The 56,324-nt window shown below is 72.5% G+C and carries 57 protein-coding genes and 3 pseudogenes (1 of these 60 only partly in view); 39 read left to right on the plus strand and 21 right to left on the minus strand.

Annotated features, from left to right (window positions below; translation table 11 throughout):
• Positions 1 to 232 precede the first annotated feature (232 nt).
• Both ACIBEC_RS17135 and ACIBEC_RS17140 read left to right on the plus strand, forming a co-directional pair.
• Positions 233 to 676 carry a hypothetical protein gene (locus tag ACIBEC_RS17135; protein WP_360502868.1) on the plus strand — a complete coding sequence of 148 codons (444 nt, stop codon included), beginning with the start codon at positions 233 to 235 and terminating at the stop codon, positions 674 to 676.
• A 214-nt stretch (positions 677 to 890) separates the two neighbouring features.
• Positions 891 to 3,863: a BTAD domain-containing putative transcriptional regulator gene (locus tag ACIBEC_RS17140; RefSeq protein ID WP_360502866.1), complete on the plus strand. Its 2,973-nt coding sequence runs from the start codon at positions 891 to 893 to the stop codon at positions 3,861 to 3,863.
• 295 nt (positions 3,864 to 4,158) lie between these two features.
• On the opposite strand, the gene ACIBEC_RS17145 is transcribed toward ACIBEC_RS17140, so the two are convergent.
• From ACIBEC_RS17145 to ACIBEC_RS17160, 4 genes are all read right to left on the minus strand, one after another.
• Positions 4,159 to 4,557, minus strand: coding sequence for a hypothetical protein (locus tag ACIBEC_RS17145; protein ID WP_360502864.1), 399 nt, complete (start codon positions 4,555 to 4,557; stop codon positions 4,159 to 4,161).
• Positions 4,558 to 4,654: 97 nt separating this feature from the next.
• Complete coding sequence (locus ACIBEC_RS17150) at positions 4,655 to 5,053, minus strand: hypothetical protein (protein WP_360502861.1); 399 nt, start codon at positions 5,051 to 5,053, stop codon at positions 4,655 to 4,657.
• A 446-nt stretch (positions 5,054 to 5,499) separates the two neighbouring features.
• Positions 5,500 to 6,501, minus strand: coding sequence for a winged helix-turn-helix domain-containing protein (locus ACIBEC_RS17155; protein WP_360502858.1), 1,002 nt, complete (start codon positions 6,499 to 6,501; stop codon positions 5,500 to 5,502).
• A 237-nt stretch (positions 6,502 to 6,738) separates the two neighbouring features.
• Entirely contained in the window at positions 6,739 to 7,404 is a 666-nt protein-coding gene (locus ACIBEC_RS17160) for an XRE family transcriptional regulator (protein ID WP_360502855.1), read from the minus strand.
• A 165-nt stretch (positions 7,405 to 7,569) separates the two neighbouring features.
• Here ACIBEC_RS17160 and ACIBEC_RS17165 point away from each other — a divergent pair, with 165 nt between their 5' ends.
• Complete coding sequence (locus ACIBEC_RS17165) at positions 7,570 to 9,006, plus strand: aminopeptidase P family protein (protein ID WP_360502852.1); 1,437 nt, start codon at positions 7,570 to 7,572, stop codon at positions 9,004 to 9,006.
• 100 nt (positions 9,007 to 9,106) lie between these two features.
• Here ACIBEC_RS17165 and ACIBEC_RS17170 read toward each other — a convergent pair whose 3' ends face one another.
• The 7 genes from ACIBEC_RS17170 to paaK all read right to left on the minus strand — a co-directional run bounded on the left by ACIBEC_RS17170 (position 9,107) and on the right by paaK (position 15,430).
• Positions 9,107 to 9,256, minus strand: a complete 150-nt coding sequence (locus tag ACIBEC_RS17170) for a hypothetical protein (RefSeq protein WP_360504006.1) — start codon at positions 9,254 to 9,256, stop codon at positions 9,107 to 9,109.
• Complete coding sequence (locus ACIBEC_RS17175; protein WP_360504004.1) at positions 9,232 to 9,669, minus strand: GNAT family N-acetyltransferase; 438 nt, start codon at positions 9,667 to 9,669, stop codon at positions 9,232 to 9,234. Before ACIBEC_RS17175 ends, ACIBEC_RS17170 begins: the two co-directional genes overlap by 25 nt.
• 114 nt (positions 9,670 to 9,783) lie before the next feature.
• Positions 9,784 to 10,455 carry a 50S ribosomal protein L11 methyltransferase gene (locus tag ACIBEC_RS17180; RefSeq protein WP_360504002.1) on the minus strand — a complete coding sequence of 224 codons (672 nt, stop codon included), beginning with the start codon at positions 10,453 to 10,455 and terminating at the stop codon, positions 9,784 to 9,786.
• A gap of 90 nt (positions 10,456 to 10,545) precedes the next feature.
• Positions 10,546 to 11,814 carry a sugar ABC transporter permease gene (locus tag ACIBEC_RS17185; protein WP_360504020.1) on the minus strand — a complete coding sequence of 423 codons (1,269 nt, stop codon included), beginning with the start codon at positions 11,812 to 11,814 and terminating at the stop codon, positions 10,546 to 10,548.
• A 71-nt stretch (positions 11,815 to 11,885) separates the two neighbouring features.
• Positions 11,886 to 12,665, minus strand: coding sequence for an ATP-binding cassette domain-containing protein (locus ACIBEC_RS17190; protein WP_396287959.1), 780 nt, complete (start codon positions 12,663 to 12,665; stop codon positions 11,886 to 11,888).
• A 67-nt stretch (positions 12,666 to 12,732) separates the two neighbouring features.
• On the minus strand, positions 12,733 to 13,851 hold the full coding sequence (locus tag ACIBEC_RS17195; RefSeq protein WP_360503998.1) for a substrate-binding domain-containing protein: 1,119 nt from the start codon (positions 13,849 to 13,851) through the stop codon (positions 12,733 to 12,735).
• A gap of 244 nt (positions 13,852 to 14,095) precedes the next feature.
• The gene (gene paaK / locus ACIBEC_RS17200; protein WP_360503996.1) at positions 14,096 to 15,430 is read right to left on the minus strand and encodes a phenylacetate--CoA ligase PaaK; all 1,335 of its coding nucleotides are present in this window, start codon (positions 15,428 to 15,430) and stop codon (positions 14,096 to 14,098) included.
• A 287-nt stretch (positions 15,431 to 15,717) separates the two neighbouring features.
• Here paaK and ACIBEC_RS17205 point away from each other — a divergent pair, with 287 nt between their 5' ends.
• From ACIBEC_RS17205 to ACIBEC_RS17215, 3 genes are all read left to right on the plus strand, one after another.
• Entirely contained in the window at positions 15,718 to 17,382 is a 1,665-nt protein-coding gene (locus ACIBEC_RS17205; protein ID WP_360503994.1) for a hypothetical protein, read from the plus strand.
• A gap of 34 nt (positions 17,383 to 17,416) precedes the next feature.
• Entirely contained in the window at positions 17,417 to 17,761 is a 345-nt protein-coding gene (locus ACIBEC_RS17210; protein WP_360503992.1) for a hypothetical protein, read from the plus strand.
• A gap of 377 nt (positions 17,762 to 18,138) precedes the next feature.
• Positions 18,139 to 19,302: an ROK family protein gene (locus ACIBEC_RS17215; RefSeq protein WP_360503990.1), complete on the plus strand. Its 1,164-nt coding sequence runs from the start codon at positions 18,139 to 18,141 to the stop codon at positions 19,300 to 19,302.
• 120 nt (positions 19,303 to 19,422) lie between these two features.
• Here the strand turns inward: ACIBEC_RS17215 and ACIBEC_RS17220 are convergent, their stop codons facing one another.
• Positions 19,423 to 20,196 (minus strand): GntR family transcriptional regulator, encoded by a 774-nt coding sequence (locus ACIBEC_RS17220; protein ID WP_360503988.1) that lies wholly within the window; start codon positions 20,194 to 20,196, stop codon positions 19,423 to 19,425.
• Positions 20,197 to 20,517: 321 nt separating this feature from the next.
• On the opposite strand from ACIBEC_RS17220, the gene ACIBEC_RS17225 reads away from it, so the two are divergent.
• The 4 genes and pseudogenes from ACIBEC_RS17225 to ACIBEC_RS17240 all read left to right on the plus strand — a co-directional run.
• Entirely contained in the window at positions 20,518 to 21,321 is an 804-nt protein-coding gene (locus ACIBEC_RS17225; RefSeq protein WP_360503986.1) for an exodeoxyribonuclease III, read from the plus strand.
• Positions 21,322 to 21,359: 38 nt separating this feature from the next.
• Positions 21,360 to 22,697, plus strand: coding sequence for an HAD-IC family P-type ATPase (locus ACIBEC_RS17230; protein ID WP_360503984.1), 1,338 nt, complete (start codon positions 21,360 to 21,362; stop codon positions 22,695 to 22,697).
• Entirely contained in the window at positions 22,607 to 22,924 is a 318-nt protein-coding gene (locus ACIBEC_RS17235) for a hypothetical protein (protein ID WP_396287966.1), read from the plus strand. The genes ACIBEC_RS17230 and ACIBEC_RS17235 overlap by 91 nt, the downstream gene beginning before the upstream one ends.
• A gap of 46 nt (positions 22,925 to 22,970) precedes the next feature.
• Positions 22,971 to 23,990 (plus strand): annotated as a pseudogene (locus tag ACIBEC_RS17240) (HAD-IC family P-type ATPase); the annotation flags it as partial.
• A 156-nt stretch (positions 23,991 to 24,146) separates the two neighbouring features.
• On the opposite strand, the gene ACIBEC_RS17245 reads toward ACIBEC_RS17240, so the two are convergent.
• A complete protein-coding gene (locus ACIBEC_RS17245) occupies positions 24,147 to 26,738 on the minus strand; it encodes a cation-transporting P-type ATPase (protein WP_360503982.1) in 2,592 nt (863 codons plus the stop codon).
• Positions 26,722 to 27,400: pseudogene (locus ACIBEC_RS17250) on the minus strand (DUF4389 domain-containing protein). The gene ACIBEC_RS17245 and the pseudogene ACIBEC_RS17250 overlap by 17 nt, the downstream one beginning before the upstream one ends.
• Positions 27,401 to 27,641: 241 nt before the next feature.
• Here ACIBEC_RS17250 and ACIBEC_RS17255 point away from each other — a divergent pair.
• The 17 genes and pseudogenes from ACIBEC_RS17255 to ACIBEC_RS17335 all read left to right on the plus strand — a co-directional run bounded on the left by ACIBEC_RS17255 (position 27,642) and on the right by ACIBEC_RS17335 (position 40,827).
• Positions 27,642 to 28,085 carry a universal stress protein gene (locus tag ACIBEC_RS17255; RefSeq protein WP_360503980.1) on the plus strand — a complete coding sequence of 148 codons (444 nt, stop codon included), beginning with the start codon at positions 27,642 to 27,644 and terminating at the stop codon, positions 28,083 to 28,085.
• A gap of 197 nt (positions 28,086 to 28,282) precedes the next feature.
• Entirely contained in the window at positions 28,283 to 28,942 is a 660-nt protein-coding gene (locus tag ACIBEC_RS17260) for a hypothetical protein (RefSeq protein ID WP_360503978.1), read from the plus strand.
• A gap of 4 nt (positions 28,943 to 28,946) precedes the next feature.
• On the plus strand, positions 28,947 to 29,117 hold the full coding sequence (locus tag ACIBEC_RS17265; protein WP_360503976.1) for a hypothetical protein: 171 nt from the start codon (positions 28,947 to 28,949) through the stop codon (positions 29,115 to 29,117).
• 172 nt (positions 29,118 to 29,289) lie between these two features.
• Positions 29,290 to 30,144 carry a universal stress protein gene (locus ACIBEC_RS17270; RefSeq protein ID WP_360503974.1) on the plus strand — a complete coding sequence of 285 codons (855 nt, stop codon included), beginning with the start codon at positions 29,290 to 29,292 and terminating at the stop codon, positions 30,142 to 30,144.
• 124 nt (positions 30,145 to 30,268) lie between these two features.
• Positions 30,269 to 30,709: a hypothetical protein gene (locus ACIBEC_RS17275; RefSeq protein ID WP_360503972.1), complete on the plus strand. Its 441-nt coding sequence runs from the start codon at positions 30,269 to 30,271 to the stop codon at positions 30,707 to 30,709.
• Entirely contained in the window at positions 30,706 to 31,626 is a 921-nt protein-coding gene (locus ACIBEC_RS17280; RefSeq protein ID WP_360503970.1) for a hypothetical protein, read from the plus strand. The genes ACIBEC_RS17275 and ACIBEC_RS17280 overlap by 4 nt, the downstream gene beginning before the upstream one ends.
• Complete coding sequence (locus ACIBEC_RS17285) at positions 31,613 to 33,010, plus strand: V-type ATPase 116kDa subunit family protein (RefSeq protein WP_360503968.1); 1,398 nt, start codon at positions 31,613 to 31,615, stop codon at positions 33,008 to 33,010. Before ACIBEC_RS17280 ends, ACIBEC_RS17285 begins: the two co-directional genes overlap by 14 nt.
• Positions 33,011 to 33,427 (plus strand): ATP synthase subunit C, encoded by a 417-nt coding sequence (locus tag ACIBEC_RS17290; RefSeq protein WP_360503966.1) that lies wholly within the window; start codon positions 33,011 to 33,013, stop codon positions 33,425 to 33,427.
• Position 33,428: 1 nt separating this feature from the next.
• Positions 33,429 to 33,650 (plus strand): hypothetical protein, encoded by a 222-nt coding sequence (locus ACIBEC_RS17295; protein WP_360503964.1) that lies wholly within the window; start codon positions 33,429 to 33,431, stop codon positions 33,648 to 33,650.
• Positions 33,647 to 34,159, plus strand: coding sequence for a hypothetical protein (locus ACIBEC_RS17300; RefSeq protein WP_360503962.1), 513 nt, complete (start codon positions 33,647 to 33,649; stop codon positions 34,157 to 34,159). The genes ACIBEC_RS17295 and ACIBEC_RS17300 overlap by 4 nt, the downstream gene beginning before the upstream one ends.
• On the plus strand, positions 34,147 to 35,874 hold the full coding sequence (locus tag ACIBEC_RS17305) for a V-type ATP synthase subunit A (RefSeq protein WP_360503960.1): 1,728 nt from the start codon (positions 34,147 to 34,149) through the stop codon (positions 35,872 to 35,874). The genes ACIBEC_RS17300 and ACIBEC_RS17305 overlap by 13 nt, the downstream gene beginning before the upstream one ends.
• Positions 35,871 to 37,244 carry a V-type ATP synthase subunit B gene (locus tag ACIBEC_RS17310; RefSeq protein WP_360503958.1) on the plus strand — a complete coding sequence of 458 codons (1,374 nt, stop codon included), beginning with the start codon at positions 35,871 to 35,873 and terminating at the stop codon, positions 37,242 to 37,244. Before ACIBEC_RS17305 ends, ACIBEC_RS17310 begins: the two co-directional genes overlap by 4 nt.
• Positions 37,241 to 37,915, plus strand: a complete 675-nt coding sequence (locus ACIBEC_RS17315; RefSeq protein ID WP_360503956.1) for a V-type ATP synthase subunit D — start codon at positions 37,241 to 37,243, stop codon at positions 37,913 to 37,915. The genes ACIBEC_RS17310 and ACIBEC_RS17315 overlap by 4 nt, the downstream gene beginning before the upstream one ends.
• Positions 37,916 to 38,026: 111 nt before the next feature.
• Positions 38,027 to 38,776: an SDR family oxidoreductase gene (locus ACIBEC_RS17320; RefSeq protein WP_360503954.1), complete on the plus strand. Its 750-nt coding sequence runs from the start codon at positions 38,027 to 38,029 to the stop codon at positions 38,774 to 38,776.
• An 82-nt stretch (positions 38,777 to 38,858) separates the two neighbouring features.
• Positions 38,859 to 39,017 (plus strand): annotated as a pseudogene (locus tag ACIBEC_RS17325) (DUF1918 domain-containing protein); the annotation flags it as partial.
• A gap of 144 nt (positions 39,018 to 39,161) precedes the next feature.
• A complete protein-coding gene (locus tag ACIBEC_RS17330) occupies positions 39,162 to 39,821 on the plus strand; it encodes a pyridoxamine 5'-phosphate oxidase family protein (RefSeq protein ID WP_360504016.1) in 660 nt (219 codons plus the stop codon).
• A gap of 187 nt (positions 39,822 to 40,008) precedes the next feature.
• Complete coding sequence (locus ACIBEC_RS17335) at positions 40,009 to 40,827, plus strand: universal stress protein (protein WP_360503952.1); 819 nt, start codon at positions 40,009 to 40,011, stop codon at positions 40,825 to 40,827.
• A gap of 696 nt (positions 40,828 to 41,523) precedes the next feature.
• On the opposite strand, the gene ACIBEC_RS17340 is transcribed toward ACIBEC_RS17335, so the two are convergent.
• Positions 41,524 to 42,366, minus strand: a complete 843-nt coding sequence (locus tag ACIBEC_RS17340; RefSeq protein ID WP_360503950.1) for a helix-turn-helix transcriptional regulator — start codon at positions 42,364 to 42,366, stop codon at positions 41,524 to 41,526.
• 176 nt (positions 42,367 to 42,542) lie between these two features.
• On the opposite strand from ACIBEC_RS17340, the gene ACIBEC_RS17345 reads away from it, so the two are divergent.
• Complete coding sequence (locus ACIBEC_RS17345) at positions 42,543 to 42,995, plus strand: nuclear transport factor 2 family protein (protein WP_360503948.1); 453 nt, start codon at positions 42,543 to 42,545, stop codon at positions 42,993 to 42,995.
• A 274-nt stretch (positions 42,996 to 43,269) separates the two neighbouring features.
• Here ACIBEC_RS17345 and ACIBEC_RS17350 read toward each other — a convergent pair whose 3' ends face one another.
• Together ACIBEC_RS17350 and ACIBEC_RS17355 are read right to left on the minus strand one after the other, a co-directional pair.
• Positions 43,270 to 43,515 carry a hypothetical protein gene (locus ACIBEC_RS17350; RefSeq protein WP_360503946.1) on the minus strand — a complete coding sequence of 82 codons (246 nt, stop codon included), beginning with the start codon at positions 43,513 to 43,515 and terminating at the stop codon, positions 43,270 to 43,272.
• Between the two features lie 150 nt (positions 43,516 to 43,665).
• Complete coding sequence (locus ACIBEC_RS17355; RefSeq protein WP_224277403.1) at positions 43,666 to 43,869, minus strand: cold-shock protein; 204 nt, start codon at positions 43,867 to 43,869, stop codon at positions 43,666 to 43,668.
• A 76-nt stretch (positions 43,870 to 43,945) separates the two neighbouring features.
• Here ACIBEC_RS17355 and ACIBEC_RS17360 point away from each other — a divergent pair, with 76 nt between their 5' ends.
• From ACIBEC_RS17360 to ACIBEC_RS17390, 7 genes are all read left to right on the plus strand, one after another.
• Positions 43,946 to 44,296, plus strand: a complete 351-nt coding sequence (locus ACIBEC_RS17360) for a hypothetical protein (RefSeq protein WP_360503943.1) — start codon at positions 43,946 to 43,948, stop codon at positions 44,294 to 44,296.
• On the plus strand, positions 44,253 to 44,618 hold the full coding sequence (locus ACIBEC_RS17365; protein WP_360503941.1) for a hypothetical protein: 366 nt from the start codon (positions 44,253 to 44,255) through the stop codon (positions 44,616 to 44,618). Before ACIBEC_RS17360 ends, ACIBEC_RS17365 begins: the two co-directional genes overlap by 44 nt.
• A gap of 229 nt (positions 44,619 to 44,847) precedes the next feature.
• The gene (locus ACIBEC_RS17370; RefSeq protein ID WP_360503939.1) at positions 44,848 to 45,120 is read left to right on the plus strand and encodes a hypothetical protein; all 273 of its coding nucleotides are present in this window, start codon (positions 44,848 to 44,850) and stop codon (positions 45,118 to 45,120) included.
• Between the two features lie 712 nt (positions 45,121 to 45,832).
• On the plus strand, positions 45,833 to 46,657 hold the full coding sequence (locus ACIBEC_RS17375; protein WP_360503937.1) for a slipin family protein: 825 nt from the start codon (positions 45,833 to 45,835) through the stop codon (positions 46,655 to 46,657).
• A complete protein-coding gene (locus ACIBEC_RS17380) occupies positions 46,654 to 46,935 on the plus strand; it encodes a dsRBD fold-containing protein (RefSeq protein WP_360503935.1) in 282 nt (93 codons plus the stop codon). The genes ACIBEC_RS17375 and ACIBEC_RS17380 overlap by 4 nt, the downstream gene beginning before the upstream one ends.
• Positions 46,853 to 47,608 (plus strand): DUF1918 domain-containing protein, encoded by a 756-nt coding sequence (locus ACIBEC_RS17385; protein WP_360503933.1) that lies wholly within the window; start codon positions 46,853 to 46,855, stop codon positions 47,606 to 47,608. The genes ACIBEC_RS17380 and ACIBEC_RS17385 overlap by 83 nt, the downstream gene beginning before the upstream one ends.
• 172 nt (positions 47,609 to 47,780) lie before the next feature.
• Positions 47,781 to 48,494: an acyltransferase family protein gene (locus ACIBEC_RS17390; RefSeq protein ID WP_360503931.1), complete on the plus strand. Its 714-nt coding sequence runs from the start codon at positions 47,781 to 47,783 to the stop codon at positions 48,492 to 48,494.
• 67 nt (positions 48,495 to 48,561) lie between these two features.
• Here ACIBEC_RS17390 and ACIBEC_RS17395 read toward each other — a convergent pair whose 3' ends face one another.
• Positions 48,562 to 49,227 (minus strand): GNAT family N-acetyltransferase, encoded by a 666-nt coding sequence (locus tag ACIBEC_RS17395; protein ID WP_360503929.1) that lies wholly within the window; start codon positions 49,225 to 49,227, stop codon positions 48,562 to 48,564.
• A 479-nt stretch (positions 49,228 to 49,706) separates the two neighbouring features.
• On the minus strand, positions 49,707 to 51,056 hold the full coding sequence (locus ACIBEC_RS17400) for a phosphoribosyltransferase family protein (protein ID WP_360503927.1): 1,350 nt from the start codon (positions 51,054 to 51,056) through the stop codon (positions 49,707 to 49,709).
• A gap of 279 nt (positions 51,057 to 51,335) precedes the next feature.
• Between ACIBEC_RS17400 and ACIBEC_RS17405 the strand changes: the two genes are divergently transcribed.
• The 4 genes from ACIBEC_RS17405 (at position 51,336) to ACIBEC_RS17420 (ending at position 54,826) form a co-directional block, all read left to right on the plus strand.
• Complete coding sequence (locus ACIBEC_RS17405) at positions 51,336 to 51,830, plus strand: universal stress protein (protein WP_360503925.1); 495 nt, start codon at positions 51,336 to 51,338, stop codon at positions 51,828 to 51,830.
• 39 nt (positions 51,831 to 51,869) lie between these two features.
• Complete coding sequence (locus tag ACIBEC_RS17410; RefSeq protein ID WP_360503923.1) at positions 51,870 to 52,583, plus strand: CBS domain-containing protein; 714 nt, start codon at positions 51,870 to 51,872, stop codon at positions 52,581 to 52,583.
• Positions 52,584 to 52,684: 101 nt separating this feature from the next.
• A complete protein-coding gene (locus ACIBEC_RS17415) occupies positions 52,685 to 54,160 on the plus strand; it encodes an ATP-binding protein (RefSeq protein ID WP_360503922.1) in 1,476 nt (491 codons plus the stop codon).
• A gap of 72 nt (positions 54,161 to 54,232) precedes the next feature.
• The gene (locus ACIBEC_RS17420; RefSeq protein WP_360503920.1) at positions 54,233 to 54,826 is read left to right on the plus strand and encodes an MBL fold metallo-hydrolase; all 594 of its coding nucleotides are present in this window, start codon (positions 54,233 to 54,235) and stop codon (positions 54,824 to 54,826) included.
• A gap of 141 nt (positions 54,827 to 54,967) precedes the next feature.
• Here the strand turns inward: ACIBEC_RS17420 and ACIBEC_RS17425 are convergent, their stop codons facing one another.
• Together ACIBEC_RS17425 and ACIBEC_RS17430 are read right to left on the minus strand one after the other, a co-directional pair.
• Positions 54,968 to 55,351: a CBS domain-containing protein gene (locus ACIBEC_RS17425; RefSeq protein WP_396287960.1), complete on the minus strand. Its 384-nt coding sequence runs from the start codon at positions 55,349 to 55,351 to the stop codon at positions 54,968 to 54,970.
• Between the two features lie 209 nt (positions 55,352 to 55,560).
• Positions 55,561 to 56,324: the 3' portion of an aquaporin gene (locus ACIBEC_RS17430; RefSeq protein WP_360503916.1), read on the minus strand. 121 nt of this gene lie beyond the right edge of the window; the window shows 764 of its 885 coding nt (coding positions 122-885); its start codon lies beyond the right edge, outside the window; the stop codon is at positions 55,561 to 55,563.

Genomic DNA, 56,324 nt, shown 5'->3' on the forward strand with positions numbered 1-56,324 from the left:
AGAGCACCGACTGCCCTTGTCGGCCCGGTGCGGCCCCAGTTGGTGTGTAATCACGCTGAGTCGGGGGCACACCGGCGTGGGCGAGGGGAGATCCTGGCGGACGAGCTGCAACCAACCGATCCGCGGCAGGTGGGGCGGTACCGGATCACCCGCTCCGCCGATCACCGCCTGGCGTCCGCCACCGGTCGCCCACCCGATGCCCGGCGCCGTGGCCGCTCCGACGGTCTCTCCAGTGGTCTCTCCGCCGGTCACGCCGCCCGCGGGCGCGGCCCCACCGGTCCGCAACGTCTTCCCCTTCTGGATTGCCATCGCGGCACTGGCACTCGCCACGGTCCTGCCCCCGGTCGAAGGGTCATCGGTCGCCATCACGAGCCTGGCCCGCGGCTCCTGGCCGGTCGTCGCGGCCGTCGCACTCGGCGTCGGCACCTGCGCGGCAGCGTTGTTCCTCTCACGCCGCACCCGCACGCTTCCCGTCCCACGCTGGCCCCGGTACGTACACGCTCTCGCCGCCGTCCTCAATACCGGGCTGTTTCTCTACTACCTGGACAGGATTGCCATGGCACGGGGCTTCGACACCCTCAGCTCCGGCGCCTACAGCTACGGCCTCGGAGCCGCGATGCTCATCCACGGCCTCGTCCGGTTCCCCACCTCGACGAGGCGTGAACGCAAAGACTGAGCGCGAGGAAAGAGCCGGATCCGTGCCCTCGCAAGGACTTACGATTGGCTCTCATTCCGTACCCGCCCCAAGGAGTTCCACGCCGTGTCTCCCATCGCGCTGGTCACGCCCAGGTCCTGGCCGAAGTCCTCGCACAGCGTGTGGCAGTGGCAGTCGTTCCTCGCCGGCGTCAAGGCAGGCGACTCCGGTGCAATCTGACTTATCCTCAACTCCGGTGCCGCTGAGCTTCGCGGTGCTCGGCGCGCTGCGAGTGCAGCGCGCCGGTACCGCCCTCGATCTCGGGACTCCGCGGCAGCGGGCGGTGTTGGCCGCACTTCTGTTGCGGCCCGACGCGGTTGTGACGGTCGATCAGTTGACCGACGACCTCTGGGGCGACCGGCCGCCCGGTTCGCCCGTCGTCACCTTGCGGTCGTACATCTCGCAGCTGCGCAAGCTCCTGGAGCCGGTGCGTGAGACGCCCACCGTCCTGCTGTCCCAGGCCGGCGGGTACCGGTTGGCGATCGACGCGGACCGCGTCGACCTGTCGCGGGTCAAACAGCTGCAGGAGCTGGCCGGGAAGTGCTTCACCGAGCAGCCGGAGCGTGCCCGGGGTCTCCTGGCGGAAGCGCTGTCGCTATGGCACGGGGAACCGCTCCTCGACCTGCCGGGGCCGCTCATGCAGCGCGAGCGGGAACGGCTTTCGGAGCTGCGTCTCACGCTCCTGGAGGAGCGCCTCGCCCTCGACGTGACGATCGCCGATCCCGCCGCCTACCTGCCGGAGCTTGAAGCACTCGCCGACGCCCACCCGTTCCGCGAGCGCCTGCAAGGTCTGCTCATCCGCGCACTGCACCGGTTGTCCCGCACGCCCGAGGCCCGCGCGGTCTACGACGCGCTGCACTCGCGGCTGGTGGACCACCTGGGGATCGAGCCGGGGCCCGAGCTCGCCGCCCTGTTCCACGAGCTCGACGGAAGCGGAGCACCGGACCAACTCCCCCCGGCACCACCGTACTTCACCGGCCGACACGACCACGTCGCCCAGATCGGCCAAGCCCTGACCGCACAGACCGGTCCGGGCCTGCGGCTGGTGACCGTGACCGGCATGGCCGGGGTCGGGAAGACGGCCCTCGCCGTGCAGGCCGCGCGCACCGTGAGCCCCGACTTCCCCGACGGCAGCCTGTACGCGGACCTGCGGGGCGCCGACCTGGTCCCTGCCAGCCCGTCCGACATCCTCGCGGAGTTCCTGACCACGCTGGGCGTCCGGCCGTCAGCCGTACCCAAGGACCTCGCGGGCAGGTCCGCCCTCTTCCGAACCGCCAGCGCCGGCAAGCGACTTCTCATCCTCCTCGACAACGCACGCGACGACGCCCAGATCCAGCCCCTGCTCCCCGGCTCGTCGGACTGCGCGGTCGTGGTCACCAGCCGGACGGTGCTCTACAGCGTGCCGTCGGTCCTGAACGTTCCGCTGGACGTGTTCAGCGAGCACGAGGCGATCGGCCTGCTCGACTCCGTCATCGGCACGGCGCGCCGGTCCGCGCAGAGCGGCCAGGCCGAGCTGCTGGTCGAGGCCTGCGGCCGGCTCCCCCTGGCCGTACGGATCGCCGCAGCCCGACTCGCCGCGACTCCACGCCAACCGATCGCCGATCTCGTCCAGCGCCTGGCCGAGGACCGTGAGGGCATCGCCGCGCTCCGCACGAGCGACCTCGCCATCGAGCAGGTCTTCGACCTCAGCTACCGCCTGCTCCCACCACCCCTGGCGACGGCCTTCCGGCTGCTCTCCTGGGTGGAACCGGACATCGGCCTCGCGTCGGCGGCCGCGGTCCTCGCCCTGACGGAGGACCAGGCGGAGCGGCTCGCCGAATCGCTGGTCGACCAGGCGCTGCTGGAGTCGATGAGCGCCGGTCGCTACCGCTTCCACGACCTGGTGCGTGCCTTCGCCCGCCGAGCCTCCCTGCGGCTCGGCGACGACGAGCGGACCTCGGCCCACCACCGGCTGCTGACCCTGCTGCTCGGCCGCGCCCGGACGGCCTTCGCCCTCGCCGTACCCGGCGACCCCGTGGCCGACGTCTTCGGCGAGCCGAGCCCGCCGGCGACCCCCCGGCCGAGCCCACAGCCGCCCTCCCCGTCGAGCCCCCAGCCCACCCCACCGGCGACCCTGCGCCCGCCCGCCCGATCACCCTTCAGCGACCTGGCGGACGCCCGCCGGTGGGCACGGACCGAGACACCCGGCGCCGTGGCACTCGCGGCCGCCGTCGCCACCGCCGCCCTGCGCGATGCGGAATGCGGCACCGCCGTGCGATCGGCCATCGACCTGCTGATCGCCCTCAGCCCGCTCGGCCTGGGCGCCTTCGGCGGCCGCGCGGAGGAGGCCGCCCGCCTCCTCATCACCGCCGCCGTCGCATCCGGCGATCGCGCCGCGGAGGGCCGCTCCCGGTTCCTCCTGGGCACGATCCTGCTGGCCCGTGCCCGGCTGGACGAGGCAGGCACACAGGCCCGCCAGGCCGCACAGGCCTGCCAGGACGCCGCCGACCTGCCCGTTCTCCGGCAGGCGCTGAACGACCTGGGCCTGATCGCGCAAGCCGAGGGGCGGCACGAGGAGGCGATCGCCGCGTTCGACGAGGCGGCGGCTCTCGCCCGGCGGCTCGGCCACCGTTCGGGCGAGGTGGCGAGCACCGCGAACGCGGCCCTGTCCCGGATCCGCAGCGGCCACGCGGCAACCGCGGCAAAGACCTGCCGACTGCTCCTCGCCGAACCCGCCGGCGGAACCTCCGACCCCGCGATGACCGCGTACGTGCACTACGTCCTCGGCCTCGCCTACCAGGTGCTGGACCGACTCGACGACGCCGCCGCGCAGATGCGTTCCTGCATCGACTGCGCGAACCCCGCCCGCGACCTGGACCGCGAGTCGGCGGCCCGCAGCCGCCTGGCCGACCTCCTGCGCCTGCTCGGACGGGTCGACGAGGCCGTGCAGGAGGCGGAGCGGGCACTGGCCCTGGCGACGGAAGGCGGGCGACAGCGCGAACGCGCCCTCGCCCACCTGGTGTCGGCCAATGCGATGACCGCCCGTGGCGACCACCGCGCGGCGCGGCATCACGAGGCGGAGGCCCACCTGCTACTCAGCCGGCTGAGCGCTCCTGAGTCCGCCGACGCGAAGCTGCTGCTGACCGCGCTGGCCACCGCCGATCGCGCCCTCACCTGCTGCGAGGAATGACGATCACAAGGCCGGTCCCGTTCCACGCGACCGTGCTCGCCAGACAGTGCACGTCGGCCGACCCGCCGCAGGCCTGCACCGGCGGCTCGGCCGCCGAGCCGTGCCGCCCGGGATCTCCCGCGACCACGGCGACGGCACCCATCACCGACGCCAGGACCGCCGCACCGGCAACCACCGCGCGGACAACAACCTTTCGACCCACTGAGGACGCTCCTTACTCGTGTCCGACCAAGCGTCCGAACCCTCGCAGGAGTCGGTAGACAGCCGATCAACACGACGACGGTGCCCTGATGCCTCAGCCGCCTTCCCGGACCATGAACGGGCCGGTCTTCCACCCCAGGCGGGCCGGCCCGCCACTGGGCCAGTCCTGGTTCAGGTGGCGGCGGTTGTGGCCGAGGGCGCCCAGGTCGAGGGGGCGCAGGCTGCCGGATACCAGGCCGGCGGCCTCGGCGTCGGTCAGCGGCATGATGGTGTTGTACTGCGCGTCGTCGCCGCCCCGCCAGTCGATGAACTCGGTGAAGATCCAGACGAACCGCTGCGCGCAGGCCCGGCAGCGCCGGACGGCGACGGAGAAGTGCGAGTCGTCGACGACCTCCGCCTCGCGCTCGAACCCGTCGCCCTGACGCTCCCACGCCTCCCGCGCGTCCTCGCCGTAGCACAGCGCGCAGCCGAACTCGCTGATCGCTTCGCTCATCCCGTCCCCCTGGTCCCCGCGGTCGTCCCCAGGGGCCCATTATTCCGACAGGCATTTCCGCAGGCCGGGCCGGGGCTTCAGCGGGCCTCAGCAGGCCTCAGCTGGCTTCCGCGACCCTGAACGTGCCGGAGTTCCAGTGGAGGCCGGCCGGGCCGCCGGTGGGCCAGTCGTGCTCCAGGCGGCGGCGGTCACGGCCGAGGGCGCCCAGGTCGTGCGGGCGCAGTGTGCCGGATACCAGGCCGGTGGCCTCGGCGGTGGTGAGCGGCATGACCGTCACGTACTGGGCGTCGTCCCCGCCCATCCAGTCGACGGACTCGGTGAAGATCCAGACGAACCGCTGCGCGCAGGCCCGGCAGCGCCGGACGTCGACCGAGAAGTGCGAGCCGTCCACCACCTCGCTCTCCTGCTCGAACCCTTCCCGCTGCCCCCGCCACACGGCTTGCGCGTCCTCGCCGTAACAGGTCGCGCAGCCGAACTCCATCATCGGCCTTCTCATCGGTCGACTCCTTGTTCCGCCTGTTCCGCGAACGTCCCGTCGCGGCCCATGATGCCCGGACCGGCGGCGGCCGGCAGTGGTTCGCCGATCATCGCCCGGCGCCGGTCCCGGATTTCCCCGGGGGCGGCCGACGGACCGGCCACCGGATCGTGTCAGCCGGAGCCGCGTCCCGCAAGAGCACTCATGGCCCGTACGCAGGCCTGACGCCCCGCCGGGCCCACCGCGCACACCGGGGCACCGGACGCCGAAAGCACCGCGCCGTCGCGCACAGCAAGCCCAATGAGGCTGGTCGGACGCGAACCCCGGCGGAGGAACAATTCACCGACCATTTCCTCACCGTTCACATACGGGGGAGGAAGGCGAGGAGAGGAGTGGCGAACCGATTGATGCCCGGCAAGTCCCCCGTCTCTCGTACCGGCCTACCGTGTGGGTGCCCGGCCGTGCGGTCAGGCGGCGGGGGCCGGGGGTGCCGGGTTGTCGACGAGGAGGTCGTGGCCGACATCGGTCAGGGTGTGGCGGACCTGTTTGCCCTGGCGCTGGGTGACGATCAGGCCGGCTCCGCGCAGGGCGGCAGCGTGCGCGGAGGCGGAGGGCGGGGTGACGCCGAGTTGGTGGGCGAGTTCGGTGGTGGAGCAGGGGCTGCCCGCGATGGCGCGCAGGACGCGGGCCCGGGCGGGGCCGAGGACGGCGGCGAGGCCGTCTGCGGTCGGCGGACGGGACGGCGGCTCGGCAGTCGGGGCGCCGACCGGGTGAAGCAGCACGCTCTGGCGGTTCTGGTCGGCCAGCAGGCCGATGCCGTGCTGGAGGAAGTAGTTGGGTCGCAGTTCCAGGCCCCGGCCGCCCAGTTCGAAGGTGCCGTCCAGATCGGCGATGGTGCACTCCAGCACTCCCTCGTCCCGCCAGACCGCGTTCGGGTGCAGCGAGTCGAGCATCGCGCCGATCCCGGAACGACCGGTGGTGCGGCTGTGGGCGGCGATGTCGGCTTCCAGGACGCGGCGGATCTCGGGCCAGTCCGGGGCGAGGCAGGAGCGGAACAGTGCCCAGGCACCGTCGCTGACCTCGCGCAGGCCCCGGGTGCCGTCGTCGCGCAACCGGGCGAGGGCGGTGGGGAGTTCGGTTTCGCTGCCGAACATCGCGAGGTCCTGCTCGACGGCCTGTTGCGGTACGGCGAGGATCGCGTCGAGCTCGTCGGTCAGCTGCCGGCGCACGGCGTCGAGGTCCGCTGCCATGAAGCTGGGAACGCCGATCGCGCTCGCGTTGACGAGGTCGAGGAAGCGCCCGGCCCGGTGCGGCACATGGCGGCGGACCCCCCGCCACCAGCGTTCGCTGCGCAGCCCGACGCAGTCGTGCACGCCGAGGCGCGCGGCTCCGGTCATCAGGTGGTCGAGCGGTGAGATGACGAACCGGGTCTTCGCGAGGTCCGCGACCCCGAACCTCAGTGTGATCACGAACCCTCCCCCGGCTCTTGCAACCACTGTGACCTGGCCCGTTCTTGACCATTAGGCCCAGAGGCTAATGCATGGCCGCCCGCCCGCCGCGCTTGGCATGCTCTCCCGGGTCGGCGCGGATCGGCGCGGATCGGCGGGGCGGAGTCCCGCTCCGGCCCCCACCACGAGGGGAGTGGGGGCCGGAGCACCTCGTTCGGTATTCCGAACAATGCGGCTCGGGCACCGACCCGCAGCCGATCAGTGCCGGTGCCCGAGCGAGGGCCCGGACGCCGATCCCAGCGCGGGCCGCGACACGGACTGCAGGGCCGGCTCGTCCGCCGCGTCGGCGAGGTGCAGCCGCTGCTCCGCGCGGTATTGCAGCAGGAGCACCGAGCGGACCGGCTCGCCGCCCACGGCGGTGTAGGAGTGCGGCAGCGTGGCGTCGAAGCCGACGTAGTCGCCGGGGCCGAGTTCGACCTCGCGGCGGCCCGCCCGGACCCGCAGTCGGCCGGCCTGGACGATGGTGTGCTCCGTACCGATGTGGCCGCCGGAGATCTGGGTGCCGTCGGTGCGTACCTGCTGGTCGTAGACCTCGAACACCACGTCCCCGGCTTCGATCCGGCGCAGCGGGCGCAGGTCGACGCCCCGGCCGCTCAGCACCTCGGCGTCGGCCGCCCGCACCACGGTCACCTCGTCGGCGGGCCGCGCCTCCACCAGGTCGGAGATGGGCACGCCGAGCTCCCGGGAGAGTCCGAGCACGGTCTCCAGGGTGGGGTTGCCGGCCCCGGACTCCAGCTGGGAGAGCGTGGCCTTGCCGATTCCGGCCCGCCGGGACAGCTCGGACAGGGACAGCCCGCGCTGTGCCCGCACCCGCTTCAGGTTGGCGGCGAGCACGCCCCGGACGGATTCCTCGGCGTCGTTCACGCTCGACCTCTTCTCTCCCGGCACTTGTTCGATATACCGTACGGGACGCGTGCCGACGGACGAGGCAGCGTAGCGAAGCACGTCGCATCCACCACCCCTCCGCCGCCTTCCACCGCCGCCCACCACTCCTCCACCGCCGTCCACCACCCTCGCCAGGAGACCGTAGTGACCGAGCCCGCCGACACCATCAAGTACCGGAAGAACGGCCTCACGCGCGGCGTCACGGACGAACTCGCCGAGAACATGAAGCAGGGCTGGGCCGACACCGAGCGCACCGCCCTGGAGCCGGTCCCGCAGGCGGTGCACACCGCGCGCCGCCGCGCCGAGCTGTCCGCCGCCTTCCCCGGCGAGCTGCTGGTGGTCCCGTCCGGCAACCCCAAGGTGCGGGCCAACGACACCGACTACCCGTTCCGCCCGTCCTCCGACTACGCCTACCTGACCGGCGACCAGTCCCAGGACGCGGTGCTGGTGCTGGAGCCCACCGGTGAGAGCGGGCACACCGCCGTCCTCTACCTGCGCAACCGCTCGGAGGTCGACAACGGCGAGTTCTGGCTGGACACCCACGGCGAGCTGTGGGACGGCCGCCGCAACAGCCTGACCGAGAGCGAGCAGCTGCTCGGCCTGACCTGCCGGGACGTGCGCGCGGTGCACGCCGACCTGCGCGCGGCGACCGGCCCGGTGCGCGTGCTGCGCCGCCACGACGCGGGCGTGGAGGCGGCCCTGGCGGGCCGGGCGGTCGCCGCGCGGGACGAGGAGTTCGAGGTCTTCCTGTCCGGACTGCGTCTGGTGAAGGACGAGTTCGAGATCGCCGAGCTGCGCTTCGCCTGCGCGGCCACCGCCCGCGGCTTCGAGGACGTGGTGCGCGTCCTCGGCACCGACACCGAGACGGCGGAGCGGCTGATCGAGGGCACCTTCTTCGTCCGGGCCCGGGTCGAGGGCAACGACGTCGGGTACGGCACCATCGCCGCGTCCGGCCCGCACGCCACCACCATGCACTGGGTGCGCAACGACGGCCACGCCAAGCCCGGCGACCTCCTGCTGCTCGACGCGGGCGTGGAAACCAACCACCTGTACACCGCCGACATCACCCGCACCCTGCCGGTCAGCGGCCGCTTCACCGACCTGCAGCGCAAGGTCTACGACGCCGTGTTCGCGGCGCAGGAGGCCGGCATCGCCGCGGTGAAGCCGGGCGCGGACTTCCGCGACTTCCACCGCGCCGCCCAGCGCGAGCTCGCCGAACACCTCACCTCCTGGGGCCTGTTCGGCGACCTGACCGCCGACAAGGTGTACGAGCTGGGCCTGCACCGCCGCTTCACCCTGGCCGGCACCGGCCACATGCTGGGCATCGACGTGCACGACTGCGCCCACTCCCTCACCGAGGTCCACGTGGACGGCCCGCTGAAGCCGGGCATGGTGCTGACCGTCGAGCCGGGCATCTACTTCCAGCAGAACGACCTGACGGTGCCGGAGGAGTACCGCGGCATCGGCGTGCGGATCGAGGACGACATCCTGGTCACCGAGGACGGCAACGAGAACCTCTCCACCGCCCTCCCCCGCCGCGCCGACGAGGTCGAGGCCTGGCTGGCCGCCCTGCGCGGCTGAAACGCCCGCGCCGTCGAGCGCCCGCACGGCTGAGAACGACAACACGGCTGAAAACGGCAGCGCGGCACCCGGGGAACCCGCCCCGGGTGCCGCGCACCGGTCACTTCAGCTTGCCCAGCGCCGTGCCCACCCGGGCCACCGCCTCCACGACCTCCTTGGACTGGCGGGCGGTGAAGCAGAGCCGGTAGAACCCCGGGGCGGGGTTGTGCGTGACGCCGGACCGGGTCAGGCCTCCAGCGGCTTGACCCAACGGCTCCACTGCGGCTCGGGCCGGTAGCCGGCGGCCTGCCAGGTGCGGTGGCCGAGGGCGTTGTCGTCCAGCACCATGGCGTCGATCCGGCGGCCGCCGAGCGCGACGAAGCGCTCCTCGGCGGCGGCCAGCAGGGCCGCGCCGATGCCCCGGCGGCGGTGCTCGGGGTCGACGGCGAGGCGGTACAGGTGGCAGCGCCAGCCGTCCCAGCCGGCGATCACGGTGCCGAGGAGGGTCGCCGGGTCGTCGGCGGGGGTGGCGACGATCAGGCACGCGGGGTCGCGGGCGAGCAGCGCGGCCACGCCCGCCTCGTCGTCCGTGATGCTGGTGCCCTTGGCTGCTCTGGCCCAGAGGGCGAGCAGGGCAGGGATCTCGTCGGGGGCGGCGGGGCGCAGGGCGATCTGGTCGGTCATGCGGGCCTGTCTAGCAGCCGTTCCCGCCGCTGCGCCGGGAATTCCGCGGGCCGGACGCGCCGGGGAAAGGCCGGGGAAGGGCCGCCCCCGCCGGAGGTACCGTCAGCCGAGCCGTCAGCCGAGCCGCCACACCGTGGTGGTCTTGACGGCGGTGTCCTCCAGGTCCGCGACCACCGGCACCTGGTACGCCGCCACCGCCGTGAACCGCTCCCGTGGCAGGTAGGCACGGCCGGGGTCGCCGACGATGACGGTGGCGCCGCGCGCGGCGGCCCGTTCCAGGAAGGGCAGGAAGCGGGCGGCCATGGCCCGTTCGTAGAAGACGTCGCCCGCGAGCACCACCTCGGCGGGGGCGCCGTCCCCGTCCACCAGGTCGACCAGGGCGCCGTCCACCCGTACCCCGTTGGCCTCGGAGTTGAGGCCGATCGCGGCCACCGCGTAGGCGTCGATCTCGGCGGCGCGCACCGAGGTCGCGCCGCGCAGCGCGGCGGCCACCCCGACCAGTCCGGACCCGGCGGCGACGTCCAGCACCGTTCGGCCCGCCACCAGGTCGGGGTGGTCCAGCACGTAGCGGGTGACGGCCACGCCGCCCGCCCAGGCGAAGGCCCAGAACGGCGGCGGCAGTCCGGCCTGCCCGCGCGCCCGCTCGGTGGTCTCCCAGAGGGCGATGGCGTCCTCGGCCATGTGCAGGCTGATCTCGGGCACGAAGGGGACGGGTTTCAGCTCGGTCTCGCGCCGGATGAAGGCGAGGTCTTCGACCGGCTGAAGAGTACGCAGCTCACTCGGCATGTCCGCAGCATAGAGCCCGCGCGGCGGTGCTCACGCCCGCGCGGGCCCCCAACCGCCCGCGCGGGGGTGCTGACGCCGCCGCCACGGTACTCACGCCCGGCCGGCGGCCTTCTGGGTGCGCCGGGCCAGCGAGTCGACCACGACGGCGGCCAGCAGCACCGCACCGGTGATCATGAACTGGATGGCGTTGCTCAGGCCCTGGATGTTCATCCCGGACTGGATCGAGCCGATCACCAGCGCGCCGAGCAGCGCGGACCAGGTCTTGCCGCGCCCGCCGAACAGGCTGGTGCCGCCGATGACGGCGGCCGCGATGGCGTTCATCAGCAGGTTGCCGCCGCCGGAGGTCTGGCTGGCTGACTGGATCTGCGCGGCCAGGAACAGGCCGCCGACCGCCGCCATCGTGGAGCAGATGGTGAACACGGTGATCCGGATCCAGGCCACGTTGATGCCCGCGCGCCGGGCGCCCTCGATGTTGCCGCCGAGCGCGAACACCTGGCGGCCGTAGGAGGTGCGGCGCAGAGCGAAGTCCAGCACCACGATGAAGATCAGGAAGATCAGCAGCGCGAGCGGCAGCCCCTTGTACTGGTTGAGCGTGTAGGCGGCGAGGAAGCCGACGATCGCCAGCAGGACGGTCCTGAGCACGATGTCGGTCATCGGGCGGGACGGGACGCCCGCGGCCTGGCGCCGGCGGGCGTCGAACAGCGAGGCGCCCAGGAACAGCAGGACGCCGATCGCCGCCGTGCCGTAGGCGGCGATCTCTTGGCCGTAGATGGTGCTGTAGAGCCGGGAGACGATGTCCGTGCCGGGGAGGTTGACGGTGCCGGTGCTGCCGAGGATCTGCAGCATCAGGCCGTTCCAGCCGAGGTTGCCCGCGAGGGTGACCACGAAGGCCGGGACACCGACCTTGGCGAAGAAGACGCCCTGGATGCACCCGACCACCGCGCCGCCGACGAGGGCGGTGAGCAGCGCGAGGTACTGGTTGACGCCGTCCGTGACGCTCAGGACGGCGTAGATCGCCGCGCACAGTCCGCTGACCGAGCCGACCGACAGGTCGATCTCGCCGAGCAGCAGGACGAAGACCACGCCGATCGCGATCATGCCGGTGCCGACGATCTGCTGCGACAGGTTGGAAAGGTTCTGGGCGGACAGGAAGCTGCTGTTCAGACTTCCGAACACGGCCCAGATCACGATCAGGGCCAGCACCACCGGCACCGAGCCGAGTTCACCACTGCTCAGGCGGCGGCGGAACTCGCCGAGGTAGCCCTTGACGCCCTCCTGGCGCACGATCAGCCGGGGGTCGACCGCGGGGGTGGCTTGGGCCGCCACCGGCACCGGCGCGTTGACGCCGCCCGTGGGCATGCTGTCCTCGGGCAGCGGGACGTGGTGGCGTTCGGGCTCGCCGCCCGGGGGGCTCCCGGGAATGTTCTCGCTCACTCGGAACCCTCCTGGCCACGGGCCTTCCGGCGGGTCACGGCGTTGTCCGTGGCGCCGGTGATGGCCGAGATGATCTCTTCCTGGTTGGTGTAGTGCTTGTCGAAGACGCCGTTGTTGCGGCCGAGGCGCAGCACCGCGACGGTGTCCGCAACGGCCATCACGTCCGCCATGTTGTGGCTGATCAGGATCACGCCGTGGTCCTGCTCGCGCAGCCGCTCGACCAGGTCGAGCACCTGGGCGGTCTGCTCGACGCCGAGGGCGGCGGTGGGTTCGTCCAGCATCACGACCTTGGGCGAGCCGATCAGCGCGCGGGCGATCGCCACCACCTGGCGCTGGCCGCCGGAGAGTGAGGCGACCGGGATCCGCACGCTGGGGATGCGGATGGAGAGGGTGTCCAGCAGCGTCTGGGAGCGCTTCTCCATCGCGACCTCGTCGAGGACGGTGAAGCGCCGGATCTCGCGGCCGAGGAAGAGGTTCCCGACCACGTCGAGGTTGTCGCAGAGCGCGAGGTCCTGGTAGACCGTCGCGATGCCCAACTGCTGGGCGTCCTGCGGCCGGTGGATGGTCACCGGCCTGCCCTGCCACTCGATGACGCCCTCGTCGGGCTGGTGTACCCCGGCGATCGCTTTGACCAGGGTGGACTTGCCGGCGCCGTTGTCGCCGACCAGGGCCACCACCTCGCCGGCGTGCACCTCCAGTTCGATGTCGGTGAGCGCCTGGACGGCGCCGAACCGTTTGGAGACCCCGCGCAGGGCCAGTACGGTCTCACCTGCCACAGTGACCAACTCCCTTGCCCCGCCTCCGTCGTGGAGGCGGGGCGCACTCGTGTCGGGTGTCGCGGGACTACTGGAGGCCGGCAGCCTGGCAGGCGGCGGCGTAGTCCGGCGTGCAGATCTGGGCGACGGTGTAGAGGCCGTCCTGGACCACGGTGGTCTTGATGTTGTCCTTGTTGACGACGATCGGGGTGATCAGGTTGGCCAGCACCTTGTTGTTGCTGCCGTTGGTCGCCGTCGTGGGCACGAGGCTGGGTGCGGGGGTCATCCCGGCAGCCATGGCGATGGCCATCTCGGCCGCGGCGTCGGTCTCCGGCTTGAACGGCTTGTAGATCGTCATGGTCTGGGTGCCGGCCACGATCCGCTGGATGGCGTCGAGTTGGGCGTCCTGACCGGTGAGCGGAGTGTTGATCCCGGCCGCCTTCTGCGCGGTGGCGATACCGGCGGCCATGCCGTCGTTGGCGGAGTAGATGCCGACCACGTTGGCCGGGCCGATCGCGGTGATGCCCGCCGCGGCCTCCTGGTTGGCCAGGTTCGGGTCCCACTGCGGGGTGTCGTACTCCTTGCCGATCTTCAGCTTGCCGTCGATCGCGCTGTGCGCGCCAGCCTTGAAGTCGGCCGCGTTGGGGTCGGTCGGCGAGCCGTTGATCATGATGATCTGGCCGGCGTTGGCCTTGCCGCCCACCGCCGACACCAGGGCCTGGCCCTGCAGCTGGCCGACCTTGTGGTTGTCGAAGGAGACGTACGCATCGACCGGGCCCTGGGCCAGGCGGTCGTAGGCGAGCACCTTGACGCCCGCATCGTGGGCCTTCTGGACCGAGGACTGGATCGACTTGGAGTCCACCGCGTCCAGGATGAGCACCTTGTCGCCCTTGGTGAGGGCGGTGTCCACCTGGGTCTGCTGGGTGGTCGCGTCCTGGTTGGCGTTGTAGTAGTCGATCTGTGCTTCCGGCGCCAGCTCCTTGATCTTCTGCTCGATCAGCGGGCGGTCGAACTGCTCGTAGCGGGTGGTCTTGGTCTCCGGCAGCAGCAGGCCGATCCGGACGGCGCCCACGGAGGCGCTGCCGCTCGCAGCCGCGCCGCTTGTGGTGCCGCCGGAGGACTGTTTGGCGCTGCCGCAGGCCGCGGCGCCCAGGCCGAGGGAAACCGCTGCGGTGACCGCGAGGACGCGGCGAAGCCCGATGCTCATGAGGATGCCTCTCCGGTTGGGTCCTCCCCCTTCTCCTCTCCGAGTCTGGGAAGCATCGGCCCCGCCCACGATTCCGGTGAGCCGAACGGGTATCCGGGGAGGCGGCTGGACTCGCCCCCGATCAAGCGTCTACATTTCTGTAGACGTCGGAGGCGCACGGCATCACCCCCCGGACAGCCGTGCGCCTCCGACCTCTTCCTTCAGCGTTGCCGGTCAGCGCTGCCACGCGTTCAGCCGGGTGCGTTCACCCGCGTGCGTCCACCACCCGCTTGATCTTCCCGACCGAGCGCTCCAGGGTGTACGGCTCGACCACCTCGACCGCGACCGTGACGCCGACCCCGTCCTTCACCGCGCGCACGATCGCCTCCCGCGCCGCGTCCCGCTGCTCGGCGGGCGCATCCGGCCGGGCCTCGACCCGGACGGTCATCCGGTCCAGCCGCCCCTCGCGGGTGAGCCGCAGCTGGAAGTGCGGCGCGACGCCCGGAGTGCGCAGCAGGACCTCCTCGATCTGGGTCGGGAAGACGTTCACCCCACGCAGGATGATCATGTCGTCGCTGCGCCCGGTGACCTTCTCCATCCGCCGGAAGGCCGGGCGCGCGGTGCCGGGCAGCAGTCGGCTGAGGTCGCGGGTGCGGTAGCGGATGACGGGCAGCGCCTCCTTGGTGAGCGAGGTGAAGACCAGTTCACCGCCCTCGCCCTCGGGCAGCACCTCGTCGGTGAACGGGTCGACGACCTCCGGGTAGAAGTGGTCCTCCCAGATGTGCAGCCCGTCCTTGGTCTCCACGCACTCCTGCGCGATGCCCGGGCCGACCACCTCGGAGAGGCCGTAGATGTCGACGGCGTGCAGGTCGAGCCGCTCCTCGATCTCGCGCCGCATCTCCTCCGTCCAGGGCTCGGCGCCGAAGATGCCCACCTTGAGCGAGGTGGCGCGCGGGTCGATGCCCTGCTTCTCGAACTCGTCGAGCAGGGTGAGCAGGTAGGACGGGGTGACCATGATGATGTCCGGCTCGAAGTCGCGGATCAGCTGCACCTGCCGGGCCGTCATGCCGCCGGAGGCCGGGATCACGGTGCAGCCGGCCCGCTCGGCGCCGTAGTGGGCCCCGAGGCCGCCGGTGAACAGGCCGTAGCCGTAGGCGATGTGCACCTTGTGGCCCGGCCTGCCGCCGGCCGCGCGGATCGAGCGGGCGACCACGTCGGCCCACATGGAGAGGTCGTTCTCGGTGTAGCCGACCACGGTCGGCAGGCCGGTGGTGCCGCTGGAGGCGTGGATCCGGCGGACCTGGTCCATCGGGACGGCGAACATGCCGAAGGGGTAGCCCTCGCGCAGGTCGGCCTTGGTGGTGAAGGGGAAACGGGCGAGGTCCGCCAGGGTGCGGCAGTCCTCGGGGCGGACGCCGGCCGCGTCGAACTTGCGGCGGTAGAGCTCCACGTTGTCGTACGCGTGCCGCAGGGTGGCCCGCAGCCGGGTGAGCTGGAGGGCGCGCAGCTCGTCCACACCCAGGCGTTCGCCGGCGTCCAGGAGGTCGGGTGGGACCGGTTCCCCGAGGTGTCGGCGCGGGACGGGTGCGGTGCCGGTCATCGTCGCTCCTTCGCTGGTCGGCCGATCCGGAGCAACCTACCGATCGTTCGGTCAGGCACGCTCAGGCCCAGTAATCCAGTACCCGAACCGACTGTCAAGGGGTCGCGCCGGACTCCCGGAATGGGAGGTTCCAGCACCTTTGGGTCGACTTGACGCCGACCTCGGCCGCCCGCTTGGCTGTCCGATATGAAAATCATTACAGAATCTTGACCCGCAGGCGGGCTCCCCCACCCCACCAGCATGGTTCAGTAGTGCGGTTTCTCCCCCGCACCCCGGAAGTGATCACCGTGCCCCCCACTCCTGCCCTGGTCAGCGCGCTGCGCGAGCTCGGCGACCGGCCCGCCGTCGTCGCCGACGGGCGCGCGATCAGCGGCATCGGTCTGCTGCTCGGCATCTCCCCGCCGGGCGGCCTGCCGCGGGCCCTCGCCGAACGCGTCGCCCAACACGCCGCACTGGCACCCACCGCCGCCCGCGCCGCCGAACAGCGGCTGCGGTACTGGGCCGGCGTCCTCGGCCCGCCGCCGATCCGCCACACCGTGCTGCACCCCGTCACCGACCTCGCCGTCGAACTCGCCCTCGCCACCCTGCTCGCCGGCGGCACCGTCCACTGCGGCGACCCCGACCAGCAGCCCGACGAGCAGCTCGCCGCCATCGCCGCCAACCGCACCACCCACCTCAGCCTGCCCTCCGCCCTGCTCTGGCGCCTCAGCCGACAGCCCGGGCCCGGGCCCGGCGCGCACGAGCCCGGCGGGCCTGGCCCCGGCACGCGCGACGTCGGCTCGCGGGACCTCGACGCGCACGACGTCGGCCGGCGGGACCTCGACGCGCACAACCCCGCCGCCCACGACCTCGGCTCGCTGCGGCTCGTCCTGCACGTCGGCCCCGAGCCCCGGCAGGAGGACGTGTACGCCGCCGTCGACGCGCTCGGCGCCGTCCTCGCCCACGTCCGCGCCCCCGACAGCAACACCGAGGCCGCCGACCGCCGACTGCGCGCCGCCACCGAAGCCGCCACCGCCGCCGCCTGGAAGCACAGCATCGGCGTCACCGCCGAGCAGATACGCGACTTCGGCACCCACCTCGACCAGGCCGTACTCTCCTCCCTGCTGCTCACCCTCCAGCAGAGCGGAGTCCTCACCGACCCCGAGCGCGGCCACCCCGAAGCCGAGGTACTGGCCACCGCCATGGTCACCCCCGCCCAACGCCCCCGCGTCACCCGCTGGCTGGACGCGCTCGCCCGGCACGGCCTGATCACCCGGCACGACGGCGGCGCGCAAGGGGCGATCTTCCACGGCGGGCCCGAACTCGACGCCGCCGAGGTCCGGGAGTCCTGGCGACCGGTCATCGAGGCCTGGGCCGACGGACTCGGGCCGGCCGCCGCCCTCGACCGGGTACGGCGCGGCGCGCTGCGGCTCCCCCGGCTGATCACCGGCGAGGCGACGCCCCATCCGGCTGCCACCCCGGTCCGCTGGGCCACCGCCCGCGGCTACCTCGGCACCGCCCTCGGCACCCTGGTCCGCGGCACCGCCGAGACCCACGACGGACAGGCGCCGCTGCGCGTCCTCGAACTCGACCTCGACCTCGACGGCGCCGACACCGCGGTCGCCCGGGCCCTCGCCACCCGGCCCCGCCCCAACGCCGACCACCACGTCACCCCGGACGGCGGCCGCTACGACATCGTCGTCGCCACCGCGACCCGGCGGCCGGAGGAGGAGATCCCGGCACTGGTCCGACTGCTCGCCCCCGGCGGCCGACTCCTGCTGCTCGCACCCACCGCCGAACAGCTCGACCTGCTGATCACCGGCGACGCCCGGGGCCGCCTCACCGCTCACCCGGCGGAGCACTGGCAGGCCGCCCTCGCGGCGGCGGGGTGCCCGACCGTCCACACGCTGCCGGAGGACGGACACCCGATGGGGCTGCTGGGACAGCGGCTGTTCGCGGCCCGGGTGGACTGAGCCGAGGGGTCGTGGCGCCGATACGATCGGGGCCATGCCTCGGACCTCCCGCACCGCAGACCCGATCGCGTCACCCGGTTCGATCGCGTCGATCGCGTCGCACGCATCGGCCCAGTCGCTCGCGTCGCTCGGGTCACTCGCCTCGCTCGGGTCGATCCTCTCGATCGGGTCCGTCGGATCCTTCCTCTCCATCGGCTCGATCGGCTCGTTCCTGTCCGTCGGCTCGATCGGGTCCTTCGGATCCGTCGGCTCGATCGGCTCGTTCGCGTCCGTGGGCTCGATCGGGTCCGCGATGTCCGCCTTCTCCGTGGGCTCCTGGCGCAGCGTGAGCGCGCTCGGCCGGGCCCGCTCCCGCCGGTCCGCCCCGTCCTGTCGGTGACCCGGCCCGTCCCACCACCCCGGGGAGCGAACCATCCGTGGCCATCCCTGGCCATGCCTAGCCGTCCACGACCGTCCACGACCGTCCATGACTGCCCACGACCGTCCATGACTGCCCACGACCGTGCGGTGAAGCCCGGGTCAGCCACCGCCACCCGATCCGTACCATTTCGATACCGAAGCCTGGGTGAGCTGCGAGGATCCTCGCCGCCCGGGCCGCTGCCCGGGTAGGCTCCGCTTGTCCTCCGGCCCTCGTGCAGGCGGCCCCCTGCCGCAGTGCCGCGTTCCGGGGGCGCACTCCCCGCGGGCCATTCGGTGGGCACCGCGCACTCGACATCGCGCGCCAGGGCAGTCGCGCGAACGGCGAAGGGCATCGCATTGGCGGATCGGCTCACCGGAGGAGACTCCTCGCTGCTGCGGCGGATCAACGCGGCGGTCACGCTCCGGGCGCTGCGCAACGGCCACTCCGTGACCCTCACTCAGCTCGTCGGCGAGACCGGCCTCTCCCGGCCGACCGTCGAGGGCGTGATCGAGGGTCTGGTCGAGACCGGGCTGGTCGCCGAGGTCGAGCAGCCGAGGGAGGACGGCCAGCCGGGCACCGGCCGCCGCGGCCGCCCGGCCCGCTGGTTCCGCTTCCGCGCCGAGGCCGGGCACATCCTCGGCATCGAGATCGGCGTGCACGACATCCGGGTCATCCTGGCCGACCTCACCGGCGAGGTGCTGGGCAGTCACTTCAAGCCGGTCGACGAGACCCTGGAGGCCGAGGACCGGCTCACCGCCCTCCGCACCGCCGTCGCCGAGGTGCTGCGCAAGGCCGGCGTCTCCCGCGACAACCTGTGGGCCGTCGGCATCGGCACCCCCGGCATCGTCGACCGCGACGGCACCATCCGGCTCGGCACCGCAATGCCCGGCTGGACCGGCCTCGACCTCGGCGCCCGCCTGCGGCGCTCCTTCCGCTGCCCCGTCCTGATCGAGAACGACGCCAACCTCGCCGCCATCGCCGAGCACTGGCAGGGCGCGGCCCTCGGCGCCGACGACGTCGTCTTCGTGATGGCGGGCCTCAGCCCGGGCGCCGGCTCCCTCATCAACGGCAAGCTGCACCGCGGCTACGGCGGCGCGGCCGGCGAGATCGGCGCCCTGCACCTGCTCGGCCAGGAGGTCACCCCCGAGCGGCTGCTGTCCACCACCGGCAAACCGCTCAACCCCCTGGACGAGGCCGCCGTCGCCCGCGTCCTGCGGCTGGCCCGGGAGGGCGACGAGGTCGCGAAGGTCGCCATGGACCGCTTCCTCACCCGCCTCGTCCAGGGCGTCGCCGCGCTCGTCCTCGCCATCGACCCCCAGCTGGTGGTCATCGGCGGCTGGGCGGCCGGCCTCGACGGCGTCCTGGACCCCCTGCGCGAGCGCCTCGCCCAGTTCACGCTGCGCGCCCCCGAGGTCGCCCTGGCGGCCCTCGGCTCGGAGGTCGTGGCGATGGGCGCCCTGCGCGTCGCCCTCGACCACGTCGAGGAGCAACTCTTCGCGGTGGACCCGCCGCGGGCCTGACGCCGGTCGAGGCGCGGGTGCCTGCTCCCCGTCCCGTCACCCAACGGCAAAGGCCCGGACGCCAGTTGGCGCCCGGGCCTCGACCCGAGGGTTTCCGGAAATGGTTCAGAAGGCGGTGCTTCAGGAAGCGGTGCGGACCTCGGTGGTCGCGGCGACCGGGGTGACCTCGACCAGTCCGGTCTCGCCGAAGGTCAGCTTGCAGGTGTCCGCCCGGTAGGTGGAGACGGCCACCGCGACGAGGCGGCCGGCCGAGGCGTACTGGGTGGTCATGACCAGGACCGGGGTGCCGGGCGGACGCTCCAGGAGGGCGGCCTCCTCGGCCTCGGCGACACCGAGCTCGACCGAGCGCGACTCGCCGTCGACCTCCAGGCGCTCCAGCTGGCGCAGCACCGAGCGGGCACGGTCGCCCTCGGCGCGGAAGCCCGGCAGGTGCGGCAGGGCAGCGGCCGGCACGTGCAGCGACTCGCCGGCCATCGCGCGGCCCTCCACCATGCGGACCCGGCGGACGGTGTGCACGGTGGCGCCCTCGGCGATGCCGAGGCTCTTGGCCAGCTGCGCGGTCGCGGGGGCGGTGGTGCAGTCGACCGTCCGCCAGGACTGGCTGCGGCCGGCGCCGGGCCAGCCCTCCTCCTGCCGGTTGACCGGGACGCCGACCCGCGGGGCGGCGATCAGGGTGCCGATGCCCCGACGGCGGACCAGGCGGCCCTCCAGCTCCAGCTGGTCGAGCGCCTGGCGCAGCGTCGCCCGCGCCACACCGAAGCGGGCGGAGAGCTCGCGCTCGTTGGGCAGGACCTGACCGATGGAGAACTCCGAGTCGATGGCCCGCAGCAGCACCGTGCGCAGGTGCCAGTACTTCGGCTCCGGCACCGAGGAAAGCTGTCCTGTCGTCCCCACCGCGTCCTCCACCTGTATACCTGTCCGCCCTGCGACAACGAGGGCGGATGCCGGGCCCACTGTCCGCTGTCGCGGCAGGTGGGAGAGCGGGCTTTTATCCGTCCTTCTTTATTAAAGGTCCTTGCAGTAAGCGACCCTAGGTGCTCCGTCCGGAGATGGTCAAGACCAATGGCGCGGCTCGACGCGACTGTCACACATATTCATGCCGCGTTCACGACAGCTCCTGTCAGTCGCTGTCGGAATCCGGCGGGCCCGGCCTGCCCGGCCGCCCGCAGCGCGTCACGGCACCGGTCGCGTACGGCGAGTCGGTAGGCTGCCCGGGTGATCGTGGTGACAAGTGTGAATGTGAACGGAATCCGGGCGGCGGCCAAGAAGGGCTTCGTCGAGTGGCTGGCCGGCACCGAGGCGGACGTGATCTGCCTGCAGGAGGTGCGCTCCGAACCCGAGCAGCTCCCCGTCGAACTCCGCGACCTGGACGGCTGGCACGCGGTCTGGGCCCCCTCCGTCGCCAAGGGCCGCGCCGGTGTCGCCATCCTGTCCCGGAAGGAACCGCAGCGCACCACGATCGGATTCGGGTCGGAGGAATTCGACAATTCGGGCAGGTATGTGGAAATCGACCTTCCCGGCCTGACCGTCGCCAGCCTCTACCTCCCCTCCGGCGAGGTCGGCACCGAGCGCCAGGACGAGAAAGAACGCTTCATGGCGGAATTCCTCGTCCACCTCGCCGCCCTGCGCACCAGCGCCGCCGCCGACGGCCGCGAGGTCGTCGTCTGCGGCGACTGGAACATCGCCCACCGCCCCGAGGACCTCAAGAACTGGAAGGCCAACCAGAAGTCCGCCGGCTTCCTCCCCGAAGAGCGCGCCTGGCTGTCCCGCGTCTACGACGAGGCCGGCTACATCGACGTCGTCCGCGCCCTCCACCCCGACCGCACCGGCCCCTACTCCTGGTGGTCCTACCGCGGCCGCGCCTTCGACAACGACTCCGGCTGGCGAATCGACTTGGTTTGTACAACGGAGGGTATCGCACGCCGCTGCACCGAGGCCTACGTCGAACGGCCGGCCTCCCACGCCGAGCGATGGTCCGACCATGCCCCCGTCACGGCGGTCTTCGACCACAAGTTCTGACTCAATGACCCAGCGCCACCGAGCGCAGGGCACCCGTAGTGGGAACCGCGCGGGGCCCCGAAGCCGATAGCGCCGACCGCCAAGCCTTGGCCGCCGCTTCCGAGGCACCCATCTCGGAAGGTCGTCGAAGCGGTGGCTGGTGGGAGGAGTCAGCCCTGCTCTTCCGCGATCTGCGGAGCTCCCCTCAAGGCCTAACGGAGCGCGAGGCAGAGCGTCGTCTGACGGTCTACGGACCCAACGCCCTCGTGCGGCGCGGCGGACGGCGCTGGCCCCGCGAGCTGGCGCAGCAGTTCACCCACCCGCTGGCGCTGCTGCTGGCGTTCGCCGCGCTGCTGGCGGCCGTCACCGGCGCTCTCGCCCTGGCGGTGGCGATCCTTGCGGTGATCCTGCTCAATGCGCTGCTCGCCTTCGTTCAGGAGCGGCAGGCCGAGCAGGCCGTGGAGGCCCTCGCCGACTTCCTGCCCGAACAGGCGACCGTGGTGCGCGCCGGAGCACGCCGCCAAGTGGCCGCGACGACGCTGGTCCCCGGTGACGTCCTGGTGATCGAGGAGGGCGACCAGGTCTCCGCCGACACCCGCCTGATGTCGGGCGGTGTGGAGGTCGACCTGTCCGCGCTGACCGGCGAGTCCGTCCCGGTGTTCCGCTCCGCCGAGTTCGCGGATGTCACCGGGCCCGTCCTGGGCGCGCGTGACCTGCACTTCTCGGGCACCGCGTGCACGGGTGGACAGGCCCTGGCCGTGGTCATCGCCACCGGCATGCACACCGAGCTGGGACGCATCGCCGCCCCTGACCCAGCGCACCCACCGGGAGGAGAGCCCGCTGGAGCACCAGGTCAAGCGGGTCGCCCGGCTGATCGCCGTGATCGCCATCGGCGTGGCTGGCGTTCCTGTCGATGGGCCTCGCCGCCGGGCTGTCACTCGCGGCGGCCGGTGTCCTTCGCAATCGGTCTGCTGGTCGCCAACGTGCCCGAGGGCCTGCTGCCGACCATCACCCTCGCCCTCGCCGCCGGGGTACGTGACCTGGCCCGCAGCGGTGCCGTGGTCAAGCGGCTCTCCGCCGTGGAGACGCTGGGCTCGACCACGGTCATCTGCACCGACAAGACCGGGACCCTGACCGAGAACCGCATGCGTGTCACGGCCGTCTGGACGCCCGGCGGTGAGCTCGCCCTCGACGACACCTGCCCGTACCCGCCGGACTCCTCTTGCTCGCAGATGCGGCCGCCACCTGCACCACCGCCGACTCGGAGGCCGGCCACGGCGACCCGACCGAACTCGCCCTGCTGGAGCTGGCCGCCCGGGTGGGGACGTCCTGCCCGCCGGAGCGCCGTGTCCGCGGACGCCGGGCGCTGTTCCGCTTCGACCCGCACGTCAAACTGATGACCACCGCCGACAAGCGCGACGGCACGGTCGTCCTGCACAGCAAAGGCGCCCCCGAGGAGGTCCTCACCCACGCCGTCGACCTGCTCGACCACGGCACCGAGCGCGCTCACCCCCGCCGACCGCACCGAGGTCGCGCACGCCGTCGCCCGACTGGCCGGGCGAGGGCTGCGGGTCCTCGCCGTGGCGCGGCGGCCGCTCGCTCCTGGGCAGCAGCCCCCTGCTGACCGCGAGGAGGCCGAGCAGCGGCTGTGCCTGATCGGCCTGGTCGCCATGGCCGACCCGCCCCGGCCGGAGGTCGCCCGCGCCATCGAACAGGCCCACCGGGCCGGGATCACCGTGCACGTGGTCACCGGCGACAACGGTCTGACGGCGGCCGCCGTCGCCGCGCAGGTCGGCATCGGCCACCGCGGCATGCGCATCGTCACCCGCACGGAACTGGACGCGATGGACGACGACCGGCTGGACACCCTGCTCGGCCTCGGCGAGGAGGTGATCTTCGCGCGAAGCTCGCCGGAGGCCAAGCTCCGGATCGCCGACGCCCTGCGCGCCGAGGGCCACACCGTTGCAATGACCGGGGACAGCGTCAATGACGCCCCCGCCCTGCGGCGCGCCTACATTGGTGTGGCGATGGGCCGATCCGGTACCGACGTCGCCCGCGAAGCCGCGGCGATGGTGCTGACCGACGACAACATCGCCACCATCGTGACGGCGGTGGAGGCGGGTCGGCGGACCTACGACAGCATCCGCAAGTTCATCGTCTACATCTTCAGCCACGCGATCCCCGAGGTCGTCCCGTTCCTGGTCTTCGCGCTCGCGGGCGGCGCGATTCCCCTGCCGCTGACGGTGATGCAGATCCTCGCCATCGACCTCGGCACCGACACCCTGCCGGCCCTCGCCCTCGGCCGGGAGAAGGCCGAGCCCGGACTGATGGACCGTCCGCCTCGCCCTCGCGACGAGCGGGTCATCCGAGGAAGCATGCTCGCCCGTGCCTGGGGGTTCCTCGGACTGATCTCCGCCGTCCTGATCATGGGCGGCTACTTCCTCACCCTCACCTCGGGTGGCTGGCACCCCGGCGACCCGACCGGCGCAGGCAGCGCACTGCACCTGACGTACCAACAGGCCACCACGGTCGCCTGGCTCGGCATCGTCACCTGCCAGATCGGCACCGCCTTCGCGGCCCGCACCGAACACGCCTCACTGCGCGCGATCGGTGTCCTCAGCAACCCGCAGCTGCTCGTCGGCATCGCCTTCTCACTGGCCGTCGCCGCCGCGATCGTCTATGTCCCCGCCCTGCACCGGCTGTTCGGCACAGCGGCACTCACCCCGGCGCAGCTCGCGATCGTGGCACCGGACGCCCTGAGTCCGCGACTCCCGGCAGGGCCTCCACCCGAGGGCACCGACCGGATCGTCCGGCCCGTCATGGCCCTGCATCACCAGCACGGCCCTTCATCGGTGGTGCCGGAAACGGCCGCGCCACTGCGCTCCTCGCGGCCTCTCGGCATCGCGGCCGACCCGGCCCTCCCGGCCCGGTCGGCCGGCGACTCGAGCAGCGGCGAAGGCAACCGACGCGGCGGCCGTCACCACGATGCCGTCCGTCCAGGACACCGGCTCGGTCTCCAAGACGTCCTGGAGGAACGGCACATAGAGCGCCGCGACGCCAAGCCCCGCCGAAGCCAGGACAGCCAGCGGGAGGAATGGATTCGCCCTGGTGAACAGCCGCTCCCTCAGGCCGAGCACCACGCCGAGCTGCGCCGCGAGCAGGGCGAGGAAGAGCACGCTCTGCCAGGCGTGTCCGGCTCTTTCGGCCCACAGACCCGCACCCAGCGCGATCAGTGTGACCACGACGCCCAGGCGCAGGACGCGCTGCCACAGGCCGGCCCCCAGCACATGCTCGTTCGGCGGCCGGGGCGGGCGCCGCATCGCCTGGCCGGAGACGGGCTCCGCGCCAACGGCGACGCCGGTCAGCCCGTGGGTGAGGAGGTTGATCCAGAGGATCTGGCCCGCGCGCAGCGGCAGCGCGAGGCCCATGAACGGGCCCAGCAGCATGACCAGGATCTCCGCCGCGCCACCGGACATTGCGTAGACCAGGAAGCGGCGGATGTTGTCGTAGACCCGGCGGCCCTCCTCCACCGCCGCTACCACGGTGGCGAGTTCGTCGTCCGCCAGGACGAGGTCGGCGGCCTGCCTGGCCACCTCGGTGCCGCGGCGGCCCATCGCCACCCCGATGTCCGCCTGCTGCAATGCAGGGCCGTCGTTGACCCCGTCGCCGGTCATCGCCGTGACCGCACCGCCCGCGCGCCAGGCCTCGACGAGGTCGAGCTTCTGCTGCGGATCGGTGCGCGCGAAGACCCGCACCCGCGACAGATCCGGCGCGGCCCCGGCAGCGAGCTCCCGGCCGGTGACCACCTCGGCCGCCCTCTCGCCGTCCTCCAGCAGCCCGATCCGGCCGGCGATCGCGCGGGCGGTGGCGGGGTGGTCCCCGGTGATCAGCACCGGGGTGATGCCGGCCCGGCGGCAGGCCGCAATGGTCGTGGCGGCCGCCGGCTTGGGCGGGTCGCTCAGTGCGGCCAGTCCGAGCAGGCGCAGCCTCGACTCCACCGGCCCGGCGACCTCGTCCCGCAATCCGGACGCGACAGCCAGCACCCGGTAGCCGTCGGCGGCGAGCCCGGCGGCCGCCTGCCGGGTCTGCTCCAGCTCATCGGGGTCGGCGTCGAGCACGGCCGGGTCGAGTACGGCTTCGGGAGCGCCCTTGAGGCAGATCTCCCACTGCCCGGAGGGGGTGCGGTGCACGGTTGTCATCCGCTTCCGGATGCTGTCGACGGGCAGCTCGTCGACCCGGGGACACTCCCCGGCGAGCCGCGCGAGGTCGCATCCGGCCTTCACCGCGGCCACCAGCAGCGCCGCCTCGGTCGGGTCGCCGAGGACGGTCCACTGACCGTCGTCGGCCTCGGGCGGCCGCAGCGCAGCGTCGTTGCACAGCGCGCTCACCCGCAGCAGGGCCCGGGTCGCGGCTTTCGCTTCGGCGCCCTCCACCCGGACCTCCCCGACCGGCTGGTAGCCCGCGCCGGTGATCGTCGCCTGCCATCCGGGGGCCCACAGCCGCTCGACCACCATCCGGCCCTCGGTGAGCGTGCCGGTCTTGTCGGTCGCGAGCACGGTGATCGAGCCGTGCGTCTCGACGGCCGGGAGTCTGCGGACGACGGCATGTCTCAGGGCCATCCGGCGGGCGCCGAGGGCGAGCGCGAGTGTCACCACGGCGGGCAGCGACTCGGGGACGGCTGCGACGGCGAGGCTGATCGCGGTGACCGCCATCGCCTCGGGTGCCTGGCCGCGCACCAACCCCAACGCGAACACCACCAGGCACAGGCCGACCGTGACGAGCGCCAGCACCCGGCCCAGCCCGGCCAGCCGGCGCTGCAACGGGGTCGGCTGGGGCCGCGGGTGCAACGAGGCCGCGATCCGGCCCAGCGCGCTGTCCGCCCCGGTGGCCGTGGTGACGGCGACCGCCCGCCCGCGCAGCACCGTCGTGCCGGCGCTGAGGCCGCTGGCACCGATCACGTCCTTCTCCACGGGAACCGACTCGCCCGTCAGCATCGACTCGTCCACCAGCAGCGCTGAGGCATCCGCAAGTTCGGCGTCGGCGGGGACGATGTCCCCCTCGGCGAGGAGCAGGACGTCGCCTGGCACGACTGCGGCGGCGGCCACCTCCCGCTCCTCACCGTCGCGCAGCACCCGCGCCGTCGGTGCGGACAGCGCGGCCACCGCGTTGGCCGCACGGATCTCCTGGGCGACCCCCACCGTGGTGTTGACCAGGATGACCAGCCCGATCACGATCGCGTCGGGGTGATCACCGGTCGCCACAGTGAGGACGACCGCGGCGAGCAGCACCAGGATCAGCGGGTCGCTCAGCTGGGCGACGACGCGGGACCACAGCGGGGGGCTCGGCGGTGCACCGACCTCGTTCGGCCCGTGATCCGCGAGCAGCCGTTCCGCCTGCTCCTCGGTGAGCCCCGCACGACGGTCAGCGATCGGTGTCACCGCTCGGCCCGCTCCCCGGAAGGGGGTCACCGGCCGGATCGGGGCCACCCTGGTCGAGCCGGAACGGCGGATAGTCGTCGGTCATCAGGGCCGTGTACGCGGCGACCCTGAACACCCACCGGCTCAGGCCGACCAGCAGATCGAAGATGCCCATGGGGTACCGGGCGGTGGCGGCCAGTGAACACCGCGTACAACGCGAGCAGGCCGATGAGCCCGCCACCCCACACCTCACGGAAGCCGCCCAGGAAGAATCCGACCACCAGGTAGTGCGGCAGCGCCAGCAGCCACCACTTCACCAGCGCCAGCCCGCGCGAGAGTTCACCGGGGTAGGCGATGTCCAGCCGCGCCGGATAGTCGGGCTCCTCACCGAGGCTGAACGGCGGGTAACGGTCGGTGCCCAGGCCGCCGTAGGCGTAGTACGACACCCGCCAGGACCAGCGCAGCACGCCCACGTTGAAGTCGAAGATGCCTCGCGGGTACCGGCCCGTGAACAGGATCACGAAGAACGCGATCACGGTGAGCAGGACGAAGGCCACCCACAAGATGCACAGGACGATCCAGTGCGGGATGACCAGGACCCACTTCACCAGCCAGAGCCAGCGCGAGAGCGGCAGATCCAGCCAGGCTTCCACCCGGACCGGCGACGGGGCGGGAGCAGCCATGACAATCAACCTCCTGAGCGACACGCCAGGGAGGGCGCCGACCTTGGGCTGTGCCGCGGACGTATCCCGGGCGGGCGCGTTCTCGCACATCTCCCATGCTCGCTCGGGCACGAGACCCTCGCGAGGGCCGGGGCGGCCCCCGCAGGTGGGGCCGGGCGGCCCTTTGGGTTGCGGCACCCGGTGGTGCACGGTCGGAATCAGGGGCGACCGCATCCCTCCCGAGCCGAGAGCGGGGTACGAGATGGACACCGAAGTCCCTCCCGAGCGACGGATCGTCGTCGGCGTCGACGGCTCATCCCCGTCCAAGCGCGCACTCCGCTGGGCCCTCGGACAGGCGGCCGCGACCGGCGCCGTGGTCGAAGCAGTGATCTGCTGGCGCTTCCCGACGGTCTACGGCTGGGCACCGGCATCGGTCGACCGCGAACTCGGAGCGGTCGCCGGCAGGATGCTGGCCCAGGCCGTCGCCGAGGTCACCACGGACGACAACCATGTCGAGATCGTCGAGATCGTCGAGTCCGGACACGCAGCGGAAATCCTCCTCGAACGGGCGCGCGGTGCCGAGCTCCTGGTCGTCGGCAACCGGGGGCTCGGCGGCCTCGCCGGCACACTGCTGGGCTCAGTGGGCCAGCTTTGCGTCCAGCACGCCCCGTGCCCGGTCGTCGTCGTCCGCGGCGACCAGGCCTAGCAGCGAGGCTGACCCTGCCCACGTTATCCAAGGAGCCGCCAGAGACCGGCGATCAGCGGCCGACACCATCGACGGGCAGCACCGTGAACGACATGCCCGGACCGGGATTGCGACCGGGATGAGACGGAGCCGACTTCTTAGGTAAGGCTTGCCTTCAATTCAGCCTGCTCTGACTGTCGCGTTTCTCGGAGCCCACCGTGTCCGGTCCGCAGATCGCCCTGCTCGGCGCCATCGCCGGCCTCACCATCTTCCTCGGCCTTCCGATCGGACGCCTGCAGAGCCCCGCTGCGCGGCTGAGGAATGCGCTGAACGCGGTCGCCATCGGCATCCTGCTCTTCCTGCTCTGGGACATCCTGACGGCCGCCTGGGAACCGACCGACGCCGCACTCAGCGACCACCACTGGGCCGGCGCCGCCACCGGCGGCCTGGTGCTCGCTTCGGGCCTGGCCGTCGGCCTGATGGGCCTGGTGCACTACGACCGATGGATCGCCCGCCGTCAGGCATCGCGGGCCTCGTCGTCGCAGGGTCCTGGTGCCTCGGCCGTGACCGAACAACTGGCTCCCCGGGCTCGCTCCAGGGCCGCCGGCCTCGCCCTGATGATCGCCATCGGCATCGGCCTGCACAACCTCGCGGAAGGCCTGGCCATCGGCAACTCCGCTGCGAAGGGCGAACTCTCGCTCGCCATCCTGTTGATCACCGGTTTCGGTCTGCACAATGCCACCGAGGGGTTCGGCATCGTCGCCCCGCTGGCCGCAGCAGGCGAGCGACCCTCCCTGGGTCAGCCTCGCGCTGCTCGGCCTCATCGGCGGCGGCCCCACCTTCGTGGGCACTCCGATCGGCCAGCAGGTGGTCAATAACACCGTGAGCATCGCGTTCCTGGGCCTGGCCGCCGGCTCCATCCTCTACGTGATCATCGAGCTCCTCGCGGTGGCACGTCGCGGCGGGATGAAGGTGCTGACCACCTGGATGATCCTGCTGGGCCTGCTGCTGGGCTTCGCCACCGACGCCGTCGTCGCCGCCGCCGGAGTGTGAGGCCCGGCCGCAGCCAGGCCGCGTCGCGAATCATCCGGCTGGGCACGGAATCCGGCGGGCCGACCAGAAACACCCGGCCCTCCGCGGTCGGGGCCATCCGGCCCTGCCGACGGCGGTACCGGTGCCCGTACGGTACTCATGGGGGCAAGGTAGGACTCCGGTTGGAGGAAGGATGACCGGCCCTGGAGAGTCCCGTCCCGTCGTCGTCGGTGTGGACATGCGGGACACCGTGCGGCCGGCCCTCGACTGGGCCGCCGACGAAGCCGAGCGCCGTGAAGCGCCGCTGCGGCTGGTCCACGCGGTGCCGACAGACCACCACTGGCCGCGCGGAACCGACGGCTCCAGGCAGCGGGAGGCCGGGCAGCAGCTGCTCGACGAGGCCGCCGCCTCCGTCCCCGGTCAGCAATCCGGCCTCCACATCGCCACCGTCCTGGATGAGGGCGCGCCCGCCCAGGTGCTGTGCCGCGAATCGCACAACGCGTGCCTGGTCGTCCTCGGCTCACGGCGGCTGAGCCGCCTGGAGGAGTTCCTCAGCGCAAACTCCGTGGCCGTACCGGTCAGCGCCCAGGCCGCCTGCCCGGTGGTCGTGGTACTGGAACCCGCGAACAGCACCGAGCAGCCGCCGTACCTCGTTGTCGGGGTCGACGGCAGCCGGGCCTCCCACGCCGCCGTCGAGGACGCCTTCGAAACCGCCGCAGCGCGTGACGCGCACCTGCGGGCGCTGTGGGTGTGGCAGCCGTCGCTACTGGAGTCCACGGACCAAGTCAACGCGCTCCAGAAATGCCGCCGCCTGCTCTCCGAGGCGGTGGCCGAGCAGACTGCGAACCACCCCGGCGTCACCGTCACCCGCCAGGTGGTGCGAGGACATCCCGTCGAGGAGCTGGCCAAGGCCTCCGAGAACGCACTGGCCGTCGTCGTCGGACGGCGCGGCCGAGGCGGGTTCACCGGAATGCGGCTCGGCTCCGTCCCCCACGGCCTGCTGCACCGCGCCCACTGCCCGGTCGTCACCGTACCCGCATCCGACTGAGCCCCGCTGCCGGCCGGTCCGGGAGACGTCCTGCCCCGGCAGGTCACCGCCGAGGTACGTCCCGGATGACAGCCGCCGCTCCGCGTGGAGACTGGAGTGGGGGCCGACCTGCAGGAGGGCTCGCGTGGTGACGTTCCGGGACTTCCTGGCACGGTTCCGCCCGACCGGAGCGCCCGGTGCGAGTGCGACCGGCGTTCCCGCGGACCGCGCGGCGGAGCTGGCCGCCGAACTGGGTCCGTCCCTGGACGAACTGACGGAGGCCCAGGAGGAGGCCGCGGCGATCCGCGCCGCAGCCGCACAAGAGGCCGAGAACATGCGGCGGACGGCCGCGCGGCGGGCCGAGGAGATCGTCGCGGAGGCCCGCCACCAGGCGCCGCAGGTCCGGGAGGAGGCCGCTTCCGCGGTGCGCCGTCCGGCTGAGGCCGAGGCGGGCGGGCTGCTTGCGGCGGCCGATCGGGTGGTGACGGACGCCCGCCGACGGGTTGCGGAACGGATGCCCGCGCTGGTCGACCGGGCGGCAGCGCAGGCGCTTGCGCAGGCCGAGGAGCCGAGGAGGTCCCGGTGAGCGCCGCGTGGGTCGGCGGGGTGACCCGGGCGCGGGCCCTGCTCTCCCGCTGCCTGGGGCTCCAAGGGGCGCGGGAACTCGCATCCGCCCCCACGCTCGGTGATGCCCTGAGGCAACTGGCGGCGACGCCCTACCGCAGGGACCTCCTCCCGGACGCCGACCTTGCCCAGGCGCAGCGAGCCGTCTCCGAGACACTGCTGTGGCACCTGCGGGTGCTGGCCGGCTGGCTGCCGCGCGCCGGTGCGAACGCGCTCCGGGTGCTGGCGGGCGGGTTCGAGATAGCCAACGTCGAGGGCCGGCTGCGCTCCTTCACCGGAGTCGAGCCTCCTCCGCCGTACCGACTCGGGGCGCTGGCGACCGCGTGGCACCGCCTGGCGCGGGCCGGGAGTCCCACCGAGCTGCGGGCCGCCCTGGCCGCCTCGGCCTGGATGGACCCAGGTGGCGAGGACCCGGTGTCCGTGGCCACCGCGCTACGGGTCGCGGCCGCCGCCCGGACCGCCGAGGCGGTGCCGCCCGCGCGGCGGTGGGCGGCGGGCCGGGCCGCCCTGCTGGCGGCCCGCGACCGGTACGTCACGGGGCGCCCGCTGCCTGCGGCGGCCGCGCGGCGCGCCGCCCCGCTCCTGGGGTCGCGGGCCGTCGGGGCGGCCTCGTTCGAGGAGTTCCGCCATCAACTGGCGCCGGACGCCCGCTGGGCGGTGGACGGAGTCGAGGACGCGGCGGACCTGTGGCGGGCGGAAGCCCGCTGGTGGACGGTTCTCGACCGGGACGGCGCGGTGTTGCTGCGCGGCACCCGGTTCGGCCTCGCGCCGGTGGTGGGGGCCGTGGCGGTGCTGTCCGCGGACGTGTGGCGGGTGCGGGCCGCGCTGGTGCTGGCCGAACGCGGCGGGCCTCCGGAGGCGTTCGATGCGCTGGGCTGAGGCGATGTCACCGGTCCGGATGCGGCGGGTGGCGGTCGTGGCGCCCACCGGGACGCTGCGCGAAACGCTGCTGCTGCTCGCGGAGGCGGGCTGTGTGGAGGTCGACCGGGTCGAGGAGGTGCCGCCGGGACCGGCGGGCCGACGGCTGCGGCTGCTCACCGCCGCGCCGGGCGGATCCGCCGCCCTGTCCGGCGCGCCGCCCGATCTCGACGCGCTGGAGCGGCGGCACCAGAGTGATCTCCTGGCGGGCGAGGCGGAGCTGGAGGAGCGGCTGGCGAGCGCGGTCCGGCAGGGCGAGGTGTCTGCCCTTGCGGGCTGGTGCCCCGCCGCGGAGGTGCCGCACCTGGCCGAGCGGCTGGGCCCGGTCGGGGGCGCGGTGCTGCCGTTGCGCCCGCCCCGCGGGGTCGACCCACCCACGCAGCTGCGCGATGGCGGGCGGGTGCACCGGGCGTTCGTCCCGCTGGTGACGACGTACGGCACGGTGCCGTACGCGGACCTCGACCCGTCCTGGCCGGCCGGGATCGCCTACGCGGTGATGTTCGGCCTGATGTTCGGCGATGCCGGGCACGGGTTGCTGCTCGTGCTGGCTGCGCTGCTGCTGTGGCGCGGTCGCCCCCGGCGGCTCGCGCGGCTGCGCCGGCTGTGGCCGTTCGTGGCCGGCGCCGGGCTGGCCGCCACGCTGGCGGGTGCGGCGTACGGGGAGTTCTTCGGTCCGACCGGGCTGCTTCCGGTGCTGTGGCTGGATCCGCTGGACGAGCCCGGGCGGCTGCTGCTGGCGGCCGTCGGCCTGGGCGGGCTGCTTCTGGGGCTGGCGTACGCGGCCGGGGTGTCGAACAGGTGGCGCGAGGGAGGCCCGGCAAGGGCACTGTACGCGACCTCCGGGGTGGCCGGTTTCGCGGTCTTCCTCGGCCTCGGCCTGGGCGGCTGCGGAACGTACCTGCACGTACCGGTGGCCGCGGTCGCCGGGGCGGCGCTGGCGGTCACCGGGCTGGCGCTGGCCGGTACGGGCCTTTTCGCCGCGACCGGTGGTGGGCTGGGCGGCGCGGCACAAACCGGGGTACAACTCTTCGACGTGCTGGTGCGCATCCTCGCCAACACCGTGTCCTTCGCGCGTCTCGCCGCATTCGGCCTCACCCACGCGGCCCTCGGGCAGGTGGTGTGGCACGGCACGGCCGCTCTGGCCGGGCGGGGTCCGTGGGCGCTGGTCGGGGCGGTGCTGGTGTTCGTCGCAGGCAATGCCCTGGCCTTCGCGCTGGAAGGCCTGGTGGCCGGGGTCCAGGCCCTGCGGCTCGAGTTCTACGAGCTGTTCTCGCGCGTGTTCGAGAGCCTGGGCCGGCCGTTCCGGCCCTGGCGGTTGCCCGTCCGCCGTACGGAGGTGAGCTGAGTGGTCACCTGGCTGATCACACTCCCGGTCCTGGCCGGGGTGTTCGGCGCCGTTCATCTGCTGACCCGGCGGCGCGGCCGTGCGGCCGTACGCTGGCTGCTCGGCGTGAACGTGCTGATGGTCGGCGGCGCGCTCGCCCTGCTGGTGACCGCGCTGAACAGCACCGCCCGGGCGGACGCGCCGACGGCTGCCGCGGCTTCGGGGTCCGGGTCGGCCGCGCTGATCGGCGCCGCGATCGCGGTGGCGGGCGCGTCGATCGGGGCGTCGCTGGCCGTCGCCTACACCGGCGCCGCCGCGATCGCCGCGCTGAGTGAGCGCCCGGAGCTCTTCGGGCGGGCCATGGTCATCGTCGGCCTCGCCGAGGGCATCGCCGTGTACGGCCTGGTGGTGGCGATCCTGCTGATCGGGAAGGCCTGACGTGGGCGCGGTGGCCGCCATCGGCGAGCGGACCCGGGTGGCCGGGCTGGCACTCGCCGGGGTGGTGGTACTGGTCGCCGAGCGGCCCGAGGAGGTGCGGCGGGCCTGGGCCGAGCTGCCCGAGGGCGCAGAGCTGGTCATCCTCACACCGGACGCGGCCCGGGCCGTCGGCTGCGAACTCGCGGAGGGGGCCCGGCCACTGACCGTCGTGATGCCCCCGTGAACGCCGAACCGCCGACCGACGCCCTGCGCCCGGTGCGGGCGGAGCTCCTGCGCACCGCCCGGGCGGACGCGGACGTGCTCCTCTCCGAGGCACGCCGGGACGCCGACCGTACGCTCGCGGCCGCCACGACCGAGGCCGAGGCGATCCTCGGCGGTGCCCGACAGGACGGGGCGGCCGACGGGCGGGCAGCGGCGCGGCAGGAACTCACCCGCGCCCGCAGCGCTGCCCGGAATGCCGAACTGGCCGCCCGGGGCGCGGCCTATGCGGAGCTTCGCCGACGCATCACCGCGCGCCTGCGCGAGCTGTGCGAGGCGGACCCGGCGCACCGCGAGCGGCTGGCAGCACGGGCACGATCCCTGCTCGGCCCGGATGCCCGGGTCGTCGGGCACCCGGACGGCGGCGTCCTCGCGACGGCCCCGGGCCGGGTGGTCGATCTCGGCCTGCCCGCCGTGGCCGACCGGGCGCTGGAGCGGATCGGCTCGGCCGCGGAGGCGCTGTGGGAGCCGTGACCCCGTACCGGATCCTGCGGGTCGCCGGTCCGCTGGTGGAGCTGGCGTGCTCCGGTGACATCGCCATGCATGACGTGGTGCTACTCGGTGACGCCGAACTGCCCGGCGAGGTGGTGGCGATCGGCGGCGGGGTGGCGACCGTCCAGGCGTACGAGTACACCGGCGGTCTGGCACCGGGGCATCCGGCCCGCCCTCGGGGCGGGCCGCTGCGCGCGGCGCTGGGGCCGTGGCTGCTCGGCGGTGTCTTCGACGGCCTGCTCCGCCCCCTTTCCGATGCCGGGGACCGGCTCGTCCCCGGCGGTGGCAGCCGCGCGAACGGCCGCGCCTGGCCCTTCGTCCCGTCCGTCGAACCGGGCGCGCGGACGGATGAGGGCGGCGCGCTCGGGACGGTCACCACCCAGGCGGTGCCCTTCCGCGTTCTGGTGCCGCCCGGCTGTTCGGGGCCGGTGGAGCGGATCGCCCCCGAGGGCCGCTATCCGGCCGACGCGGTGCTCGCGGTAGTCGGCGGCACCGAGGTCCGGATGGCTGCCGAGTGGCCGGTCCGCACCCCTCGCCCGGTGCGCGCGCGGATCGACGCCGTCGACCCCCTGCACACCGGCCAGCGGGTGATCGACCTGCTGTTCCCTGTGGCCCTGGGCAGCACGGTCGCCGTCCCGGGCGGCTTCGGCACCGGCAAGACCGTCCTGCTCCAGCAGATCGCCAAGTGGTGCCACGCCGATGTGATCATCTACGTCGGCTGCGGAGAGCGCGGCAACGAGATGGCCGACGTGATCGCCGAACTGGCCGAGCTGGACGACCCCAGGACCGGAGGGCGCCTCGCCGACCGGACGGTCGTGGTTGCCAACACCTCCAACATGCCGATGATGGCCCGCGAGGCGAGCGTCCACACGGGTGTGACGGTGGCCGAGTTCTTCCGCGACATGGGACTCGACGTGGTGGTGATCGCCGACTCCACCTCGCGCTGGGCCGAGGCGCTGCGCGAGTTCGCCTCCCGGATGGGCGAACTCCCCGCCGAGGAGGGCTACCCGGCCCGCCTCGCCTCAGAGCTGGCGGCCTTCTACGAGCGGGCTGGGGCCGTCCGTACCCTTTCGGGCGCCTTGGGCACGGTGACCGTGCTGGGCGCCGTCTCACCGCCGGGCGGGGACCTGGCCGAACCGGTCACCGCGCACACGGAGCGCTTCGTGCGCTGCCTGTGGACGCTCGACCGAGAGCTGGCGTACGCCCGCCACTATCCGGCGATCTCCTGGTCCGGCTCCTTCTCCCGCGACGTCGGAGCCCTGTCCACTGCTCGGGCGGGCTCCGGCGACCCGGGCTGGGCACGGCACCGCAAGCAGGTCGCCGCCGTGCTCACCGAGGCCGACCGGCTGGCCGATCTCGTCGAGCTGGTCGGCCTCACCGCGTTGCCGGACCAGGAGCGGATCAGTGTGCTGGCCGGCCGGCTGGTCCGGGAAGGGGTGCTCCAGCAGAGCGCGCTGTCCGCGCAGGACGCGTACTGTGCGCCGGAGAAGACCACCGCCCTGGTGGAGGCCGTTCTCGCGGTCGCCGCCCGGTGCCGGGCGCTGGTGGAATCCGGCACCCCGGCGGACGCGGTCGAGGTCGTCGACTTCACGCCGCTGCTGCGTGCCCGCGAGGAGACCGGGCCCCGGAACGCCGCGGGAGTGGCCGCCCGGCGGGACGCCGTCCTGCAGGCGCTGGCGCCAGGGGGACGGCCGTGAGATGGAGCGAGGTCGAGTACACCGACGTCCGCGAACTGCGCGGTCCGCTCGCGGTGGTGGGCGGGGTCACCGGGGTCGGCTGGGACGAGTTCGTCCGGATCACCCTCGGCTCGGGCGAGCAGCGGCACGGCCTCGTCCTGGAGGTCGACCGCGGCCTCGCCGTGCTCCAGGTGCTGGAGGGCACCGCGGGCATCGACCCGACGGCGGTGCGGGTCGCCTTCGCTGGCAGCCCGCTGCGCATCCCGGTCGGGCCGGGCTGGCTGGGCCGGATCTGCAACGGGCGAGGTGAGCCGATCGACGGCGGACCGCCGGTGTTCGGTGCTGCCGAGGCCGAGGTCGGCGGCACCCCGATCAACCCGGTTCGGCGCGTGCCTCCCTCCGAGCCCGTCCTCACCGGGGTGGGCGCCATCGACGTGCTCACCACGCTCGTACGGGGGCAGAAGCTGCCCATCTTCTCGGCGGCGGGTCTGCCGCACCTCGAACTCGCCGTACAGATCGCCGCGCAGTCCACTACCGGCGGCGAGGAGTTCAGCGTCGTCTTCGCCGGCATGGGCCTCACGCACGCCGACGCGTCCTTCGTCCGCGGCGCCCTCGCCGAGCGCTCGGCCGCCGGCGAGCTGGTGCTGCTGCTCAACACCGCCGACGACCCGGTGATCGAACGGCTGCTCACCCCCCGTCTGGCGCTAACCGTCGCCGAGCACCTGGCCTTCGACGGCGGGCGGCACGTCCTCGTGGTGATGACCGACATGACCGCCTACGCCGAGGCGCTGCGTGAGGTCTCCGCCGCACGGGGCGAGATCCCCGCCCGACGGGCCTATCCCGGCTACCTCTACAGCGACCTCGCATCGCTGTACGAACGCTGCGGCCGCATCCGCGACCGCCCCGGCTCGGTCACCGTCCTACCGGTCCTCACCATGCCCGCCGGCGACATCACCCACCCGGTCCCCGACCTCACCGGCTACATCACCGAAGGGCAGATCGTCCTCACCCGCGAGACCCACGCCCGCAGCGTGTACCCGCCGGTGGACGCGCTCTCCTCGCTCTCCCGCCTGATGCGCAAGGGGGCCGGCCCCGGGCGCACCCGGGAGGACCATCTCGACGTCGCCGCCCAGCTGCTCGCCGCGCTCGCCCGGGCCCGGCAGGTCCGGGAGCTCGCCGACCTCATCGGCCGCCCCGCCCTCAGCCCCACCGACCTGCGGTACCTGGAACTCGACGAGGCCTTCCAGCTCCGCTTCCTGGCCCAGCGCCCCGACGAGAACCGGCCGCTGGACGCCTCCCTGGCGCTTGCCTGGGAGGTCCTGCGCACCCTGCCCCGCGGCCAGCTCGCCATGATCCCGTCCGAACTGCTCGACCGGCACGGTGTCGCATGACCCCACCGCGCCCCGGAGGGCCGCACCCCGTATCGGGGCGGGCCGGACGGCTGCGCCTGCGGCACCGGCTCGAGGTCGCACTGCGCGGGTCCGAGCTCCTGGACCGCAAGCTCGCCGTCCTGCGCGAGCGACATCGACTGCTGGCGGCCGAGGAGGAGGCCGCCCGGCGGGCCTGGCACACGGCGGTGCAGGAGGCCGAGACGTGGCTGCTGCGCGGGCTGCTTCTGAGCGGCGATCGGGCGCCGGCGGCGGTCGTCGCGAGCCGGGCCGACGTCGTCGTCGAGTGGACGGTGTCGATGGGCGTACACCACCCGTCCAGGGCCGTCTGCACCGACGCCGTACGGGCACCCACCGAGGCATTGCCGGCCAACACCGCCCTCGCACACGCGGAGACCGCCTACCGCACCGTGGTGCGGACGGCTGCCGCGTACGCGGCGGCACGCACCGCGGCAGGCCTGGTCCAGGCCGAGATCGACCGTACCGGGCGGCGGGTCCGCGCCCTGCGCAGGCACTGGCTCCCGCGCCTCGCCGAAGCGCTGGCGCACCTGGACCAGGGGCTCGAGCAGGCCGAGCACGAGGACGCGGTCCGCCGCCGCTGGGCGGCCGGCGCGCCCGGCCGCTCGCCGACAGCGGGAGCGGGCTCCGCGGGCGGAGCCGACACGGCGCGATGACTCGCCTCGCGCTCCGCCCGGCGGCGAGCAGACCGGGCCGTCCGAAGTGCGGCTGGTGTCGCCGCTGCCCAGGCTGGAAGTGGTAGCGCAATCGGAGAACGGGAGGCCGTCATGGATCGCTTGGACGGCAGGGCCGCGATCGTCACGGGCGGCGCGCGCGGGATCGGCGCGGCGATCGCCCGCCGGTTCGCAGCAGAGGGCGCGGCAGTGACCATCGCGGACGTCCTGCGCGCGGAAGGCGAGTCGCTCGCGGCCGAACTCGGACCGCCCACGAGGTTCCACACCTTGGACGTCACCAACCCGCACGACTGGTCGGCCGCGATCGCGGAGGCCGAGCGCGCGGTGGGCCCGCTGTCGCTCCTGGTCAACAACGCCGGGATACTCGAATTCGGCAGCATCGAGATACAGACTCCCGAGTCCTTCCGCCGGGTCCTGGACGTCAACCTCTACGGCGCCTGGCTCGGCCTGCACACCGCGATCCCCGCGCTGCGCCGCGCCGGCGGCGGTGTCGTGGTCAACATCTCCTCCACCGCCGGCCTGATGGGATACGCCGAGATCGGCGCCTACACGGCCAGCAAGTGGGGGCTGCGCGGGCTCACCAAGGCCGCCGCCCTGGAACTCGCCCGCGACGGTGTCCGGGTCTGCTCCATCCACCCGGGGCCGATCAGCACACCGATGACCGCCGGGATGGGCGACTCGGTCGCCTCGAGCCAGCCCATTCCCCGCTTCGGCCGCCCGGAGGAGGTCGCCGCGATGGCCCTGTTCGTGGCCGCTGACGCCACCTACTCGACCGGATGCGAGTTCGTCGTCGACGGTGGCGCGACGACCGGCAGCATGATCCTCGCTGACCCCGAGACCTGACTCAGAGCCGAGTAGAGGTCGGCGGGGTCCGCTCCTCGGCCGACACCACGCTCCACCCCGAAGATCCTCCTGGGAGACCGCAATGAGAGCCGCCATCGGAGACCGCGTCATCGTGGAAGGCACGCGCCCCGGCGTACCGCGGCGCGACGGAAAGGTGACCGCGCTGCACCGGCCGGACGGCGAACCGCCCTGGGAAGTCCTGTGGTCGGACACCGGGCACTCCACCCTGTTCTTCCCCGGTCCGGATAGTCGCCTGCACCACTTCACCCGGCAAGCCCCGAGCAGGCAGGCGCCCCGGCCGTCCGACCGACCGCACACCTCCTCGGAGACGGAGCGGAGCGAGCCGGCCAGGCCCGGGGAACCCACTGGCGGTCCGGAACAGGCCATGCCGAGCGACCCCGGCGACCTCGGCAGACGAGTCGCGCTGCGTCGTGAGCAGCTGGGACTCAGCCGGGAACAGACCGCGGTCCGGGCAGGCATGGCGGTGAGGTACCTGGAGTACCTGGAAACCTCGCCCACCGATGTCGAGAGGGGAGCACTGGCCAGGCTGGCCGCCGTGCTGGACACGTCGGTCACACAGTTGCTGGGCGGCGGACTCGACCTGCCGCCCGGCCGCACGAGCGCCGCCGCGCACCCGGTGCTGGAAGAGCTGGCACGTTCCGAGTGCTGGGAGCGGCTGTCCACCGACGGAGTCGGCCGGGTGGCCCTGAGCACCACAACGGGTCCTATTGTCCTCCCGGTCAACTACTGGGTGCTGGACGGCACACTGATCTTCCGCACAGCTGCCGACGGCGCGCTTGCCGCCACCGTCGGCCAGCGCGTCGCCTTCGAGGTCGACCGGATCGACGAGGTGCTGCGCACCGGCTGGAGCGTGCTGGCCACAGGTGACGCCCATCGGATCGACGACCGGCCGGCGCTGGCCCACCTGAAACAACGCGACAAGCCGTCACCCTGGGCGGGCGGTGAGCGCGAGCTGTGGGTCCGGATCAGGCCGACCGAACTCAGCGGCCGCGTGATCCGTACCGCCGACGACCCGACGCGGTAACGCCCGTCCGACGACGGGCGCGTACTCCGGATGCGATCACCGCGTCCACCGCGGCACCTCCATCCGGGCACGACCCACCGCAGCGCTCTGCGCGACGACGCGGAGCCGTCGACCCGACCACGGGTCGGGCGGTCATGGCATGCCATCCTGATCGTCGCCCGTATGGTCCTTCCGCTGCGTCCGATCGGTGACCGACACCACCGTCGACTGGGCCTCGGACGAGGCCATTCTGCGCGGCGTCCCGCTGCAAATCCTGCACGCCTGGCTCGGCGAGACGCTGAACGCGCCGACCGGGCAGGAGACCAGGCTCACCCGGGACGCCGGCGAGGCGGCGCTCGGAGCGGCGCGTGAACAGGCTGGGCTGCACCGTCCAGGCCTCGCGGTCACCACCCAGCTGGCGGACGACTACGCCCGCGACGCCCTGCTCGCGGTGTCGGAGGAGGCGGATCTGCTCGTACTCGGAGCGCGCGGCTCGGGCGGATTCTCGCGTCTGCTGGTCGGCCCGACGAGCCTGTATGTCTCCTCTCACGCCCTGTGCCCGGTCGTCGAGGTTCACTCCGCCGACGGCCGGTCGACGGCCGGCGGCGTACTGGTGGGAGTGGACGGGGAGGACGGCAGCGATGGCGTGCTCACTCTCGCGTTCGAGGCCGCAAGCAGGAGGCGCCTGTTGCTGCAGGCTGTCCATGCCTGGAGCTATCCCCTGGTCAGTGGGCCGGGTCACGCGTTCCCGGCCGTGTACGAGGAGGAGCACGTCGCCGCCGAGCGGGAGCGGCTGCTGGTCGAGGCACTTGCGGCCGGGCGCCAGCAGTTCCCCGATGTCGAGGTGACCGAAGTCGCGGTGCGCTCCGACGCGGCGCGATTGCTGGTGACTCTCTCCGAGGCCCATCAGCTGGTGGTGGTCGGGCGCCACGGCGCGGTACGCGGGCCCATGCGGCGGCTCGGCTCGGTGAGCCAGGCCGTGGTGCAGCACGCGCACTGCCCGGTTGCGGTGGTACCGGTGGGCTGATCCGGCCGCCGGTCGGGACTGGCGACGCGGGGCCGCCCGGTCTCGAACGAGCGGGAGGCGAGCCGGGGCCTTCAACCGGTACCGTAGCCCCCCGCCGGGGACTCGATCACCAGGACCAGGAAGAACGTTCCCGCCCCCTCTGCACTCAGCCGCCGCCACCCGGACCGCTGGCTTGTGGTCATCCGTCCCACCTCCCCGGTAGTTCCTCCACGGTGCGCCCTACGGGCATCGGTCGGCCAGGGCCTGTCAGGCCACCTCGGTGACCACTTAGTGGTCTGCGCCGGAAGTCCTTCGGGGGTTGACTCCGGAGCCGATTTCGTGGGCGGTGCTTGCTCAGATGCCGGGCGGTGAGGTAGAGCTGTCAGGCACAGTCGAGGACGTCTTCGGGGCTGCCGATGGTGCTGGCGAGGTGGAGGGCGAAGCCCCAGATGCTGGCGGAGCCGCGGTAGCGCAGGCGCATGAGCCTAACGGTCTCGCCGCCTGCCTGCTCGCCGTCGACGTAGGCGGGCGCTGCGGTGGCGGACGTGCACGGCGGCCAGCTGGGCTATCTCGGGTTCGAAGACGTAAGACATGCCTAAGGCAACAGGCCACGTTCCGTACGTGCCTTACGAACATCTGAGGGGTCTTGAGGCACGTTCGGCACATGAGGGCTGTGAAGGCCCGCGCTCGCAAGGTGAGCACGATGATCACGCGCAGTCAGTGGGCGGGCACTGTATCCATGGTTCCGACGACCGAGAGGAGCTGCAGTTTGCCGGCGGTCTCGGAGGTGGGGGGCGCGGTGTAGGCGACGATACGCAGATCGTTGTCGACGGCGGTGAGGACGTCGCAGTCAAGGTCGAGGCGTCCGACGGTGGGGTGGTGGAGGGTCTTGCGCTCGGAGGCGAAGGGGATGACGGCTCCCTTGGCCCACAGGGTGGCGAATCGGGGGCTGGTGTCGAGGAGGTCGCTGACGAGTTGCCCGACGAAGCGGTCGTGGGGGTAGCGGCCGTGGGTGATGCGCAGGTCCGCGACGAGCGCCTGCTGGAACCGGTCGATTTCCTCGGATTCCAGCAGGACGTCGTCCAGAGGCCGGGTGAAGACCGTCCACGCTACGTTTCCGGGCCGTCCCGCCGCGGTGTGGCCGAACACGGAGGTCCACATCGGGTTGCCGGTGATGAGGGTCCATGCCGCGTCGTAGACCGCGACGGGCGTGTCCGCGAGGCGGGTCAGGAGGCGTTGGACGCCCGGGGATATGTGCGTGGGAACGACCAGGTCCGAGGGCGGAAGGTGATCGGCGAGCCGGTAGAAGTGGGCGAGCTCCTCGCGTGAGAGCCGCAGTGCCCGGCCCAGGGCCGCGACGGTGGCCGCAGAGGGGTCCGCACGCCCCTGTTCCATGCGGACGATGTAGTCGACCGAGAGGTTCGCGAAGGTGGCCAGCTCCTCGCGGCGCAGGCCCGGGACGCGGCGGGCCGGCCCTGGGGGCAGCCCGAGGTCGGCGGGCTGGACACGGTCGCGCCAGGTGCGCAGGAGAGCTGCGAACTCGTTCGGCTCGGAGGTCATGCGTCCAGTGTCGCGCGGGGGCGCATTGTGTGGGTGGTACGGGCAGTCCCAGGGACGTCGCGGGCCAGGGACGCCGACGTCGGCAGGCCTACGTTGATGGAGCAAGGCCGCACCACGGTGCTCCGGAAGGACCGGAGGCGCCCGGCCTCGCCCCGCACAGAACGGCAGTCATCACCATGAGCACCTCCCCCAAGGACGCCCTCGCCACCGCCCAGGCCTTCATCCGCGCCTTCGAGGACCGCGACAGCAAAGCGGTCGCCTCGCTGCTCGCGCCGACGGCGAGCTTCGTCATCCCCCTCTCGATCGAGGGCACCCCGGCGCCCTGGTACGTCTTCGAGGACCCGCAGAGCATCCTGGGCTACATCAACTCCGTCGCGGCGAAGTTCGACCACGTCGCCTTCCTCGACCAGGTCTGGACGGCAGGCGCTGATGGCCGGTCGGTCTTCCTGCAGGCCAACGGCGACATCCTGTCCACCGCGGAGAAGCTCGTCTACAACAACGTGTACATCTTCCGCATCGACGTCCAGGACGGGAAGATCGCCAAGGTGTGGGAGTACGCCAACCCCGTCGCCTACGCCAACCTCGGCATCCAGAACTCCGAGGCCGAGAACGCCGCGCAGGCTCGCTGACACCGACCCGCGCACACCGCAAGCCTGCGACTCGCGGCGCTCCTCCGCCCCGGCGGACCGCCTCCCCAGCGGCCGGAACGCCGTGGGCGAAACGGAACGGCAGCCGTGAGTCCCATGGCCCGCACACGTGAGACCCGGCAGCCCCCTCGGGATCTGCCGGGTCTCACGGCGTCCATCAAATGATTTCGGTCGAATCGTTTCCAGTCCTAATGAACGCAAGTGTTCCGACCGGAACACTTGGGACTGATGTTCGGCCAGCGTGCCTAATGTGCCTTCACGGCCTCAAGGCTGCTGACCTGCCCTGATGGCCACCAACCCTAGATAACGCTGGGCGCCAGTGGATGCCGGGCAGCCGCTGGGCAGGGTTGTCGACGAGCGGGGCCAGCGACCAGGTCTCGTCCGCGTAGCGGCTGTTGAGGTGGGCGTGGCGCGCGATGACCAGGTCGGCGGGGATGACCGGGGTGTGCGGTGCGGGCGGAGCGAGCCGGCCCTGGTGCGCGCCGGCGAGGGGTGTGGTCACGGGTTGAAATCTCCGTCGAGCAGAGCCTGCACGATGTCACGGTCAACAGGGCCGGCCTGGTGGCGGGCCGCAGCCCAGGTGGCTTCGCCGACCTGGCGCCCAAGGCGCCCCACACGGGTACGTGCGGGGCGCCCGCCCATGTGCCGGCGGTCAGGCGGGGCGGATGTGCTCTGCCTGCGGGCCCTTCTGGCCCTGCACGACGTCGAAGGTCACCTTCTGGCCCTCCTGGAGTTCACGGAAGCCCTGGGCGTCGATGTTCGAGTAGTGGGCGAACACGTCGGGGCCGCCACCGTCCTGCTCGATGAAGCCGAAGCCCTTCTCGGCGTTGAACCATTTCACCGTGCCGGTAGCCATGCGCTTCTCCTTCGTGGGAACCGAGCGGATCCCGCTGGTGCGGGCCCGGAGGTGATCGCCTTGGTCCGGAGAAGCCTTGAGCAGCAAAAACGCCCACGGCATGTACCGCGGGCGAGAACTTCGGAACCACGACTGCTTGATCAAAACGTTACACCGCAGGGAACCCAGCAGCCAGGGAGCCGAACCGGACACGAACCGGCGTGGCTGTGCCGCCCATACACGCTTCGGGCAGGGCATGACCGACGGCCGCGAACACGCGCGGGACTTCCCTGCTGAACGGATGCGGGAGGCCTCGCACTGGCAGACCCTGGGGGAAGAGCCGACCTCGGAGGAGAGCGATGAGCAGTACCAGTGGCTCACGGGCACCGAGCGCCATGGTGCACATGTCGATCTCCGGGGCGCCACCGGTGGCGAACGTGGTCGCTGACACGGTGGGACAGGCGTTCAGGCTGATCGTCGTCCCTGGTCCTGGCACGGCGGGGGACTATGTCTCACCCGCCGATCAGGTGGTCCGCACCCGCTGGCAGGTGGACACGTCGGCCACGACCGACGAAGCCGCCGCACAGCCGGTCACCCTCGCGGACCCCGGTGCCGACCCGGTGAAGGTGGAGCTGAGCGGTCGGGCCGAGGCCGTCGGCAAGGTCGATGCGCTGATCCGCGCGCGCTTCCGCGCCGGACCGCCGACGGGGATTTCGCAGGCGTTCGAAGTGTGGCCGGGGAGTCCGCCCCATCCCACAGGCCACCCATGACCGACGCGGCATGCACCTGGCGATAGGTCAGGCGCTGCCGCACCGCGCGCGCCGACCGAGCCGGCCGCGTGGTCGCACCGAGCGACAGTCGGCAAAACGTTCGGGGCATGACGGCACGAGTGGACGACGCCGACCCGCGCCGAGCCGTGCGCGGCGGCTCCCGCCATAGGGGCGTAAACCCGCTGTCAGTCCGGATGCGCACCGGCCGAGGCAGGCGGACCCTGGATCCATGAGCACCTACGACGACGCCGTGATCGTCACTTGCGGTGAGTTGACGTTCCCGGCACAGGCGGATCTGTCGTCGGCGTCAGGGGATGATCCGCTGACGTCCTGGGGCGGTACTCTCATCGCGGACAACGAGGAGCACGCGTTCGAACTCCGGCAGGCCCGGCAGGGCCTCATCCAGTTCCCCGATGGGCGCGAGGGCTTGTTCAAGGTCACCGACACGGAGACCGGTGAACTGTGGCTCGGGGTCCAGGGCTACGGCCCTACGCCGTTCTGATTCACCCCCCATGACGGCACCCTGCAGGCGCGTTCATCCCCAGCCAAGGCGTCAAGACGGCATAGGCACACACGATGAAGTCAGGCCCCGTCGGAGGCCCCGTCGCCCCTTGTCACTGATCGCGTCTCGCAGCAGCGTCGCGCGAGCAGACGAAAACCTGCAAGGTGGGCTTCCTTCGCCGGCATTGTCCGGATCAGGTGATGGAGGTCGCCTTCCGGTCTCACAGACCTTCCGGCCTCTCAGCCCGACCGTCGACAAACACCCCGTCGCGGAGCCTCCGCCCATCGCCCGGGGCCATCCGGTCGAACTCCCTCGCTCGCCCTGCAGGCCAACTCTCACAATACTCCCGCCCCCGCCCGGCACCAGGGCCGAACGGCCCCATCGCCGTCCGGGCCACCGGGCCGGCTGACCGAGCCGAACAGCGCCTCGATGAATCCGTCATGTCACCGAACTGCTCACTCGAGATGGTCGGCCCCCTTCGCCTACCGCTGAGCCCCGCCATCCTTCCGTGACACCCGGGACGAGGCGACAACCCCGGGGGCGTCCGGCACCGGACGGCGGTGGCCGTCTTGGCGGTGCCCGTGGACTGCGTCCGACTGCGCGTCGTGTTGGGCCGGGCGGCCCATGCCCGGCCGCTCGTTCTCGTCCACCCTGGAGACACGGGCTCCGGACGAAGAAGGTGGTTCCCGTGCCGAATCTGGGTGTCGCAATCGTGCGACAGTACGAGCGCGGGGTGGTGTTCCGACTGGGCCGGCTGCGCGGGGTGCGCGACCCCGGGATCCGGTTCATGATCCCGCTGGCCGACCGGATGTCAAAGGTCACCCTGCGGACGGTGACCATGCCGATCCCGTCCCAGCAGGTCATCACCCGGGACAACGTCTCCATCGGCGTCGCAGCGGTCGCCTACTTCCGCCGGGTCGACCCGGTGAAGTCGATCGTCGAGATCGAGGACGTGTCCAGCGCGATCGGGCAGATCGCCCAGACCACCGTCCGAAACGTGGTCGGCCGCTCCCTCCTGGACCAGGTGCTCACCGACACCGAGACGCTCAACGAGCGGATCAAGGAGATCCTGGACGGCCTGACCCAGCCGTGGGGCGTTCTCGTCCTGGTGGTCGAGCTGAAGGACATCGAGCTCCCGCAGGGGATGCAACGGGCGATGGCCCGAGAGGCGGAGGCCGAGCGCGAGAAGCGCGCCAAGATCATCGCCGCCGAGGGCGAGGCCCTCAGTGCTGGCCGTCTCGCCGAGGCCGCCGACGTCATCTCCGACCACCCGATCGCCCTCCAGCTGCGCAACCTGCAGATCCTCGGCGAGATCGCCGCCGAGAAGAACTCCACCATCGTCTTCCCCGCCCAGTTCCTGGAGAGCGTCAGAGCCCTGACGCGCTTTGTCGGCCAGGAGAGCCCCTCGGCCACGGCCGCCACGGCGGTCACGCCGCAACCGGTCCCTGACGGGGGCCGGATGCCCCGGCCCGACTGGCCGATCCCCCGGGACGACGAGGCCCTCACCAACCCGCTGAAAGGACAGGCCTGGACATGAACGAGCAGACGACCAACGCACCGGTGCGCACCAAGACGTGGAGCCTGCGCCTGGACCTCTTCGAGGAAGGCGATCTCACGTGGGTGCATGCCGTCCTCGACACCGGGGACAACCGGCTGGAGAGCCGCACCGAAGCCCACCGCAACCCGCGCGACCCGGCCGTCCCGGAGATCGGCGACGAGTACGCCGCCGGTCGTGCACTGGTCGACCTCGGCCACCAACTGCTCCGCGCCGGCACGACCGACGCCGACGCCAACGAACCGCCACTTCCCGGCTGACGAGGAGTGCTGGGCGAAGCTGGCGCCCGGCGGGATCGGCCGCATCGCCCTGTCGACCGGCAGCGGTCCCGTCGTGATGCCGGTCAACTACCGCATCCACGACGGCACAGTGGTCTACCGCACGAGCACCGGGAGCACCCCGGCAAGCGCGGCAGGCAACCGGGTCGCCTTCGAAGTGGACTATATCGACGAGGCGCTGCGCGGCGGATGGAGCGTCCTCGTCTCGGGTATGACGATGCGTGTCGACGATCCGGAGGACGTCGAGCAGCTGACACGCCAGGGCGATCCGGACCCATGGGCCGGGGGTGAACGCCACCCGTGGATCAGCATCGCGCCCTCCGCCGTCACCGGCCGGACCATCAGTCTTCCATCAGCGGCGCCACTCGAGGTGGGCCCGAACATCCAGGAGTGTGAGATGAAAGCCGCAGTCGGAGACCACATCATCATCGAGGGCACCCGCCCCGGAACAACGCGCCGCGACGGCGAGATCGTCGCACTGCACCACGCCGACGGCAGCCCGCCCTACGACGTCCGCTGGTCGGACACCGGACACATCGCCGTGGTCATCCCCGGCCCCGACGCGCACGTCCGCCACGACCCGCGCCCAGGAGCCGAGGAGCCAGCACAACCGGGCACCACGAGATCCAAGGACTTTCACCTCTTCGCAAACTGACCCCGAGTCAACACACCTGCACCACTCTGCTCGGCACCAGCACCCACAGGCAGCGCAAACCGGGCACCTCGGGGACTCCCTGGCCGCCGGGGCGGCCCTGGCGGACGTCACGGTCCTGGGTCCGCATCTGCCGCTGGTCGGGTTCGCCAACTACCTGCTCGTCTGGGGCTCCATGCACCAGTGGGGATTCGCCTGGCAGGACGGCAGCCTCACCCGAGGACACCGTCCCTACCGACTCGCGCTCACGGGCGTGCTACTCCTCACGGGTCTGCTGGTCTGGGGCCCTTTCCCGGTGGACATGGTCGGGACCGGCCGACACGCCGGCAACACCACTCCCCCGTCGATCGCCCTGCTCGCCTTCGCCGCCGCACAGTGCGGCCTCCTTCTCACCGCCGAGCCCGCCGGGCGGTGCCTGCTCGGCTCTGCCAGGCGGCGGGACCGCCTCGCCCGCCTCAACCGGGCGGTGATGACCGTCTATCTGTGGCACCCAGTCCCGGTGGTCGTCATCGCTGTCACGCTCTACCCCGCCGGCCTCCCCCCACAGCCGTCCATCGGCACCTGGCAGTGGTGGGTCCTGCGCCCGGCCTGGTTCACCGTCCTGACCGCGCTACTCGTCACGCTGGCCATCGCGGTGCAGCGAGCGCAACGGCCGCTGCTCGGCCTGACCGGAGGGCTGGAACCCGATACGTGGTGGTCTCGCGTTCTGCTCGCGTGCGGCCTCGCTGCGGTCCTCCCCGCCGTCACCCGGCTGGCCGTCAACGGGTTCGCCCCGGCCGGGCATCCAACCGTACCCGTCCTCGCGGTCTACGCGTGCGGGTTCGTCCTGATGTTGCTCTCCGGCCGGCGCCGCCCCGCTCTCGCCACCTCTCGCGGTCCTGACCGCTGAAGGCCCGCGGCGCCCCTCCGCGTCGCGCCTGGCTTCCCGGGTCCCTCAGCGTCCATGTCGCGGCCGTCTACGGTCGGCGTGAGAACGACGAGATCCGGCCGATCTCCTGGAATCCCCGCGCTTCGAGCAGATGGCCTGCGGCGGCCGTGTCGCCCTGTCGGCCGTTGGGCGGTGCGTCCTCGTCCAGGTAGGTGATCACCTCGTGGGCGCCGTGGGCGGCCAGCACCGTGCAGCACTGCTCGGTCAGGTTCGCCCCGAGCCCACGGCCACGGTGCTGCGGATCGATGGCGATCCACCAGAGCACGCCGATCCCGTCCACCGGCACGCCGACCACGGCCTCGCCGACCAACGCGCCGTCGGGCTCGCACAGCCGCAGTCGCCGGTCCGAAGGGCGGCTGGTAGCGGTGACCTCGGCGATCGGGTACGTGCGGACCTCACCGGTATCCCCGCGGTGGGGCAGGACACGGTGAAAGGAGCGCCACTGGCAACCGGTGGAGAAGCCTGCCTCCTCCAGGGCCTTGCGGGTCGCCGGGCGGCTGCGCACCGGCAGGCCCCTCATGCCCAGCGACAGGGCGGTCGGCAACTCGAACGCATAAACAATCCGCCCACCCAGGCGGGACAGCGCCAGCTCGACGAGAACGCGGGCGGCGGCCAGGTCCTCGCCGGCATGCAGCCACAGGACGAGTCCGGCCTGGTCGGTGCGCCGTGTCGCACAGCTGACGGCCCCGAGCACCTGCCCGGTGCCATCGCAACGACCTCGGTGTGCGGGGTGTCCAGCTCCGCCCACCGCTCGGCGTCCACCGGCGAACGCCCTTCGAGGGCCTCAGCAAGCATCACCGGGGTCGCCTCCGGCTGGCCCGTCAGCCGGTCATCGGCGACCAGGGCAAGCACCGCCTCCCGGTCAGTCGCCCTGTACGGCCGCGCGGACAGCCGCACCGCCGGATCCGCACCGCTGGCCACCATGCCGCTCCGCCTCCAAATACTCCACGTCAGGCACCCCGATTCCTGCCCCAAAAAACAGGACTCGCTCGCTGAGGACTCATCAAGCGATTCGTCAGGGAACATCCATACACGAAAGGACTGATGTTCCATCAGAGGCGAACCGGCCGGTGAGCGGAAGTACGCATCTGTTGCCGGTGTGTGGATGGAAGATGAGAAACAGATCGATGCGATCCGCCACCGGTCCTCACCCGGCCGGTGCGTGTCCGGACGTCAGGCCGCCGGGTGCGGAGCGGGAAGCAGGTGGCTGGTGAACCACTGGGTGGCGAGGTTCGCCACTTCCTCCAAGGCGCCGGGTTCCTCGAAGAGGTGGGTGGCGCCGGGGACGACGGTCAGTCGGTTCTCGCAGCGCAGCCGTGCCTGGGCCTGCCGGTTGAGGTCGATGACCACGTCGTCGTTCCCTCCGACGATCAGCAGGGTGGGGGCGGTCACCGCGGGCAGGCGCGGGCCGGCGAGGTCGGGCCGGCCGCCGCGGGAGACGACCGCCCGGACCGGGGAGTCCGGCTCGGCAGCCGCCCAGAGCGCCGCGGCGGCTCCGGTACTGGCACCGAAGTAGCCCACCGCCAGGCCGCGGGCCTCGTCCTGGCCGAGGAGCCAGCGGGTGGCGTCGGTCAGGCGGCGGGCGAGCAGGCCGGTGTCGAAGACGTTCGCCCGGTCGTACTCCTCCTCCTCGGTCAGCAGGTCGAACAGCAGGGTGGCCAGGCCCGCGCGGTTCAGGGCCCGGGCGACGAAGCGGTTGCGCGGGCTGTGCCGGCTGCTGCCGCTGCCGTGGGCGAAGAGCACGATGCCCGCAGCCCCTTCGGGTACGCCCAGCTGGCCGCCGAGCCGGACTCCTCCCACGTCCACGACGACCTCCGGGTCGGCGACCGGCGGCCGTGCACCGGAGCGCGCCGACGCGGCGGGGCCGGGCGGCTCGGTACCGCTCATCTGGGCGTCCGCCTCGTCGAGGCAGGCGACGACCTCGGCGTCGGTGGTCTGGGCGAAGTCCTCGTAGAACTGGCCGATCCCGAAGAAGCCCCCGGGCGTGCTCAGCGCCACCAGTTCGTCGGCAACGTCCTCCAGTCTGCTGGTCCAGCCCGGCGGTGCGACCGGGACGGCGAGGACCACGCGCGCCGCGCCCTGCCCACGGGCGATCAGGCAGGCCGCCCGGGCGGTCGAACCCGTCGCGATGCCGTCGTCCACGACCACCGCCGTCCGTCCCCGCAGCTCCGTCCGGCGACGATCCCCCCGATACCTCCGGGCCCGCCGGTCCAGTTCCACCCGTTCCCGCTCCTCCACCTGCGCCAGCTCGTCCTCGGAGGTCCGGGTGGAGCGCATGACCGCCTCGTTGACGACCCGTACCCCGCCCTCGCCGATCGCCCCCATGCCCAGTTCCGGCTGGAACGGGACGCCGAGCTTGCGCACCACGATGACGTCCAGCGGCGCGTCGAGCGCCTTCGCGACCTCAGCCGCCACCGGCACCCCGCCCCGGGGAAGACCGAGAACGACCAGGTCCCCGCCCGCGAGGTGCTTCAATCGCCCGGCCAGCCGGCGCCCCGCATCCACACGGTCGACGAAATACATGACCCGACCCTCCTCCGGACAGCCTGCGGGACCGCGCAGGGAGCACGGCTCGTGTTCCACGATCCTCTCCCCGGCGGGCGCACGCGAACGGCCGAATCCCGCCGGACAGCCACCCGTCGGTCCCTCCGATCACGGCACAACGCAAGCGGGCGTGCCGCCGCACAGGCTTCGGAGGACGATGAAGGAACAGGCCGATCGGCGACCGCGGTCTCCCTCCAACCTGGCGGAGCCGCCACGCCGGGCAGCCCGTGCGCAGGCCGTACGCCGCCGGAGGTCCCCATGAACACCAGTCCCGCACCCAGCTCTCCCGGCCCAGTGGTGGTCGGCACGGACGGCTCGGAGCACGCCCGCCGCGCCATGGTCTTCGCCCTCCGCGAGGCGCAGCTGCGCGGTGTCGGGGTGCGGACCGTCTGTGCATACGGCGGAGGACACACCGAGCCCTCGGACAGGGGCATGACGGGCTGGAACCGGGCGAGCGGCGAGCCGTCACCGCACCTCCATGACATCGTCTCGCGCGAGGTCACGGACTCGGTCGAGGAACTGCGCCGACAGGTCGGCGAGCCGTTCGTCGAGGTGGAGGTCCGCTGCGAGCGCGGTCGACCCGCACAGGTGCTGCTGGATGCGAGCCGGGACGCGAGTCTGCTCGTGGTGGGCACCCGCGGCGCCGGGATCTGGGGGCGGCTCGCGCTCGGCTCGACCAGTACCGCGGTCGTCCACCACGCCCACGTCCCCGTTGTCGTCGTGCCACCGGAAGGCGAGGCCGCGCCCGGATGAACCGGCGTGCACGGCCCCACCGCCGTGATGAGGAGAGCCATGCAGCACCGCACCGTGCAGGACGTGATGACCCGGGACGTGGTAGTCGCCCACCGCGAGACCACGTTCAAGGAGATCGCCGGACTGCTGCACCGCAACGACATCACCGCCGTGCCGGTCGTCGACGACCAGAGGCGTCCGGTCGGCATCGTGTCCGAGGCCGACCTGATCCGCAAGGAGGCCGGCCTGTTGGAGGAAGGTCACCCGGTGCTCCGCCGACTCCACCCGCACGAGTACTACCGCGCCGAGGGCGAGATCGCCGAGGAGATGATGACCAGCCCGGTCGTCACCGCACGCGCCGGGTGGACCCTGGTCGAAGCCGCCCGGATCATGCACCGCAAGAAGCTCAAGCGGCTGCCCGTGATCAACGAGGAAGGCCGGCTCACCGGCATCGTCAGCCGCAGCGACCTGCTGCTGCCGTTCCTGCGCGAGGACGCCGCAATCCGCGAGGAGATCACGCATGACGTCCTGCTCGACGCCCTGTGGCTCCCGGCGGACGCCGTCGAGGTCGCGGTCGACGACGGCATCGTCACACTGACCGGCACGGTCGAACGCAAGAGCCTCATCCCCATCATCGAGGGCATGTGCCACTCGCTGGACGGGGTGGTCGCCGTCCGCCAGACCCTCGGATACGAGTTCGACGACACCCAGGTCGACGCCACGCAGTCCGCCGTCCGCGGAATCATCGGCCCGCACTCGGCACCTCACCACTGAGCGACACCGTCCGGAACGGCCCGCAGGTCGGGAGGCGGGGTGGCCGTCCTCGGCATCTACTGGAGCTGAAGGCTGCCGCCGAACGATGGGACCGACCGATCATGGGATCTGCCGCCACGGCCGTCGGCCGGCCGAAGACGCTCTTCGACCGCACCGCCGAATGGGACGCTCTGGCCGCCTTCGCGAGCGACCCGCGGCCAGGGCCGACCATCGGCATGGTGACCGGGCCCCGCGGCCAGGGAAAGAGCTACCTCCTCCAAGAACTGGCCCGGGCCACCGACGGCCTCTACTTCGGAGCCCAGGAGGCCGCAGAGACGGAGTCCCTGCGCCGACTGGCCGAGCAGCTCAGTCGCCACACCGGCGAGGACCCCCCGCCCCGCTGGCGGGGCTGGGAGGAAGCGCTGGAGGCCGTGCTTGCCCTCGGAGCGGGTCGGCCTGTGCCGATCGTCCTCGACGGATTCCCGGAACTCGTACGGCAGAGCCCCTCCCTGCCATCCGACATCCAGACCATCTGCCATCGTCTGCGTGACGCGGACGAGCAGAACCGGGCCAGGGTGCTACTGTGCGGCAGCACCATGCCGGTGATGCGCCGACTGCTCGGCAGCGCACCGGCAACGACGGAGTTCCGAATCGAGGTCGGGCGGCTCGACTACCGACAGGGCGCCCGGCTGTGGGGCATCGCGGATCCCCTCCTCGCCCTCCAGGTGGGCGCCGTCGTCGGCTCCAGCCCGGCCTTCCGCCACGACGCGGCGGGCGAGGACACGCCCGCGCACCGCGACGACTTCGACGCATGGGTGTGCCGAACCGTCCTCAACCCCCGCCTGCCCCTGTTCTGGAAGGCGAGCCAGCTGATCGAACGGGAACCGGACGGCTGGGACCGGGCCCTGTGCCACTCCACGGTGGCCGCCCTCGCAGACAGCTGCACGACCACCGGTGCCATCGGGGAGTGGTTGGAGCGCCCCGCGACCGACGTGCCACACATCCTGGCGCTGCTGGGCGACTGTGGGCTGGTGGACGCTACGCCGGACGCCCTCCGCCCCGATATGTCGCACTACAGCATCGCCGAGCCGCTGCTCGCCTTCGACCACGCCGTCATCCGGCCCCACCACGACGAGCTCGAGCGGCAGCAGGCCGCCCAGGTGTGGCGCGCCGTCCGCCCCGCGTTCGAGTCGTCCATCCTTGAGCAGCAGTTCGCCCGGGTGTGCCGGGAATGGGCACTCCGCTTCGCCGCGACCGACACCTACGGCGCGGCTCCGGCCACGGCTGCATCCGGCTCTCTCCCGGTGGCTCCAGGGCAGCCGTCGCTGGAGGCCGACGTGGCGGTCCGCGGTATGGCCCACGATCGCCCGGGAACGCTGCTGTCGGTCGGAATGGCCCGCTGGAACGAGGCGATGGACCTCCCCCACCTCCACGAGGTCCAGCAGGTCGTGGCCGCACTCGCCGAACGCGGTGAGGACGTGAGCCGCACCCGGCCCGCCCTCTACAGTGCGGTGGGCTTCAGCCCCCGCCTTCGGGCCGCCGAAGCCCATGGCGAGCTGATCCTCGTCGACCCGGAGCGCCTCTACAACGGAGCCTAGGACGGGCCGATGCCACCGGCCGGCACACCGCCCGAACCGCGCCTGAATCTGACCCTGCTGGGTGTCGGTGCCATGAACTCCCCACGCTTCGCGCCGGCCGGGCTCCCGCTGTGCTGCGGGTCCGCCGTCGTGGCCTTCGACGGCGGACCCGGAGCCGAACCCCCGCCCCGTCTCGACGCGTGGCTGGTGACCGACGAGCAGGCGGAGCTGCGCGCCGACCTCCACGCGATGGCTGCCCCGCACGAGCTCGTTCCCCACGCGGGGAATCTCGACCTGGGCGAGGTGGCGATCCGCGCCCACCCGGTCGTCCACACCACCCACCCGGCGTGGGGCTACCGGATCGAGACTGACAGTCAAGTAGCAGTGTGGGCACCGGAGTTCTGGGAGTTCCCCGAGTGGGTAGCCGGGGCGGACCTGATGTTCGCCGAGGCCGCCGACTGGGACCGGCCCATCCGCTTCCGCGGCGGCGTCGGAGGGCACATGTGTGTCCAGGACGTCGCCGCCGTGGCCCGGCTGCACGCTGTCCGGCGCCTGGTGTTCGCCCACATCGGCCGCCCCTGCCTGCGCGCGATGGACGCCGGGCACCAGCCCCCGTGGGGCGAATGGGGTGCGGCGGGCCGCACCTACACACCGGCCCGCGCACACCGTCCGTCCCGGCGCGCGTGACGGCACCCGAGGGCAGAGACACGTCGGTCGACGACTCGCGTCACCGTTCCCGCCCGCAGAGGCCGTCATGCCCTGCCGTCCCGCCCGGGGCGCGCCACCGCCCTACCCACGTCATCCGGTGTCGTCCCGGGCGCCGACTCCTCATGGCACTCCGGTTCGCCGCTCCGGCCGATGCGGCGGACGCCCGGGCAGCAGGAGATGCGGCTCCTCCTGCCGGCCCTCGGGCACGATCATCCAGCGGGCTGGCTGTCGGCCCGCGAACGCGGCGACCAGGTCACTGGCCGTCACCAGACCCACCAGCCGTCCTCGGTCACCGCTGACCACGAGTGCGTCGACGCCGGCCAAGCTGAGGACAACCGCCGCGCGGTGCAGGGTGTCGCCGGGATGGACCACGGCGGGACCGGGACGCCGACCCTGCGGCAGATCGCTGACGGTCGTGCCCGTCAACGCGGTGGCCGGCGCGGCGCAGGCCACCGCCAGATCGGCCCGGTCCAGCAGTCCCGTGCACCGGCCGTCCGCACGCACAACCCGCAGGTGGCGGCAACCCGACCGCTCCAGGTGCTCCCACGCCGCCAGGACGCCCTCGTCCTCGGCGACGGCCTACAGGACAGTGCTCATCACCTCGGCGATCGCCCGTTCACCGGACGGCGCCTCGTCTCGGGTTGGGGGTTCCATGGCATCTCCATCGAATCGAATCGTGGCGACCGGACGGGCCCGCGCCAGCGCGGCGGGACTCACCGCTCGGCGGGTGGCTCGCGCTTCCTTCGGTGCTTTCCCTCCGTGCCGTGGCTCTCATCCCGTTCAGCCCGTTCGCCCGGTTCGCCGTCGCGGCCCGACTCTGCGGCGGATCGTTCAGCACCCCCGTCGTCGGACGTGGAGTCGCCGTCCAGGTCGTCCCGGCGGTGCTGGGCGTCCGTGCCCTGTGCCGCCAGGGTCGCTGTGGGGCTGGGCGGGCCGCGCAGGACCCAGGCCAGCGGTACGGCGAGTGCGGCACCGGCAAGCGGGCCGACCAGGTAGATCCACAGCGGCCCGCCCTGGCCTCCCACCAGCGCGGGTGCCAGACTGCGGGCCGGGTTCATCGAGGCACCGGTCGCCGCGCCCGCCCACAGACCGGCGAGCGCGATGTAGCCGCCGATGGCGATCGCCGCATTGTGGCCGACGTTGTGAGCACCGGACGCGGTACCGAGGATCACCGTCACCAGGCCCAGGCTGAGCACGGCCTCCAGCGCCAGGGCGGCGCCGACGCCGACCCCCGGTCCGGGCCGGGTGGCCCCCAGCTCTCCCGCCGTACCGAACAGTCCGCGTAGCAGCCCCGCCGCCGCCAGGGCCCCCGCCAACTGCGCGGCCAGGTAGGCGGGAACGCGCCGCCACGGAAAGTTCCCGCGCGCCGCGAACGCCAGGGTGACCGCCGGGTTGAAGTGGGCGCCCGACGTCTCACCGAGCGTGTAGATCAGCCCGAGGACCATCACACCCGGCGCGACGGCCGCAGCCGCCCGTC

Source organism: Kitasatospora sp. NPDC051164 (genome assembly GCF_044455625.1).
GTDB lineage: Bacteria > Actinomycetota > Actinomycetes > Streptomycetales > Streptomycetaceae > Kitasatospora.

Bases quoted from the DNA above. Each gene is read 5' to 3' on its own strand.
- ACIBEC_RS17145 (WP_360502864.1), bottom strand. From the start codon at position 4,557: ATGAGCGAAGCGATCAGCGAGTTCGGCTGCGCGCTGTGCTACGGCGAG.
- ACIBEC_RS17150 (WP_360502861.1), bottom strand. From the start codon at position 5,053: ATGAGAAGGCCGATGATGGAGTTCGGCTGCGCGACCTGTTACGGCGAG.
- ACIBEC_RS17175 (WP_360504004.1), bottom strand. From the start codon at position 9,669: ATGACCGACCAGATCGCCCTGCGCCCCGCCGCCCCCGACGAGATCCCT.
- ACIBEC_RS17180 (WP_360504002.1), bottom strand. From the start codon at position 10,455: ATGCCGAGTGAGCTGCGTACTCTTCAGCCGGTCGAAGACCTCGCCTTC.
- ACIBEC_RS17185 (WP_360504020.1), bottom strand. From the start codon at position 11,814: ATGCCCACGGGCGGCGTCAACGCGCCGGTGCCGGTGGCGGCCCAAGCC.
- ACIBEC_RS17195 (WP_360503998.1), bottom strand. From the start codon at position 13,851: ATGAGCATCGGGCTTCGCCGCGTCCTCGCGGTCACCGCAGCGGTTTCC.
- paaK (WP_360503996.1), bottom strand. From the start codon at position 15,430: ATGACCGGCACCGCACCCGTCCCGCGCCGACACCTCGGGGAACCGGTC.
- ACIBEC_RS17210 (WP_360503992.1), top strand. From the start codon at position 17,417: ATGCCTCGGACCTCCCGCACCGCAGACCCGATCGCGTCACCCGGTTCG.
- ACIBEC_RS17255 (WP_360503980.1), top strand. From the start codon at position 27,642: ATGGACACCGAAGTCCCTCCCGAGCGACGGATCGTCGTCGGCGTCGAC.
- ACIBEC_RS17270 (WP_360503974.1), top strand. From the start codon at position 29,290: ATGACCGGCCCTGGAGAGTCCCGTCCCGTCGTCGTCGGTGTGGACATG.
- ACIBEC_RS17285 (WP_360503968.1), top strand. From the start codon at position 31,613: ATGCGCTGGGCTGAGGCGATGTCACCGGTCCGGATGCGGCGGGTGGCG.
- ACIBEC_RS17315 (WP_360503956.1), top strand. From the start codon at position 37,241: ATGACCCCACCGCGCCCCGGAGGGCCGCACCCCGTATCGGGGCGGGCC.
- ACIBEC_RS17320 (WP_360503954.1), top strand. From the start codon at position 38,027: ATGGATCGCTTGGACGGCAGGGCCGCGATCGTCACGGGCGGCGCGCGC.
- ACIBEC_RS17330 (WP_360504016.1), top strand. From the start codon at position 39,162: ATGCCGAGCGACCCCGGCGACCTCGGCAGACGAGTCGCGCTGCGTCGT.
- ACIBEC_RS17340 (WP_360503950.1), bottom strand. From the start codon at position 42,366: ATGACCTCCGAGCCGAACGAGTTCGCAGCTCTCCTGCGCACCTGGCGC.
- ACIBEC_RS17345 (WP_360503948.1), top strand. From the start codon at position 42,543: ATGAGCACCTCCCCCAAGGACGCCCTCGCCACCGCCCAGGCCTTCATC.
- ACIBEC_RS17355 (WP_224277403.1), bottom strand. From the start codon at position 43,869: ATGGCTACCGGCACGGTGAAATGGTTCAACGCCGAGAAGGGCTTCGGC.
- ACIBEC_RS17365 (WP_360503941.1), top strand. From the start codon at position 44,253: ATGTCGATCTCCGGGGCGCCACCGGTGGCGAACGTGGTCGCTGACACG.
- ACIBEC_RS17370 (WP_360503939.1), top strand. From the start codon at position 44,848: ATGAGCACCTACGACGACGCCGTGATCGTCACTTGCGGTGAGTTGACG.
- ACIBEC_RS17380 (WP_360503935.1), top strand. From the start codon at position 46,654: ATGAACGAGCAGACGACCAACGCACCGGTGCGCACCAAGACGTGGAGC.
- ACIBEC_RS17390 (WP_360503931.1), top strand. From the start codon at position 47,781: ATGCACCAGTGGGGATTCGCCTGGCAGGACGGCAGCCTCACCCGAGGA.
- ACIBEC_RS17400 (WP_360503927.1), bottom strand. From the start codon at position 51,056: ATGTATTTCGTCGACCGTGTGGATGCGGGGCGCCGGCTGGCCGGGCGA.
- ACIBEC_RS17405 (WP_360503925.1), top strand. From the start codon at position 51,336: ATGAACACCAGTCCCGCACCCAGCTCTCCCGGCCCAGTGGTGGTCGGC.
- ACIBEC_RS17410 (WP_360503923.1), top strand. From the start codon at position 51,870: ATGCAGCACCGCACCGTGCAGGACGTGATGACCCGGGACGTGGTAGTC.
- ACIBEC_RS17415 (WP_360503922.1), top strand. From the start codon at position 52,685: ATGGGATCTGCCGCCACGGCCGTCGGCCGGCCGAAGACGCTCTTCGAC.
- ACIBEC_RS17420 (WP_360503920.1), top strand. From the start codon at position 54,233: ATGAACTCCCCACGCTTCGCGCCGGCCGGGCTCCCGCTGTGCTGCGGG.